We start from the raw sequence: 44486 nt of genomic DNA on the forward strand, positions 1-44486 counted from the left end.
GGGACTTATTCCGTTTCCTTTTGTTTTCCCGCTGCACCGCACTTTTCGGCTGCTTTCTTTTTTACCGTTTTCTTTTGGAAAACAAATGTGTTTTTTAAGGAGGCTGACGGCTAAAAAAGAAAAGTGATGAATTCATCACAGTTAATTTTTTGTTGAACCCTTAAATCTTAGAAATCATGGGACACAATCTTAATTACAACGAAAGAACAGGTCGTTATTCTTTTTTCAGTGTAAAGGAAAAAGCATGGCACAATTTAGGGCAGGTAGTAACCGACTACCCAACAAGCCAGGAAGCAATTAAACATGCAGGACTGGATTATGAAGTGGTAAAATCGCCACTGTTTACAAACGGTACCAAAACCCTGCAGGCTACCACAGATTTGAATACTGACGAGCCTCTTACAGTACCCAATTACTTTGCCAATGTGCGAAGCGATAACAACACCGTTTTAGGTGTGGTGGGTAAAGATTACCATATTGTGCAGAATCGTGATGCGTTTGCTTTCTTTGATGCAATTGTAGGCGGTGAGAATGGGATTTTATATGAGACTGCAGGGGCTTTAGGGAATGGTGAACGTATTTTTATAACCGCTAAACTGCCTGATTATATCCGTGTGGGTAATGGTGATGATGTAACCGAAAAGTATATTTTCCTGACTACCTCGCACGATGGTAGCGGAAGCATTACGGCAGCCTTTACACCCGTGCGCATTGTCTGCCAGAATACACTTAATGCCTCACTAAAAAACATGACTAATGTGGTACGCATTAAACACACCTCGGGAGCAAACCAGCGTTTGGAAAATGCGCACAAAGTTATGGGACTGGCAAACACCCTGAGCAACCAGTTAGAAAACATCTTTAACGAGTGGGCAACAGTCAGGATTAAAGATGACGAAGTAAAGAAATTAATACAGCTCGCACTATGCCCAAACAAAGAAACCTACGACCTTTTAAAGAAGGGCGCAGAAGATGAATTATCGACTGTATTTAAAAATATGGTAGAAGATGCTTTTGCCTATGCAATGGTAAATGATACCCAACAGATGAATACGACAAAAGGAACTTTGTTCGGGGCTTACAATGCCGTTACAGGCTACTATCAAAACGTTAGAAAATATAAAAATGAAGAAGTCAAATTGCAATCCATTGTAATGGGAGGAACCGCACAAACAAGAGCGCAAAAAGCCTTTGAATTGTGCAGCGGTTTTGCTAAAAGCGACAGCGGGATATTCCTTCTAAACTAATACAGGATTGAACCAATTTTAAAAAGGGCAGGTACTTTAACCTGCCTTTATTTTTACTATCATAGTCATTATTTACCTATGATTGTTTTTATCCTCTGAACCGCATTACATTAGTAGGAAGTATAGAAAAGGCTGCGGTCGATTGCCTTGTCTGCGGCAATGGCAAGATGTCCCGTTGTCGGACAACGGCATCTTGCCGCCCATACTCCGGAGTCGTGGGCGGGGGACACTGCTATGCTTTAAAGCTGTTGAACCAATGAAGAGGATATTATGGAGACTGAGAATAACAACCGCAAAAGGCGTATTTATGTACGCCTTACAGACAAGGAATTTACAACCCTTGAAAGCCGCTGCAAGAACACCACCTGCCGCAGCGTAAGCGACTATGTGAGGCACTGCTTATTCAGCAAACCAATCACCACTATCACAAGGGATGCTTCAGCTGATGAAGCCATTATACGAATGAGCCATCTCAACCGCGAGCTGAACGCCATCGGCAGCAACTTTAACCAGCTGGTCAGGAAGGTAAATGCGTCAGCACAGGCTGGCGAAATTAAAGGATTGCTTTTGCTTTTTGACAGTCAAAAGAAAACTATGTTTTCCAAGATTGATGAAGTTAAAGAACAACTCCAAAAGCTGGCTGAAAAATGGTTGCAATAATCAAGACTGGGCATTCCATCAGGGCGATGCTCAACTACAACGAGAACAAGATTAAGGAGGGCAAAGCTGAATGTATCGGACAGGGAAATTATCCTGTGGATGCCGAAAGGCTGAACTATGCAATGAAACTAAACCGACTTGAAAAGCAGTGCGGACTGAATGAAAATGTAAAGCGGAATACAGTGCATATCTCCCTTAACTTTGACCCGAGCGAGAGAAACCTACCAAAAGAAAAACTATTGGAGATAGCAGGGAATTATATGGAGAAGATTGGTTTTGGAAATCAGCCCTACCTGATTTATCAACATAATGATGCCGGGCATCCGCATATTCATATAACTTCAATCAATGTTCAGGAAAATGGAAAGCGTATTGCTATGCATAATATTGGCAAGGACAAATCAGAACCGGCTCGTAAGGAAATAGAGCAGGCTTTCAATCTTGTAAAAGCGGAAAACCAAAAGAAAAAGGAATATAAGCCGGAACCAGTTTCAGCAAGAGTCCAATATGGCAAAGAGGAGACTAAAAAAGCAATTGAAAACGTCCTGAACTTTGTAGTGAATAACTACAACTACACAAGCCATCCGGAACTGAATGCAGTGCTAAAACTATACAATATTGAAGCGGACAAAGGAAATGAAAATTCAAGGATTGCAAAGCATAAGGGATTACTATACCATGCATTGGATGAAAAAGGAAATCGTGTTGGAGTTCCCATTAAAGCGAGCAGGTTTTATGATAAGCCAACCTTGAAGAACTTGGAGAAGAAATTTGCAGCTAATGAGATTAAGAGGCAGCCGGATAAATCTAGGATTAAAACTGTCATTGACATGGCTTTCATGAAGAACAATATTATTATCCTCGCTCAGCTTGTAAAGCAGCTACAAAAGGAAGGAATTGATACAATAGTGAGACAAAATGCTGAAGGACTGGTGTACGGTGTAACTTTTGTTGACCATAAGACTAAGAGTGTTTTTAATGGAAGTAATATGGGTAAGGAGTATAGTGCTAAGGGGCTTCAGGATAGCTGCGTATTGAATCAACAAAAAGTTGGACAGAAAATTGATTATTCACGTAAAGAATTGAAGAACGTTTTGTATGAGCATAGTGCATCTATGGGAATAAAAGAGCTGACTAATTTTCTGGACGTGTTGATGAAGGTCGACAATAATTGGGATTATTTGTCGAAGAATTTACTACATTCAAAAAAAAAGAGAAGGAGGAAGTTGTAACTTGATATTCGATTAAAAAATAGTTTCTTTGTGTATAATAAAATTTAATGCAGTTGGTATTAAATTAAATTAATCTCTAATATATTTAATGAGTACAAAGTTTTTTACAAATACCGAAGAAAATACTGTTTTCCAAAAGTTTAAGGGCATATTGTCGAATATGAAAGACGTTTTTGCCTTTCATGCTGTCGTTGGTTATTTTCGCTCTTCAGGTTATTTTGCATTACAGCCTTTCTTAAAAGATATTAAGGATATAAAAATTCTCGTTGGCATAAATGTAGATCTAATGTTTGCAGATGCTCAAAAAAAAGGGTTACTATATTTTGGAGAAGAACAAAAAACTAAAGAAGAATTTTTAAAATGGTTTATACAAGATTTAAAAGAAGCTAAATATTCTAGAGAAGTAGAAGAAGGTATTTTACAGTTTATAAAAGATATTGTGGACGGGCGAATAGAAGTACGGGCACATAATTCTAAAGCTATTCATGCCAAATTCTACCTTTTTCTTCCGCAATTGCATTCTGAGCATTCGGATGGTTGGGTAATTATGGGATCTTCTAATCTTACCGAAGCAGGTTTAGGGATAAAAAAATCCCCTAATTATGAGCTAAATATCGCACTAAAGGATTTTGATGATGTTGAATTTACCAAAATAGAGTTTCAAAAACTTTGGCAACAATCAACAACTATTTTGCCTGCTGATATTTTAGAATATAAGAAGAAAACACATATCGGACAATTCTTTACTCCATTTGAAATTTATCTTAAATTATTAATCGAATATTTTGGAAACAACATTGATTACGATCCTGACACAGTTGGGGATTTGCCTAAGAGTTATAAAAAACTAAGTTATCAGGTAGATGCCGTTAATCAGGGATTTCAAATGTTAATGGATCATAATGGTTTCTTTTTAGCAGATGTTGTTGGTCTTGGAAAGACTATTATCGCTTCTATGATTGCTAAGCGGTTTCTGGTTGCTAACGGGTCTTTAAAAACCAAAATATTGGTAGTTTACCCACCTGCGTTAGAAAAAAACTGGAAATCCACATTTAGAATGTTTGGAATTGATAGACATACCAAATTCGTTACTAATGGACGTTTAGAGAAAATAGTCAATGGAGAGGATATGAATTATTGGGCTAAAGAAGATTATGATTTGATATTGGTTGATGAGGCACACAAATATAGAAATCACACTTCGCAAGCTTTCGGACTTTTGCAACGTATTTGTAAAGCTCCAAGAAATAGCGAAGGATTAGTAACAGGGAAAAACAAAAAGGTTATATTAATTTCAGCTACTCCGCTTAATAACAGACCACAGGATCTTTATTATCAATTATTATTATTCCAGGATGCGAGAAGAAGTACGCTTCCCGTTACGAATCTCCAATCATTCTTTGGCCCTATCATTCGAGAATATAAAGATGTGATGCGAGAGGACGAGCCCAATGTGGAAAAAATTCGTGAGCTCTACAATACAATTCGCGAAAAAGTCATTTCTCAAATTACGGTTAGAAGAACAAGAAGAGATTTAGCAAATTATCCAAAATATCTTGATGATTTAAAAGAACAAGGTATTGTCTTTCCTGAAATAGCACCTTTGCGCACTGTGGGTTATAGTCTAAATGCCAAGCTGAGTAAGCTTTTTTATCACACCATATTCTATTTGACTGATGATGATAAAATTAATTATTACCGCTATCAGGCTATTCGTTTTTTGAGAGAAGATTTACAAGACGCTTATTATGATCAAGCTGTTTTGATTTCAAAATCCTTGGCTGGAATCATGAAAACATTAATGGTTAAGCGATTGGAAAGTAGTTTCCATGCATTCCAAATCACACTTAACAATCTTTTAGTATCTACTCAAAGAATGATTAAAATGTTTGAGAGTGATAAGGTCTTGATTGCTCCCGACCTTAATATTAATGAATTGATAGAGAAAGGTTTTTCTATGGATGATATAGAAAACCTTATTATAGAGTTAAGTACAGAGAAACCAAAGAATAACATTTTCAAAGCAGAAGATTTTGAGCCTGAATTATTAACTGGCTTGAGAAAAGACCAAGTTTTATTACAAGAGCTTAGTAATGAGTGGGCTAAAGTAGAAGAAGATCCTAAGATTGAAGAACTGTTTCAAGCACTTGAAAATGAGTTATTAAGCAAAGATAGAAATCCGACGGGACAACTTATTTTATTTACGGAAAGTAATGACACGGCAGATTATCTGGCAGAAAAATTAGTAAAGCGCATCGGAAAAGGCGTATTAAAGGTCTCTTCAGCTAACAGAAATAAGATATTTGAAACCATTCAGGAGAATTTTGATGCGAATTATATAGGCAAAAGAAAGGACGATTATCAAATTCTGATAACAACCGATGTTTTAGCAGAGGGTGTAAATTTACATCGAGCGAATGTTTTGGTTAATTATGACACCCCTTGGAATGCCACAAGATTGATGCAACGAATCGGAAGAATTAACCGAATCGGAAGTATTGCCGGTGTAGTATATAACTATATATTTTATCCGTCACAGCAGGGAGATGAGGAGATTAAGTTGTATAAAAATGCACTATTAAAGTTACAAGGATTCCATTCAGCTTTTGGCGAGGACGCACAGGTGTTTACAAATGAAGAATTGGTAGAACAATTTGAACTTTTCAAAGAAGGGATGCCAGACGAAGAGGATAAACGATTAGTTTATTTAAGATTTATCAGGGAGTTTAAAGACGCTAATCCACGAGAATTTAAGCGTATAAAAAACTTTCCGCTAAAAGCACGTACTGCCCGAAAATACGAAGACACCATGGCAGAAGAAACAAAAGATGCGACCCTTATTTTCCTGAAATCACCCTATAAAATGGAGTTTTATGTTGTTACTAATGACAATAAGGTAACGCCTTTGACCTTTTTGGAAGCTGCCGAAAGGTTCGAGGCAAAAGTAAACGAACAAGGATACGATGTTCCTGCAAGTCACTATGATAATGTACAAGCCGCTTTAGAAGAATTTGATAAAGATTTCTTAGGCGCCACAACAGATACAGTTACAACAACGGATAAAGCCGATGCTATTTCAGCACAAGCAAAGAAATTTTTGCGTGATTTTAAATCAATTACAAGAAAGGCAGATACTAAAAAAGCTTGTGAAGTATTAGCAGACTTAATTGATAAAGGGACATTTACCCCTTTACCTAATGAAATAAGAAAATTGAAACGAAGATTAGACAAGAAGGAAACATCATACGGACAAGCCGACAATTTAATTATTGCCCTTGCAAAAAAATATGATGTGTTTAATGATGGTGAAGACGAACAATCTTCCACCAACGATATAGATCTTAATATCACTCCTGAAATAGTAATCACTGAAACATTTATTGGCTAATGGACAGAGCAACCTTACATAAGATATTTGAAAAAGCATATAATCACCAAGATTGGATTAAAGTCCTACAATCTGTTTTTGGAGCAAGACAATTGTATACACAACCCAAACCTATTCTATTACCCAATAATGATCGTGCAACAGAAGCTTTTGAATTGGGAAATTTTACTACTTCTGATGATCGTATTATTGGTTTGTATCGTATCAACGTTAAATCTGATGTATGGTTAGAAAGAAATAAAGTTAGTCTTCGTGAATTGCTTAGAAACGTTTACAAATATGATGTGGACGGTGCTATTGTTGTTTTTGTTCAGGACGAAAAATGGAGATTATCCTTCATTTCGGAAATAAAAGTACTCAACGATGAGGGCGAAATTATTAAACAGGTAACTGAACCAAAGAGATACACCTATCTGTTAGGTAAGGGCGAAAAAGTAAGAACACCATCTGATCGGTTAAGTAAGCTGACAGGCAAAGTCATATCCTTACAAGACATGCTGAACGCCTTTAGCGTAGAGGCTCTGAACGAAGAGTTTTATAAAATTGTTCAGTCGTTTTTCTATGAATTGGTAGGAGGAAAAATAGGCAAAGGCAAAAAGGTTACAGACTACGGTAATGGTATTTTACAATTACCCAATACTGATCGTAATGTTCGACAAGAATTTGCTGTTCGTTTGATCGGGCGTGCTGTATTTTGTTGGTTTTTGAAAATGAAAAAATCGGATGATGAAATTGCGTTGTTACCCGAAACTTTGCTTTCATCAGATGCAGTAAAACAGTACAACAATTATTACCATACTATTTTAGAACGCTTGTTTTTCCAAACGTTGAATACGCCTATGGATGAGCGCTTAAGCAATTTACCTGAAGGAACAGAAACAATTCCTTTCCTGAACGGTGGTTTATTTGAATCCAATATAGAGGATTATTATAAATCAGATAGCCAAGGAAACAATCAAAACAATTTTGGTATAGGTGACGATTGGTTTTTGAGATTCTTTGAAGAATTGGAAAAGTACAACTTTACCATTGACGAAAATTCGGTTACCGAAATCGAGGTAAGTGTTGATCCTGAAATGTTAGGACGTATTTTTGAAAACTTATTGGCAGAAATTGATCCCGATAGCGGAGAAACGGCACGAAAGGCAACAGGTAGTTTTTATACGCCAAGGGAAATTGTGGATTATATGGCTACTGAAAGCTTAGTACAATATTTGCATAACCAAACTGGCATTGTACAAGAGAAAGTCCGTCCAATTTTTAAAATGTTGGAAACAGCCGACCCAACATTTACCGATGCCGAAAAGAACAATATTTTAAATGCTTTAGACCAAGTAAAAATACTGGATCCAGCTTGTGGTTCTGGTGCTTTTCCTATGGGAGTATTACAAAAAATAGTACAGGCATTACAGAAATTGGATCCTGAAGCGGAATGGTGGAAAAAAAGACAAATAGACAGAATCAAAAATCCAACAGTAAAAAAGCTTCTAAAAGAAAAACTAGCTAGCTCGGGTGTAGAATATGCTCGAAAAATAGGCGTGATACAAAACAGTCTTTATGGAGTGGATATACAACCCGTAGCGGCTGAAATATCTAAATTACGTTGCTTTTTATCCCTTGTAGTAGATGAAAATATTGATGATAGTAGACCAAACAGAGGCGTTGAGCCGTTACCTAATTTAGAATTCAAATTTGTTACAGCCGATACACTATTAAATCTTCCAGATGAAAATAATCAAAGAAGTATGTTCGATAATTTCGATGAGCTGCAAGAGTTGGAAGAATTACGGAATGAATATATTCAAAGCTATGGAAAAACAAAGAAAAGTATAAAGGATAAATTTTTAAAAGTTCAGCAGAAAATTGCTAAAGACCAGAATGGTTTATGGGGAGATTCAGAAAGCAAAGCATACAAATTAGGCAATTGGGATCCATTTGGTAATAGAAAAGCAGATTGGTTTGACCCAAAATGGATGTTTGGATTCGAGGAATTTGATATTGTTATTGGAAACCCCCCATATGGTGTATCAATTAAAGGTGATTACAGAAAAGATATTATAGATCATTTAGGGAAAGTGCCAGATTTTGAAATTTATTACTATTTCATTGAAAAGGCACATCTTGTTTTAAAAGATAACGGAATCTTAAGTTATATAATTCCCAATACCTATCTTTTTAATACCTACGCAACAGATTATAGAAAACAGATTGTAAATAAATGGAATTTAGACGAAATTTTAGATTGTACAAAATTTACAATATTCCAGTCTGCAACCGTAAGGAACACAATAAATCTATGGAGTAAATATGAGCAAAAAAAATCTTTAAAAGTAGGATATAGAAAGACTAAAAATATAAATTCATTTAAAGATCTAATTCTAAAACCTCGTTTATCCATAGATTTCGATGAATTGCTACTGATGAATCAAAACTGGGGACTTGCTTTTATGCTTGACCATTTGACCATAGAAATAATTTCTAGAATTAGAGGCAATAGAAAACAACTCAACAACTACTATCCAGAAATTAGTCAAGGGCTTATTGCCTATGATAAATACCAGGGTCAATCACAGGATATAATTGAAAAAAGAGCATACCATTATAACTCATTTGAAAAAGACAGCTTGAAGAAATGGCTGTGGGGTGCTGATGTTACTAAATTTAATGTAAACTGGAATGGGAAAGAATACATAGATTATTGTGATGGTATAGCTAATCCCAGAAACCCTATTTTTTTTAAAGGAGAGAGATTACTTGTTAGAGAGATTACGAATCCTTCAATTTTTGCAGGGGTTACTGACGAAGAATTATACAATGATCCCTCAATAATAATAGTTAAGTCTAATACGAAGTATTCAGTTAAATTTCTAGCAAGTGTTCTTAATTCGAAACTCGCTACATTTTATCATTTTAATTTTTCGCCTAAAGCTACAAAAGGGGATTTTCCTAAAATCCTGGTAAAGGATATTAAGGAATTTCCTTTACCTATGCCAAATAATACAATTTTGTTTGAAACGGTTGTAGAATACCTAATATTTCTAAAAACTTTAAATAAAGAAAGTTTGGATGTTCAGTTGAAAATAGCGTATCTACAACAGGTTATAGATGGAATGGTTTATGAACTTTATTTTCCAGAGCTATTACAAAAACATCAACGTACAATTACTGAACATCTTGGAGAACTTCCTTCATTAACTCATTTAAAAGAAGAATCAGAACAAATTAAAGTTGTTGAGACAGTATTTAATCGCCTCAACGATAAAACACATCCTGTTCGGAATAATTTATTTTTTATGAAAAATATAAAAGAAATTGCCCTTATAGAGGGAATAAATCAATAGGATATGCGTATAACAGAAATCGAAATTAATAATTTCAGAGCTTTCTATGGCAAGCATACGATAAGTTTAGGTAAAGATGGGAAAAACCTTATGGTATATGGGGAAAATGGCAGTGGTAAAAGTTCCTTTTTCTTAGCTTTGAAATCCTTTTTTGAAGCATCAATGCGTAATGTCGATTTACGAGGGTTTGAGAATATTTTTATTCCTGAAAGTCAAAAAGACACTGCATATCTTCAATTTAAAATAAAACAAAACGAACGTTCATCCTCTGAAACAGTAATTAAGGTTGATGTTGTAAATAATACCATTACAGGTAATGACAAGCTTTTAATAGCCGATGCTAATAAAATAAAAGGCTTTTTCGATTATAAAAGCCTGCTTAGAACCCATTTAGTTGATACGGATGACGTAAATATTTTTCAGTTACTTATTCAAGAAATTCTATCTGAGCAAGAAAATCGATTTACAAACAAAACTTTAGGTAAAGAATGGCGAGAAATCATTTATGATAGCCATGAATTGAAACAAGGCCAATGGGTTGTAAAATCGATAAAAGAGAAAATCGACAATTTTAATAAGGGACTTAAAGAAAAATTACAGTCAATCGAGGATGATACAAATATTTTTATCCAAAGATTTGGATATAGCATTAAGATCAAACTTTCTTTTGACGGAGTTGAATATTATGGGCGAAGAGATATTCGTAATCAAAATGTAGGCATTAAAATAGACTTTTTCTCAAAGCCTATCCCTAAACATCAACACTTTCTAAACGAAGCTAAACTATCGGCATTAGCGATTAGCTTGTATTTGGCAACTATTAAATCAAACCCATCAGAAGGAGTTTTGAAAATTTTGGTATTAGATGATTTGCTCATTGGTTTAGATATGAGTAACCGTCTGCCATTATTGGATATTTTAAAGGAATTTTTCCAAGATGAATATCAAATCATAATGACTACATATGATAAAATATGGTTTGAGTTAGTTAACAATTATTTTGGTATAACTAAATGGAATTACTTAGACATATATTCTAAGAAATTATTAGATGACGACTTTGAAATGCCTATTATTAAGCAGAATACGGATTATATAGAGAAAGCTCAATTTTATTTAGATGAAAAAGATTATAAAGCTTCAGCGGTATATGTCCGTAGTGAATTTGAAAAGCTTGTCAACAATTTTTGTGACAAGAATAATTTATTTGTCAAGTATAAGATTAAGTCTAAAGAGCTTAAAAGTGATGACTTTTGGAATGCAATTAAATTACAGACAACGATAGATGAAGTACTTATAAGTGAGGTGGAGACTTGTCGTGGAACTGTAATGAATCCGTTTAGTCACCACGATTTAAATAAGCCAACGTTTGAAGCAGAATTGATAAAAGCTATTGCAGTTGTAAAAAAACTTAAAACACCATCTTTTAGAAAAGATGGCACTAAAACTTTTGAACAATTACAAAACAAGATAGAGGATTTGGAAAATAAGATACAGGAAAAGGAAGATACAATTCAACAAATTAGGAGTGGTAAAGCTATAAGTCAAGAAGACTAATGATCTTAAGATAGATATAATTTGATTTGATAAAAAGGTAGATATTACTCCATTGAGGCTTAAATAGAACTTTTATAAATTGTATATTTACCCAGTAAACAAATAACGTTTTATATTATAGTATGCCAACAGCGGTTTTTGAAAAACATATTCAGGAGCTTAACTTTTCCTTCATTTCTGATAGAGGGACTAGCGGTGTATTATTAACTGCGAACTACGAAAATCTTACCGAGGCTATTGCTAGTCCAAATATTCTATTTGCATTAGAAACAGCATGTAAATTTGAAGCGGCTGCTGTTTATTTTCGTTACTTCCAAGATGGCAGGGCTGCTGTTCCGCAGTTATATATTTTTGATTATACACAAAAAACTTTAAGTACAGCAGACCGAAACCGTATTCACCGAAATATGTGGAACGGTTATCAGGTTCCTGCATACATCATTATTGAAAAATCGGCTGTCAGTGTTTTTGATTCGAGGGAAAAACCTAAAGAAAATAAAGAACACTATGCGGAGGAAATTATCAGAAAAACAGGTGATGCGATAAAAACATTTAATGCTCAAAGTTTTGATGATGGATTGTTTTGGGAAGAGGAGAATAATAAAAAGCGTTTCCAGTTTGAACAATCAGCTACCCGAGATTTGATTCGTGGACTTAAAAATGTTTATGAGGGATTTCAGAAAGAATCCAACTTGGATAAACATGTCGCTTTAAAGCTTTTAGTGCAGAGTCTTTTGATTAAATATCTGGAGGAGCGTGATGAAGATGCTAAAAGTGGATATTTTGCAGGAACATACTTTAAAAATAATTTCCAGTGTACCGATTTCTGCGATGTAATTCGTAAAGGAAAATTACTTCTTTTGTTAGACAAATTAGCAGAAGATTTTAACGGAAAAATATTTGAATGGCATAAAGAAAATGAAGCTGAAGCAAGGGAAGCTATTCAAAAAAGTGAAGTACAAAGATTAGCTGACTACTTAGACGGAAATAATGATAATGGTCAGCTTGTTATTTGGAGACTCTATTCGTTTTCGCATTTACCTGTAGAGGTTATCAGTTCTGTATATGAAGAATTATTAACCGACAGCAAAGATATTGTCTATACCCCTGAGATGATCGTCTCTACTCTAGTAGATGAGTGTATGCCACTTAAAGTTCCTCAAAAGGACTTTAAGCTAATTGACGTAAGTTGCGGTTCAGGTATTTTTTTAGTCAAAGCATACAAACGCATTGTTCAATGGTGGCGTTATGAGCAATGGCAAAAAACAGGCAAATTAGAAAAGCCATCTCTTGCTGTTCTAAAAGATTTATTGCTAAAAAGTATTCATGGTATAGATATTCAACAGGATGCTATACGACTGTCTATTTTTAGTTTGGCTTTAGCAATTTTAGATGAAGTCAACTTAGATCCCCCTACATGGGGGAAGTTGAAGTTTCCCGATATGAGTGATAATATTATCACTAAAGACTTCTTTGATTTTATAACAGATAATCCTCCAAAGGATTTCTCATTAGTTATCGGGAATCCTCCATTTAATTTAGTTGATGTAAATGGTAAAGAGCCTAGTAGAAAGAAATACTTTAAAGAATTAAACGAAAAAATCGGATATAAAAGTGATGTAAACATTCCTGATGAAAATCCTGCACTTCACTTTTTAGTACAATCTATGAGGTTGCTAAAGAATGAAGGGATGTTATCGATGATTCAGCCATCAGGACCTTTATTATATCAAAAAGGAACAAAATTTAAAAAGGAGTTTTTTTCTTCTTATAATCTTTTGCAAGTTATCGATTTTACTAAACTTGCAGATAAGTTGTGGGGAAGAAAAAATGTCGCAACAGCTGCTATATTCTTACAAAAAGTGGAGCCTAACACAGAGTCTGTTTTGCATTTAGTTGCTAATAGAACCTTTTCAAATACAAATAGGTTATACTTGGAATTTGACTATTATGATTTTCATTTTTTAAGTCAGGAGGATGCTATTATCAATCCTTTCATATGGAAAGCTAATCTATTAGGCGGTGGGAGAATTGTTCAGTTAATTAATAGATTAAGTGAGATACCAATTTTAGGCAATTTTTTAAAGAAAAAAAGAAAAGAAAAAAATTGGGTATTTGGTGATGGGTTTATTAAAGGTAAACCTGACGAAGATTTAGTTCCTTCTGATTTTGAGAAAAAGAAAGGGGGATATAGTGAATATACATATTTAGATGGAAGCACTTGTATAGAAACAAGGTCTTTTACGGAATCTGGGCAATTAAAGACATTTACTTTAGAAAGCAAATTTTATCAATGGGGAAGAATTCCTGAATTATTTCAATCTCCTTTATTCTTAATAAAGAAAGTGATAGGTAAGAATGAAATACCAACCCTATTGATTGATTCTCCGATATCATATAGGGATCAAATAATGGGCATACATGCCCCCAAAGAAGATAGAGAGGAATTAATTGATCTGCATCAATATTTTAAAAAAGAAAAGGATCTCATCCGTTTTTATATCTTGTCCACAAGTGCACAACTTTTGGTAAATAGGGCGACAGCTATATTTAATGAGGATATTTTAAACATTCCTTATGTTAATGACGGGGAAAACACCGTTTCTGAGACAGAAAGGATATTGATAAAAGACTCTCTGAAATTTCATATCAATTTTTTAGAGGAAAAAGTTTTTCAAAAACCATTATTAACAGAGGTTAATGACTTCTCAAATATATTTTGTAAAACTTTAAATAGTATCTATCGTATTAGCAATAAGCAATTTCAACTATACAAAATTTTAGATACAGAAAATTACTATGCTGTACATTTTGAATATAGCGAAGAAATTATTACTCCTATAGAAGAGCAAATCGTAGGTATAGAGCAGTATATTCAAGAAGCTATTCCTCAAAGAGACACTAACCAACAACATGTACACATTCAGAAAATAATGAAAGTATATGGTAAGGATAGTATCATTTTGGTAAAGCCAAAACAACTACGCTATTGGTTGCCTTCAATTGCTCTACGAGATGCCGATGAAGTATTTGCTGACTATGTAAAAGCCCGTTATCAAGATGCTTAGAGATAGTCTGCCTCCATATCAATTACCTACGCCCAATGATTTATCTGTACCGAATAATCATGAGGTAGAACAGATCTTGTTATTTGTAGATAATTATGTGCTTGGATTTCCTGCTTATTATAAAACCATTAAAGATTCAGATAGGGAAAATAGAATTAGTGATTTCCTAGTACATCATTTCCAGCTATGTAAAACTGAAAACAATCAGGATTATTTCCCATACGATTTTAGAAAAAATCCAACCCAAGCAAGTTCAGGAAAAGAAACAGATATTGGTGTTTTTGTATTGACAAGGGGAAGAAAACCATCACCACTAATTGAATTCGAAGCGAAGCGTTTTTCGGAAAGTTCCAGTAACGAGCAATATGTATATGGAGATCGTGGCGGAATTGAACGTTTCAAAAGAGGTGATCACTCTTCACACCTAAAGGTATGTGGAATGTTTGCTTATGTGCAAAGTCGTACTATTGAAGATTGGTTTAGCAAAGTAAATGGCTGGTTAACTAATCAATTCAATACGAATAAGGATAGTTCAATAGATTGGTTGGAGACAGAACAACTATACCAATATGCATCATTTTCTTCTGTAGAAAAATATACTTCTAGCCATACAAGAAAAGCTCTTAAGGACAGCATTTCACTTTGGCATTATTTCATTGATTTAACCTCATAAGAGATTGCTTTGTCTTTCTTTTAGATGAAATCTTTAGTTGGGCTTTATACTTAATTTTATTGTTTGGACTTGTTATAAGTTTTATAACATTCTACACTTGTGTCCGGCTTTTTACTTATATTTTAATCACCGATTTTCGCTTGTGCGCTAATTGACAAATCAGCTCTTCAAAACCCCTACGCTGCGAACTTCAAAGAAAATAGCTGTTTTAGCTTCACTTTCACAATCTAATTCAAGACTAAATATTATAGCTTTATAACATAGCTAATTTGCCCACATCTACCCTGGAGTGGTTCGAAAATTGTTCCGTAAGGACCGCGAGTTATGGTGGACGATAAGGTGTTCGAATCTTCCAAAGTGTTTTAGAGGATATTTTATAAAGACTTTTTAAGTATTGGAGTTAATCAAAGTCAGCTTTTGTAAATCTTCTAGTAAAAAGTTGGAATTTATTTCATTAGGGGCTGCAACCAATTTTAAAATAGTAAAGTAGCCAAGACAAGAATCGAACTATAAGTTTATTATATAACGGTTGTGGCAAATACACGTTACAAATAGCATAGTTTCATCATAAGGTGTAGGATAGTATCTTGTTTTTTGTTTCCAATTTGTTTCTAATATTTCCAATTTTACTCAGGGTTTTGTATTTTTGTTAAAAATTATATCGTTCTGTAAGTCAATATGTTATGTAGGTTTGAGTTGTGGCAAAATCGTGGCAAAGTAAATCGATAATATAAGAAGCCCGGCATTTATGCGGGTTTTACGTATGGGGTTCGACTCCCATCTTCTCCACTTTTAGTGAATTTTTAGCTTTTTTAAAACAAAGCTAAATTTTCAAAAAGTATCGCAAAACCTGCAAAACATTGATTTTGCAGGTTTTTTTGTTTCTTATACTACCTGTAAAATTTTCAAAAGACTGTTGCTGCCTTCTTGAAATTTATAGACGATATTATTGTCCTATTAGCAAAAGGTAAACAGGCCCTTATTGAATTTTTTAAGCCGATTTGGGAGAAAATAGTTAAATGGATACTTAAAAACAAAAAAGCACTTTTAAACAAACTAATATTAGTAAATGATGTTACCGAATTTATAAGGCGGTTTACCTTGAATACCGCACGGCATATTAATTATGGTGAAATAAGAATAAAAAAGCTTAACCCTAACTTTGCCAAAAATGATCCCGCGTATGTGGTAGAAGAGTATTCATACAGCACCACTAATCGGGGTAGAGGAGGTAAAAGTCCTTTAAAGAAATTTGTTTATGAGGTTGAGGTTACCAGTATACGCTCCCTTAATAATCTCAATAAATACATCAAATTGGTGGGGGAACTTGAATTATTGGGGAAATTGCCAACCGGCGAAAAAATTTATAGTGGTAAAGTTCAATACTGGATTAAAGAATTAAATCAATGGAAAGTAAAGAAAATGGCTTCCACCTTTTTTCCAAAAAAATGGTCTGAAGTAAAAATAAGAAGCGTGATTCAGGAGGTAAGCATGAATATTCAGGTAAAACAGGGAAACAGATTTGTTGGAATGACAAAGTAGGGGATTCTAATAGAATTTAGGGTTGATGCTGCCAGCGGGGAAATAACAACAGCTTACATTAAATTAAAATAGACAAATGAAAAAAATTGAATTTTATACTCATCCGGTAGTAGGTAAAGAAAATAAACCTACAAGCGACAAGTACATAATGTTATCATACTTCTTATCAGATCTCAGTGATATTGGAACAATTGAACGCACAGTTTCTGAAATTGAACTAGTTCAGAATAACCAAAAAACTTTTGATGAGGTTTTTACTGATACTTATGGAACAATATCTATCAGCGTTAATGCTGGAACATTTATATGTGACAGGGATACTGCATACCTGACAAGTAATAATCCTGATTTAGAGCCAAGTTTAACACTTCCACTACAAGAATTTATCAATATTCTTGAAGAGTGGAAAAATTTTCTGAAGTAGTATGGTTAATGTCAAATATTCGGGATTCAGCTATTTAAATTATGTAGATCCGATTTGAAATGGTTTGAAAATTGTTCCGTAAGGATCACCAAAAATATCGTGGGCTATAAGGTATTCGAATCATTTATTATCAAAAAAAATATTTCCTATCTGTAGTAGAATTATAATCCGGATAGAAAAATAGGTTATATTGTTTTTGCATAGATTTTAAGAAGCTTCGTGGCACAAATAAAACGAACTTTAAAAAATATAGTAATGGGGCAGGTTTTAGGTTATACGTTCGAATCCCTCATTCTCACTCCACAAGTAAAAACCTTTGGTGAAAACCGGAGGTTTTTTTGTTTATATTAGTTATTGAGTTACATGATTGAACTAATTAATTTAATTATGAAATATTTCGTATTAGTTTGTTTTTTGCTAATTATGAGTTGTAAGTCAGGAAAAGGTACAACTACTCTTGATTCCGTCATTGAAATGCATACACAAAAAAATAATTCAAATTGATGACATTTTAAAAATTAAATAGCATGATTACAAAAGAAGAAGCCCACGATATACTAAAAAAATATCTCGGAAAAAAAAGACGTGATTATATTACCATTAGTCCTGTTAATGAGATACAGTTAAAAGAAAATAAGAAAATTTTATATGGAGATTATGAAAGTGAATACTTAACCGTCTATATAGCGCGTTACAGCGCTTTGTGGGGTATGGAGGAACGGGGGGTAGTTGTATATATAGCTGCAGAAACAGGTGATGTGTTATATTCGCTATCATCACACGGCTGGGTTGAAGAATTAGAATAAGGGATTATAAAGATATCTTGCCGTCTTTGAAAATGTTACTCTAATATGTCAGATAGTTTATTCATACAAGTTTAATTATGAAATATTTTGTATTAGTTTGCTTTTTGCTAATTATGAGCTGTAAGTCAGGGAAAGATGCAGGTACTTTTGATTCTGTCATTGGAATTGCGCACAGCAATAAAACCGGAGCTATAGTATATAGTGATAGTGAAAAAATATATCTAATTGCAGGTTTAAGGTGCTGGGATACTATTTATGAAGGTAAAAAAGTAAAATTAAAGGGGAATTTTAGATTTGTAGATGCGGAAGCTATTCATAGGGAGAATGCTGCCAATCTTTCTTCACCTGTATTAAAAAATCTTGCGTATCAGGGTTATCCCCAATTTTATTCTGTGACAAATGCTACATGGGAATTGTATACCCCTGATTAATCTAGTCCTCTAACAGTACAGGTGTGTAATAAAAGCTAAGTATTTTGAGAATATTTGTAACTAAATTTAAAGATTTTCATGAAAAGATGTTTACAATGTTGAATACGAGAAAGCTGATGGTTAGAGCTGTATTTCTTTTTTTATTAAGTCTAACCTATGTAAGTTGTAATAATCAGCCTATGGATAGCTGCATTGTTAATGGAGTTAATGACTATTGGTTAGTTTATGATGAAGCAGAGCCGGGATATTTAGGAGGTGCTTATTTTAAGTTTAATACTGATGGGACTTCTATTCGCTATCGAAAAAATTTAAATGGTGAATTTGAGCAAATTACTAAAGACGGTGACTTGTTTTTTGATGATGAAGAATGGGTAATATCAAAAGACAGTATTTTAAAATGGGGTGAACACTCGTTAGATATTATTGACTATAATGACAATACATTTATTTTATATTTAAATAGGCAGGACAGATATTTGTTTCTGTTTAAAGAAAAAAAAGGTTCAAATAAGAAAGGGAGTCAGTATTATATAGATAAACGTAAAGAGTATCCTGAAAAATATCCGGAGCCTTATTCGTCAGTCAATAATCAGTAAGTTAATATATTGAACTAGGTCGATGATAGGTGTATTTTTGCTATAAAATTAAAATCTATTAAATCTTTTATAAAAGAGTTCGATAACTATCCCATCTTCTCCACAAGTTAAAAAATCTTTGTTTAGAATCAGAGTTTTTTTAAAGCCTTGATCTTTAATCTTTTTTCTGAAATTATTTGCGTAGTTAAATGACTACATATATATTTGTAGTCATTTAACTACGCGATGAATTTAAGACGTGACGTTTTTCAGGCAATAGCCGACCCAACAAGAAGGTCGATTCTTATGCTGGTGGCTACACAGGCAATGACCGCAGGTACTATAGCCTCAAATTTTGATACCGCAAGACCTACTGTTTCAAAACACTTACAGATACTTACCGAATGTCAGCTACTAAGACCTGAGCAAAACGGGAGGGAGATATACTATCACCTAAATCCCGAGAAGATGAAGGAGATTGCCGAGTTTATTGAGCCGTTCCGTAAAATGTGGGATGAAAGGTTTAACAGGCTTGAGGATGTAATGAAGAATTATCAATCAAAAAACGAACAATAATGGAATTAAAAACAAAAATTCATGCCGAAGACAACCGGCAGGAGCTTGTAATTACCCGAAAGTTTGATTTGCCTGTGGAGCTTCTTTTTAAGGCGTATGAAGATGCCGGTTTATTTGCACAATGGATGGGAACAAACGTAGTGAAATTGGAAGCTAAAAAACATGGCAGTTACAGGTTTGAAACTACCAGTCCCGAAGGGCATGTGGTGTTTAGTGCTAACGGTACTTTTCATGAGTTTGAACCAAATAAAAGGATAGTGCGCACCTTCGAAATGGAAAACACCCCTTTTGAAGCACAGTTGGAGTTTCTGGAGTTTGAAAAACTGACTAATGATACCAGTCAGCTTACTATGCATATTGTGTACAGGTCGGTAGCGATGCGAAACCAAATGCTACAGCTTCCGTTTGCACAGGGGCTTAACATGGCACATAACCGACTGCAGGAAATAACCGAAAAACTAAAGTAGGGGGAGTTATGACAAAACGTAATAAAATTATTTACTGGATTGCTACCATTTGGCTGGCTTTAGGAATGCTCTCTACAGGGATAGTACAACTACTGAAAACAGAAGATGAAGTAACCAAGATAACCCAATTAGGCTATCCGGTTTATATTCTCACCATTTTAGGGATATGGAAAATTTTGGGTGTAGTGGTAATACTCCTGCCTAAAATACCAGTTATTAAGGAATGGGCTTATGCGGGGTTCTTTTTTACCATGACGGGGGCAGTGGTGTCTCATTTAGTATCAGGCAGCCCGGCGGGAGAATTATTCGGTCCCATATTATTGATAGTGCTTACCACGATCTCATGGTATTTCAGACCTGAATCAAGAAAAACAAACCAACTAACAACGATAAATAATGAGTAGTAAAAATCAATTATCACACGACCAGTCGCAGGAACTATTAAAGGTACTCAAAACCCGTTTTGAGAAAAATATGACGAGGCATGAAGGGATAAGCTGGGATAAGCTGCAGGAAAAACTGGAAGCCAATCCTAATAAACTATGGTCACTAGATGCTATGGAAGAAACAGGAGGCGAGCCCGATGTTGTAGGGTTTGATGCCGAAACAGGCGAGTATGTTTTTTACGATTGTTCTCCCGAAAGCCCTAAACGCAGGAGTTTATGTTATGACCGTGCAGCTCTTGAATCGAGAAAAGAACATAAACCTAAAGACAGTGCTCTTGATGTTGCAGTGGCTATGGGTGTAGAGGTTTTAACCGAAGAACAATACAGGGAATTGCAAACGCTTGGTAAGTTTGATACTAAAACATCGAGTTGGGTTAAAACGCCCGATAGTATAAGGCAACTGGGCGGAGCTGTATTTTGTGACCGTCGTTATGATACGGTTTTCCTGTATCATAATGGTGCCGAATCGTATTATGCTGCAAGGGGCTTTAGGGCTTCGTTAAGGGTTTAATAACTTAGCATTGGCTTTATACTTTTTTTTGCCGAATTTTGATGTCGGATAATTAACCATTCCGCCAAAAGAAATAATATGCCTACAGACAAAAGCAAACAGCAGAAATCAGAATTACATCCCCGTAATAAAAACAGGGAGCGATATGATTTGGACGCGCTTAAAGACTGTACTCCTGAGCTGGCAGGTTATATTAAACCGAATAAGTTTGGAGATGAATCGGTTGATTTTTCCAACCCAAAGGCGGTAAAGCTGTTAAACAACGCCCTGCTTAATCATTATTATGGTATTGAGTATTGGGACTTCTCTGATAAAAACCTATGTCCTCCCATACCCGGGAGGGCAGATTATATTCACTACGTGGCCGATTTGCTTGCAGAAGGGAATAATGGTAACATCCCTGTGGGGGATGCTATTACCTGTCTTGATGTGGGAGTGGGAGCGAGCTGTATTTATCCTATACTTGGGGTAGCCGAATATGGCTGGAAGTTTATAGCCTGTGATGTTAGTGCCGAATCTATAACATCTTCAAAAAAGATAACTGAAGCTAACGATAAGCTCAAAGGAAATATAGAGTTTAGGCAACAGCAAAATCCCAAGCATATTTTTACGGGGATAATAAACAGTACCGATAAGATAGATGTAACACTGTGTAACCCTCCTTTTCATGCTTCGGCAGAGGATGCCCAAAAGGGAACCCTAAGGAAACTTAAAAACCTACAGGGGAAAAAGGTGAAGTCACCACAACTTAATTTTGCAGGTGTAAGCAACGAACTTATCTACGACGGAGGGGAATATAAGTTTATTGCCACCATGATTACCGAAAGTAAAAAAGTAGCCAATAACTGCCGTTGGTTTACTACGCTCGTTTCAAAAGAAGCTAACCTAAAAGGGGTTTATAAGGCGTTAAGCAATATAGGGGTAACCCAAACCCAAACCATTGCTATGGGCACAGGTAATAAAACTACGCGTATTGTAGCCTGGACGTTTTTAAGTGAAGGCGAACTGAAAAATTGGTAACGATGCTTAACTGGCTTTAGCCTCTTCACTTAAAAATACTTCTTCCTCGGGAGGGAAAATAGATTCGCCTTCAGAGAAATCAAGTATTTCGGCGGTAATCACATATTTAATAATTTCGTCAATACCTTTTTGAAGCATTAACGGGGTAGAATACTTACGGCTGGTAGCCAGCACGAGTCCGCCAATAGAGAGCCTGAAAAAATGTTTGCCCGATGGAGTAGCGTTTTTCCTGAAAGTAAACTTCTGGACATCTTCTGTTATTGCTTCTATTATCTTCTGGCAATCAGATTTTTGCTTACAGCCTATGCTGGTAAAAATCGTTTTTCCCTTTCTGGATGTGAAAACAAATTTATAATCTCCGTTGTTTCGTTTACTTATCACGAACATCCCCATATTTCCTGCAATAATTTTTTCTTAGACTTGTTTTTACGTGGCTCTTAATAGTACAAATCTAAATAAAATACAGGGTGGTTAAAAGGTGTGTTAACGAATATTTATCAAGAAAATGAGATACGGAAACCTAAACATTGGCTAAATATTTTTTAATCAGCAGGGTTATGAAACTAAAAAATCCGCCAATACTTAAAGTATCAAGCGGATTTTCCGTTGGACGAAAGTTGTTGTTTTAAACTATAGTCTTATAATTCCTGTAATGTAAGGATTTCCTTCAAGAGGTTGGAAAATTTCAACGATAGCTTCCCATACTACCTCTGCAGGTGGTATAGAGGCTGTACATTTAAAACGGTAGTTTGTACCGGCTACAACCTGTGTAGATACGCTTTGTGGAGTGTATTTTACACCTACAAAACCTTTCATTGCTTTATCAAATACTGCCTGATCTTGTGCAGTTAATGGATGAAAAGGAGTCCATCCTCCCACTAATGTTGCTTCTAATGAATTTTGAGTTGACATAATTTTAATAATTTTTTAGTTGGTTTTCTTACTCGTTAGGCTTTTCAGAAATAAATACCGCCCGTTTATTTAAGTGGTTATCTGTTCCACGTTTTTGTTTGTAAATCAATTGATTAGCTTTGCTAAGTTAGTAAGGTAAAAACATATATATCCGCGTAAAAATTACGGTTTTAAAAAATCCCGTAATTTTACTTAAGTGTGTTAAAAAGTGAAGGAGTTCTCTTAAACCCTTTTTTAACTGCCTAATTTTTAGTATAATTATTAGCCTAAACAGAGATTATGGAAAACTTAACCGCTGTAAGGCACTATTTGCATCAAAATCCTGAAATTTCGCAACAGGAATACAATACTCAAAAATACATACTCAGTTTACTTGAACCCTTAAAGCCCGACAGGCTTGAAAAGGTTGCTAATACAGGTGTTATTGCCTGTTTTTATGGTACTGTTCCCGGTAAGAATATTTTATTGAGAGCCGATACTGATGCGTTACCTATACAGGAAACCAATACCGATTTATCGTATAATTCTAAAACTGCCGGGGTATCACACAAATGCGGACACGATGGGCACACTACCATAATGTATGGTGTTGCCGGGTATTATGCCAAACAACGCCCACAGGCAGGCAATGTATACCTGCTGTTTCAGCCTGCTGAAGAAAACGGCTGGGGTGCCCGTAATGTAGCCGATGATTCTTTTTTTAAATCGCTTGATGTTGATATGGTGTTTGCTCTGCACAACCTGCCGGGATTCAAAAAGCATAAAATAGTATGTAAAACAGGGAGTTTTACATCGAGTGTGGTAAGCCTTGCCGCTTACTTTAAAGGGTATACTGCACATGCCGCCGAACCCTGGAATGGTAAAAATCCGGCAGCTGCCATGAGTAGCTTTATGCTACAAACCCTTGAACTTAATATGGAAAACAAACCCGAATATATAACTATCACCCCGGTATATATGGAGATGGGGGAGAAGGCTTATGGTGTTTCGGCAGGAGAAGGGTCAGTGCATTTAACCATAAGAGCCGATAATAACCAAAGGCTTAACGATACCATTACCAAAGCTAAAAACATAGCAACTAATCTTGCTCAGCAGGAAGGGTTACAGGTAACTTTTGAAATGATTGAACCTTTTGAGTCTAATCAAAATCATCCTGATGCAGTCGCTATAATCCATAAGGCTGCCAGTGAGAATCAACTGGAATATGAAAACCTTAATGAAGGTTTCCGTTTTGGAGAAGACTTCGGGGTGTTTACTAACCTGTTTCCCGGAGCAATGTTTGGTGTTGGGTCGGGCGAAAACTGCAAACCGCTTCACCATCCCGAATATGATTATCCGGATGAGATAACCGAAACCGGAATTAAAATGTTTATTGAAATACAGAGAAAAGCACAATAATTATGATGAAATCCACCCATATTAAACTAAGCAAAGATGCTTTAAAGAGTAATTGGGATTTTTTAAGGGAATATTTTAAAGATAAAAAATTAAGCGCCGTTGTAAAAGGCAATGCTTACGGTCACGGTATTGAGGAATATGTGACCATGGCCGAACAATGTGGTGTAAATCATTTTTCGGTTTTTAATGCCGAAGAGGCTTTGCGCGTACAGCAAACAGTAGCTGAAAATACAACCATTATGATAATGGGGGCTATAGAAGATGAAGATCTTGCATGGGCTATTGAGAACGATATTCAGTTTTATGTTTTTAATATGGAACGGCTGCATGCAGCCATAAAAGCTGCGGCCACTACAGGTAAAAAAGCACTGGTACATATTGAAATGGAAACAGGTATGTATCGTATGGGGTTTGAGCAATCCATGATCCCTGAATTAGCAGATATATTTAAGAATAATACCGATACACTCATATTTCAGGGGTTATGCATGCACTTTGCCGGAGCCGAAAGTATTACGAATTACTTCCGTGTTAAAAAGCAGAAAATCAATTTTAAAAGGGCTCTAAAACAGTTTAAAAGCTTAAATCTCGAACCTAATATGATTCATACCTGCTGTAGTGCGGCAGCTGTTCGCCTGCCCGATATGCATTATGATATGTTACGCATAGGTATTATGCAGTATGGTTTTTGGCCCAGTCCTGAAATTTTAATAGAATACCTTAATAAATATAAAACGGTACAGTCTCCGTTAAGGCGAATTATCAGTTGGGAAAGTAAAATAATGAGTTTAAAGCTTGTACCTCCCGGAGAGTTTATAGGTTATGGTTCATCTTATTTTGCGCATCAGGAAATACATGTGGCTGTGGTGCCTGTAGGTTATGCCCATGGTTTTAGCCGAAGTCTCAGTAATACCGGTCATGTTCTTATTAATGAAATGAGGGCTCCTGTTGTAGGAACGGTAAACATGAACTGTGTAGTGGTTGACGTAACCAATATCCCTAATGTACAGATAAACGATAAGGTAACTTTAATAGGAGAACAGGGTGATCAGGAAATTACGGTGGCTTCGTTTGGGGAGTTAAGTAGCCAGCTAAATTATGAACTATTAACCAGGCTGCCTATGGATATACCCCGCTTAATTATTTAGGTAACACATCATATTAGTTTACGTTTTATTAATAGTGGTAACATTTATTTAGTGTTATAGTCATCTTGACATAATGTAAGGCTAACGCTTACGTTAAATGGGACTTTTAGTTTTGCGCCCAACAAACACAAAGATTAAATCAATGAAACAACTATTACTATTAATCACGGCTTTTGTGCTGAGTGTATCTGCTTATGCTCAAAAGAACGGGGTAATCTCGGGAAAGATTACCGATCAGGATGAAAATTTCTCACTTCCCGGTGCTACAGTTAGACTTAGCGAAGGAAATAAATACACAGTATCTGACCAAATAGGTGATTTTGAATTTCTTAATGTACCTGCAGGTACTTATACTGTAGAGGTGTTGTATTTAGGATACCAAACCCAGTCACAACAGGTTGTTGTGGAAGAGGGTAAAAACGCAACCGTAAACTTTGTATTGGTTAGCGGATCTGAAACACTTAACGAAATTGTTGTTGTGGGTGACGCTCTAAGAGGTCAGGCAAGAGCAATCAATCAGCAAAAAAACAACAGTAACATTACTAATGTTATTTCAAGTGACCAGGTAGGTCGTTTTCCTGATTCAAACATTGGTGATGCATTAAAGCGTGTACCGGGTATCACTATGCAAAATGACCAGGGTGAAGCACGTAACATCATTATCCGTGGTTTGGCTCCGTCACTTAACTCGGTAACACTTAACGGTGACAGGATTCCTTCTGCCGAAGGTGATAACCGTAATGTACAGATGGACCTTATACCGTCTGATATGATTTCTACTATTCAGGTAAACAAAACCCTTACGCCGGATATGGATGCCGATGCAATTGGTGGTTCGGTAAACCTTGTTACACGTGCTACACCAAACGGTGAAAGAATCTCTGCTACACTGGCAGGTGGTTATGGACCGATAAGGGATAAAGGTATTTATACTGCCGGACTTGTTTACGGTAACCGCTACTTTGATAACAAACTTGGTGTTGTTCTTAGCGGATCGTACAACAATAACGATTTTGGTAGTGACAACATTGAGGCCGACTGGACTCAGGATGATTTCGGGAACGTATATGTAAAAGAGCAACAAATAAGGAAGTATGATGTACAACGTATACGTCGTAGTGGGTCGTTTGCTATAGACTATAAGTTTAACGATTACAATACTATTTTTGCCAGCGGTATTTACAACTGGAGAGATGACCGTGAAAACCGTTTCAGAACTACTTATGATGATATCGATCCGTTATACAACGGTGAGCAAATTGTAGGTTATACAGGTGCTGTAAAAAGAGAAACTAAAGGTGGTATAGATAACAACCGTAACAAAAACAGAAGACTTGAAGACCAACGTGTACAAAACTACTCTTTAAGAGGTGAGCACCTTTTAAGCCCTAAACTTGATTTAGACTGGGGTGTAAACTATGCAACAGCAAGAGAGTTTCGTCCTAACGAGCGTTACATTGAATTTGAGCAGGAAGACCTTCCTTTTGGTGTAGATCTTTCAAACATGAAAAAACCTTATGTAACTACTACAGGTGAAGATCCTTCATTAATGGAATTTAGCGAACTTACAGAAAACCGTGACTATACTAAAGAAAGCGAGTTTGGTGCTAAAGTGAACATCCGTTTCCCGTTCTCTGTTATTGAGGGGCAAAAAGGACGTTTAAGAACAGGTTTACGTTTACGTTTAAAAGATAAAACAAGAGAAAATAACTTCTTTACATACGAGCCACAGGGTGACTTAACTCTTGCAGATGTTGCTACAAGCTACTGGGGTGGTGACGGATTCAATCCGGGAAGCCAGTATGTGCCGGGTATATATGCTTCTGCAGCATACCTTGGTGGGTTAGACCTTAACAACCCTGCTCTTTACGACAGCGAATCAGATCCTTCTGAATTCCTTGCTGTAAACTACGAAGCAAAAGAGAATATTTTTGCAGGTTATGTAAGGTGGGATCAGGATTTCAACAGTAAATTATCTATGATAATTGGTGCCCGTATCGAAAATACACACATTGACTATACAGGTAACAGAGTACTTGACGAAGAAGAACTTGAAGGTAAAATAGAGAACACAAACTTTTACACTAACATACTTCCAAGTGTTACATTTAAATATAACGCTACCGAGGATTTTGTAATCAGGGCTGCATTCACTACAGCTTTAGCAAGACCTAACTACTATGCTCTTGCACCATACATTAACAACATCGCTTCAGATACTGAAATTATAGCAGGTAATCCTGATCTTGATGCTACTTACTCATACAACTTTGACTTAATGGCAGAGAACTACTTTAAGTCGGTAGGTTTAGTGTCAGGAGGTGTTTTCTACAAAAATCTTCAGGATTTTATTTACACGTACAGCAACAACCAGTATACTTCAGATAATTTTGCTAATGATTTCCCTGGACAGGTTAACCCTGTGCCGGTAGGAGAGCAGTGGACATTTATCCAGTCAAGAAACGGTGATAATGTAGATGTGTACGGTTTTGAGGTGGCTTTCCAGAGACAGCTTGATTTCCTTCCGGGCTTCCTTAGATACTTTGGTGTGTATGTTAACTATACTTACACTGATTCTAAAGCTAAAGGTATCTCTGATGAAGATGGTAACGAAAGAACAGATGTTACACTTCCGGGTACTGCACCTCACATGTTTAACGGATCACTTTCATGGGAAAACAGCTGGTTCTCTGCAAGAGCTTCTGCAAACTTTACTTCTGATTATCTTGACGAATTGGGTGCAGATGAGTTTAGCGACAGCTACTACGACAAGCAGTTTTTCCTTGACATTAACGCTTCATACAAGATTACTAAAAATCTTCGCATCTTTGCAGAGGCTAAAAATCTTACCAATCAGCCGTTACGTTACTACCAGGGCGTATCAAACAGGGTGAAGCAGTTAGAGTACTACGAAGGTCGTTACAACCTTGGTCTTAAATTTGACTTCTAATAAAAAATATAATTTTAATGAGCCGGCATTCATTTGCCGGCCTCATTAAAACAATGCTTATGAAAAAAATAGTTTTACTTATTGCGTGTTTTGCTTTCCTTAGTGCAGGCGCACAGGGATATTTAAAAGAAACCGAATCAGGTTATCAGGGAAAGTTTATCCCAAAGCTGCAACAGGAAGACGATGCGCTTCACTTTTTAGTACTGGGTGATTTTGGCCGCCATGGGCAATACCATCAAAAACCCGTAGCCGAACAAATGGGGGCTGCTGCCATAACGCTTGATATAGATTTTACCATCTCTGTAGGCGATAATTTTTACCCTAACGGGATAGTGAGCACACAGGATCCTCAGCTTCAAAATTCGTTTGAGGACATTTATACCAATACCAAGCTGTATGAAAACTGGTATGTGGCACTGGGTAACCACGATTACAACGGTAACATCCAGGCCCAGATAGATTATACAAAAGTGAGCCGTCGTTGGCAAATGCCCGATACGTATTACAGTGAAACTTTTAAATTAAAGGACGGCAGCAAACTGCTTATGGTGGTTATGGATACCAATCCGTTTATAGACGGTTACTATAAAAAGGATAATGATATGTATGAAAACATCATTAAGCAGGATACCACAGCCCAGAGAAAGTGGCTGGCTGAGACACTGGAAAAAACCGATGCTAAATGGAAAATAGTTGTAGGGCATCATCCGTTATATAGCGGAGGGAAAAGAAAAAACAGTGACGACACTAAAGCCTTTGAAAAGAAGTTTGCTTCTTTTTTTGATAAGTATAAAGTAGACGCTTATCTGTGCGGGCACGAGCACGACCTGCAGGTTGTAAAACCAAAAGGGCGTTATACTACTCAGTTCCTTTCGGGGGCAGGTAGTGAGGTAAGGCCAAGCGGGGAGCGTGAAGGAACCCTTTTTGCCGATAATCAGGCAGGGTTTATGTGCTTTTCTGTAACCGGTAAAAAGTTACTGGTGCAGTTAGTTAACGAGCACGGAGATATTATTTACACAACAGAAATGAATAAAAAATGATAAAGAATATAACACTTGCAGCAGCTATTGGATTTACACTTGTTTCCTGCGGAGATAAACTGGCCCCGGTAAGGGAAGATGCCGTTAAGCCTGCTGTAGTAACACAACCTACACCACACGATACCGATGATCCTTCCATATGGATTAATCCGGAAGATGCTTCTAAAAGCTATATAGTAGGTACAGATAAGGATACCGATGGCGGACTGTATATGTATGACCTTGAAGGTAAAATCGTGAAAAAGTCGGTTACCCTTAAAAGGCCAAACAATGTGGATATCGCATACGGACTTATGGTAGGCGATAAAAAGACAGATGTAGCTGTAACAACCGAAAGGGAAACAAACAAGATAAGGATATTTAGTCTGCCGGAACTTGAACCGATTGATAATGGCGGTATCGAAGTTTTTGAAGGCGAAACAGAGCGCGACCCAATGGGAGTTTCGCTTTATACTCAAACGAAAGACAGCGTAACGGCTATTTATGCTATAGTAGGCAGAAAAAGCGGTCCTTCGGGAAGTTACCTGTGGCAGTATCGTTTAAACGGTAACGATAACGGTACTGTAACGGCAAACGTTGTAAGGAAGTTTGGTAACTACAGCGGGAACAAAGAGATTGAAGCTATAGCTGTAGATAATGAACTTGGAGTTCTTTATTACTGCGACGAAGGTGTAGGTATAAGAAAATACAGTGCCAGTCCTGAGGGCGGAAATGACGAACTTGCCTTTTTTGGTAAAGAAGGTTTTAAACGTGACCACGAAGGTATTGCCATATACAAGGCTACCGATTCTACCGGATATATACTGGTATCAAATCAGCAGGCTAATACGTTTATGGTATACCCGCGTGAAGGTGTTAATGGTAACCCTAACGAATACAAACTACTGGCAGAGGTGCCAACCTCAACTATAGAGTGTGACGGAGCTGATGCTACCAGTGTTAACCTGGGAGGTAAATTTCCTAAAGGTATGTTTGTTGCTATGAGCAACGGTATGACTTTCCACTATTACGATTGGAACACTATCCAAAAGGTAATAGACGAAAATAAAAAACAGTAAGACAGATAAAATGTGAGACTATCTGAATCTTACTAAACAAAAAGGCCCAATGTGAGAGGGCCTTTTTTTGTACCCTAAAGTGAAGGGTTGTAAAAACAAATTCTAAGTGAAAGGGCAGGAATACTAAGTCAGCCGTTGGGTTTACTATTCCTTGCACTTTTCTCATTATGTGGTTTGGTAATTTAGCCTTGAGAGAAGAAAATTATTACAATCTGCAATATGAAAAACAGAAAGATATTAATCGTTTCAGGTGTTATTTTGCTGGTGCTGGCTGCGGCCTATTACTTCTATTTCGGTTTTTTGTACAAAGAGGCAAGAGATATAACCGCCGAAGCACCAGCCTATACCCTAACAGCCCCCGATATTGTGGAGGAATACCAAACTAATGCTGCCACGGCAGATTCAATGTACCTCAATAAAACCATTGTGGTTATAGGAAACGTAAATGATAATGACAGCATTTCGGTTTCCCTTGAGCCAGGTGTGTATTGCAGCTTTGATGTGCCTGCAAAAAATATTATTCCGGGCAAAAACATTAAGATAAAGGGGCGATGCATAGGCTTTGACGAACTTTTTGGGGAGGTAAAGCTGGATCAGTGTACAATTAATCAATAATACAGATGAAGAATTTTTTAGGCTTGCTGTTTTGCCTTACAGTGGTGTTTTCTGCTTCAGCACAGGACGATTTACTTGCCGAGATCGACTCGGTTTCCACGCAGGATTATGCCACACCTGCTTTTAAAGGATTACAGGTTGTAACCCTGCAATCAACAAAAATACCTGCCGCACAGGAATTTTACTTTGTGGTGTCCCACAGGTTTGGTTCGGTTAAAGGCGGTATTTCCGAATTTTTCGGGATGGATATGGCTACCACAAAAATAGGTGGTGCTTATGGTATAAACGAATGGCTTTCGGTTAGCGCTTCACGCCATACCCTTTTAAAGGTGTATGAAACGGCTGTAAAGTACAGGCTTGCTAATCAGGCAACCGGAGCTCCGGTAACGGTTATTGGCTACAATACCATAGAGATCAATACCTTTTTGGAAAAGGAAGATTATCCTAAAATTGAGTTTGGTGACAGGCTAACCTATATAAGTCAGTTACTGGTGTCACGAAAAATATCCGACAGGCTTTCGCTTGAAATGGTGCCTATGTATATCCATAAAAACCTGTACAATCCTGATGTGGAAAACGACGACCAGTTTTCACTGGGAGCAGGGGGAAGGCTTAAGCTAACCAAAAGACTTTCGCTTAATATGGAATATGTGTACAATTTTGATAAGCCTGATTTCTACCAGAATCCGCTGTCGGTTGGGTTGGATCTGGAAACAGGCGGACACATTTTCCAACTGTTGTTTACCAACTCGCAGGCCATGACCGAAGGGGGTTATGTGACTACTGCGGCAGGCGATTGGGGTAAGGGAGATTTTTTCTTCGGGTTTAATTTATACAGGGTTTTTTAATATGAAGAAAGCAATTTTATATACAGGTTTATTAGCGTTGTTTTTTGTATCGTGTGATTCCAATACTTATGAGGATATAAGCGAAGAACAAAACATAGTAGGTACTGTTACCTATACGGCTAATGTGAAAACAATTATAGATAATAACTGTTTGTCCTGCCATGCTCCCGGAGGTGTGGCTTCTTTCAGGCCATTACTTACCTATGCACAGGTTAAGGATGCGGTAGAGAATCACGATTTATTGGGACGCATACAGCTACAAAACGGACAGCAGCAACTTATGCCGCAAACCGGCAGGATGCCACAGGCAAATATCAATGTGATACTACAATGGAATACCGATGGTTTACTTGAAAATTAAATCACTATGAAAAAAAGAAATTTATACTTCATCCTGTTTTTTGTGGCTGCTATGGTACCCTTTGTTTCTCATGCGCAAAAGTTTGCCACTAAAACAGGGGATATAAAGTTTGAGGCTTCGGTTCCTTCGTTTGAGGAGGTAGCTGCCGAAAACAAAAATGTATCGGCTATACTTAATGCTGGTAACGGTGAACTTGCCGCACTGGCACTCATGAATGGTTTCCGTTTTAAGGTTGCCCTTATGGAAGAACATTTTAATGAGAGTTATGCCGAAACAGCAAAATATCCTAAGGCGGTTTTTAAAGGAAAGCTGGATGGGTTTTCGCTGAAAGCACTCTCGGAAAAACCGAAACAGTTTACCCTAACAGGTGAACTTACCCTGCACGGAAAAACCAAAAAAATTAATGATGTTGCTATGGTATCCGTTAAAGGGAGTACCATTACCGTAGCCGGTAATTTTATGGTAAAGCCTGCCGACTTTGATATTGATGTACCAAAAGTGGTAAGCAAAAAAATAGCCGATGAGGTACAGGTTACTTATACCTTTTTACTGGAGGAATAACCTTTAGCCTTCGGTTAACTGTTTTTAAGAACTGTTTAATTGTTAAAAACCATATCTTTATGCCCTAAAACGATCTTCATGAAAGTATTAGGGCTTTTTTTATGTCTGTTATGTATTGCTCCCGATAAAGAATTGGCAACGGTTAGACAACAGTATATTGATGCTGCTGTTTCTGCCGAAAGTGCCCTTGTGTTCCATGCTTCCCTGGAAGATTTGGATAACAGTCATGAAAACACTACCCTTTTGGCATACAAGGCGGCTTCTATCGTTTTGATGGCTAAATACGAAAAAGGTTTGTTCACTAAAACCCGTTACTTTAATAAAGGAACTGATTTACTGGAGGAGGTAATAGAAAAAGATGCCAAAAACTATGAGGCACGTCTGTTGCGTTTAAATATTCAGGATAATGTGCCGTGGATTACGGGTTATACCGGAGATATTAAAAAAGACAAGGCTTTCCTAATTGCCAATTATGCCACACAGCCTAATGACCTTAAAGTTTTTACCAAAAACTATGTAGTACAGTGTGATGCTTTTTCTGATAAGGAAAAGGCAGCCTTCAATTAAAAATAAGCTCTTAGCTGTACATTACCTGTATGGATGGCTTTGCTTGTTTCGCTTTTACGTCCCTGATAGTTTACGTTTACATCCAGAAACTGCGTAAGGTTTTTTTGAAGCAGTAATCGCCATGTAATATTTTTTCCGGCCTGTAAACCTTCCAGCATTTGGTAGGCTGCTGGTGTAAGTTCGTTACCGGTAAAATCGTTGTCATAAAGGGAGAATTCGCCGTTTATGGAAAACTGCCTGTCTGAAGCATAGGTAAACGATGTTCCCACACGTTGCTGGTACAGGCTTTCCATTTCGCCTATTTTATTCTCTTTGCTTCGGTATTCATAGAAAAGATCCCAACTGGCATTTTTAGAAAAGATGTACGATACTTTAGGTAATAATGCAAATCCACCTATTTCGTAGTTCCTGCTGCTGTAATTTTCAGAGTAGGTGTCAGACTGCAGGGTTTGTGCCGAAAAGCCCAACAGCCATAGTTTTTGTATTAAATGGGCATATTGTAACTGATGCGAACTGTTTTTGCTTTCCTGAGAGCCCGCATTAAGCAGGGTACGCGCCCTGTTTTTTAAATAGGTATAAGTAACGGAATGGTGCTGTTTCCCCCGATTATAAAACAAACTATTCCTAAAACTGGAATTAAGTCCCAGTAATCCGTCTTCACTATTGTCAAACGGGTTAAGATCAAAAGCTCCCGGTTTACGTTCTATTTTACGGTCAATTAAAAACGAGGTCTGGTTATAAAAATAGGATAACAGTTTTTTAAAACCCTTTTCGTTTTGCCACTGGTTGGCATTCAGGGTAACCGACTGCGAAAACTTATTTTGGTGGGTGCGTATGTATACCTGGTTAGGGAGGTATACCCTAACATATTTTGCCTGATCGGGGAAGGGAGCAACCTCAAACTCTTCCAGCTGCTGTATGCCATCGTTGTTATAATCGTTCCAGGTGTAGGTTCCCTGTCCGGGTTCAACTTCCAGATAGGTAAACTCCTGTTGCGGTATGGTACCCGATGTAGTTTCGTAAGCAGTGGTAACCTGTATTAACTGGTCAAAATACCTGTCGTTGTACAAAAGCCTTGAGTTAAGGGATTGTTCGTTTTTTATAGCGGGATCGGTAAACTTAAGGTTTCTGTAATTTACAAAAAGGCTCAGGTCGCTTTTTTCGGTTTTCATTAATCGCGACTTCACGTAGTACGATCGGGAGGTGTTTACCTTGTCAAGAATACCGTTTACAACACTATCGTTAGCCCTTTGCAGGTAGCCCAGCTCCACGTAAACTTTAGTGCTGTCACCACGCCCTACAAAAGCTCCGAATTCATTAAAACGCTGACTTAAAGCTGATAACTGCCCCGTTTCCTTAAGGCGCTCCCTGTTGTCTTCAACCCGTACCGTACCACCTATCCAGTTTTTACCAAAATGGTATTTGGCAAGGGCTTCATTTCTTACGAATTCTGATGCGGCATAATCGCTGTCACTATCCAGCCAGCTACCCTGGTTTTGTATCAGGAAGTTATTAAAGGTAAAACGTCCGTTAACTACGTGGCGCGTTCCTGTAAAACTGCCCGAAAAATCCAGTTGTTCCAGCTGGTAGTTAAACTGCCCTTTTTGAGGTAGCCTGAATGTGGTTCCGGTTGTAAGGTAGCTTTGGTTACCGTTTGTAGTGGTAATACCGTTAAGGTTCCAGTCTCGGTTAAATTCTATATTGAACAAGCGCTCTATGGTACGGAAATCCTTTTGGATAAACTGATAGTTGGCAAAGGCATCCAGTTCCCACTTACCGGTATACAGGCGTTGTTTGGCATCTATTTTTGCAGCATAACCGTTGTTGTCATCATTGTCAAGTGACGAATACATGTTGAGGTCGTTATTGCTCATACCCGCCTCAAAATCGATGAGTGTTTTTTCACTTGGGTTGTATTTACCCAACACGGTAGCAATTTGTATTTTCTGCGGAGCCGTAAGTCGGATAACAGGCTCGTAGTCTCCCTGTGGTATACCATTAATGGGAGGTACATACTCAAAAATTCGTCCCACAGCTGCCGAACTTGCCAGTATGTAATTACCCGTATTAGCACCAAGGTAAGTGAAGCGTACATTGTACAGCTCGTCGTCAGGGTTGTTGGAGTATTCAAAAACCTCAAGACCGTTAATAAGGGTTTTGCGGTATAATATCTTGTTTTCTGAATAAGTATCCACATAAGCCGATGGGGCAATCATCTGGTCGGTGTTGTCTCCTGCCTGTTTTAGTATTTCTACCTGTTCTTCGGTAAGGTTTTGTTGCAGGGGTTGGTTTTTAATATCGTTTTCAGAATATACAAATCCGCCAATGCTCCATTTTTCCTCCTCGTGGGTAATACCGCCGTAGGTAAGTAGCCTGGTATAGCTTTGTACAGTGTACTGGTATTCCACATTAATACGCATTTCACTTGTTATGGGGAATAGTGAGGTGAATATTATTTCACCTGCATTATAGTCAATAATGTAATCGTTGTTTTCGCCACGTTCCAATAGTATTCCGTTTACAAAAACCCTTTCAGATCCCGATATTACCAGTATGTACAACTCATCATTAGGTCCTCGTAACTTATACGGACCCTGATTACCTTCCTGTCCGGTAAAAGTGCTTCGGGCATATTGCCCCCTTACCAGTGCAGCTGCGGCAAAAATGGTAGTTTTAGAATCGTCATCCCCAAAAGAGAAGTTGGTAGATATACCCTGAACTTTTTTATTGAAGTTAAGAAAGCGGGACTGCCTGTTCTCCAGGAAAAGATCACCTGCGCGTATGCTCCAGTTATCGCTGAAAAGCTCTATAAAAATCTGGTCAAACTCATCCAGTTTTTGGGAGTAACCGCCTTCCTGTAGCGGTATGTTACTGTCCTGTATGGAAGCACGAAGGCTTACTTTGTTAGAGAGTTTTCCGGTAATTTGTAAATCAAGGTTGGAGTTTACCACTGCATTTTGGTTGTTACCTACGGTTATACCACGTGTTATACTACCCGATGTGTTTAGTCCGTCAAACGGTTTAAAGGTGTTGAGCGGGTCGCGTGTTACACGGTACAGGTTTTGGGTTCCGGTGGCATTGTTGTCTACCACGCGGGAATCGTCATAAATACTGTATTTTTTGGTAAGATATTCAGGGTAGCTCAGGTAACGCATAAACAGGGTGTCCTGCGGAGTATACCCGTTTTTAAAAACCAGTGTGCTGTGTTTAAAATCTACATGGTATAAGGTGGTGTCAATGTCTTTTCCGTTCCTGTCCTTTAGGGTAAAAAAGGCGTTGTTAATGCTAACGCTGTCTATCTGTATGGTGTCGGTTACGGAAGCGATTTTTCGGTTTTTAAACAGGCCGTTTGTTTCCTGACCGTAAACCGCGGAAACCAAACACAATAATACCATTAAAAACCTATATCTCAGCATCACAAGAGTATAACTCTAAAAAAGCAAAAGTAGTGTATTTACAGGGAAGATTTAAGGAGACATAGGGACTTTGATTTATTCAAGTATTTTTTGGATTATAGATTCAACATCTGTTGTGTTTCCGATTTTGAAACTTGAATTTATCCACTCGTCTCTACTCATTTCATTAAAAACATCAATATTATTTTTGGTTTTGAAGTTTACTTTCAACGGTTCAATAACATTGTTTTTTATTTCTTCTTTTACATCATTGTAATCTTCAATTTTAAACTCAGGAGGTAGCTTTTTATCTCCCAATAATCTTTGTATAGCATCCTTTGAATAGTAATTTTCTATTTCTCTTTTGTGTAAAATTAATAGTTCACCTCCTGATTTTTCAATTTCCTCTTTGAGTTTTGATTTGTTTTTAACTTTTGCTTCATAATCAATAGCTCCTTTGTCTGAATCTAAGATAAAAAGGAATTTTCGGTTTATTTTTTTGCATAGAGTTGCATTTACATAAAAATCAACTTGATCTCCGCCGCAAGGAATAAATAATATGTCATCAGGTAACGTTCCTGTAATTTTTGTAAAAGCAATATTCCAAAATTGAATATCACCACTGCCTTCGACAAATACAGCTTTTCTGTAATTTTCATTTAATAAGTTGTAATTAGGGCGTATTCCTAATTCAGAGATAACTACATCAAGTATATGGTTTTCATTTTCAAAATTGAAGTATTTAGATATTTCATTTTCTTTTTTTACAACAATAATATTTGAGCTTTTAGTTGCTCCAGCGAATATAGGTGAATGAGTTGTTATAAAGAATTGGCTATCGTCAGATAAGCTGATTATTGAATCTAATAAGTCATGCTGTAACTCAGGGTGGAGGAATGTTTCTGGTTCTTCAATTCCAAAAATTTGGTATTGTTTTGTTTTTTTTTTGTGCCAAGTATTCGAAATACGCAACCATTAATAATCTTTTAAAGCCTGTGCCTTTATTTGAGATAGGGATTTCATAGCTGTCAGAATTGAACTTTAATGATAAATCAAACTTGACTAAATTATTCCAGTTACAATTGACAGATGGTTTTATAAGTTCTAAATCAGGGACATTTTTTTGCATGAGTTGTGTGATTATTGTAAACTCTTTTTCTAAATCTGATTGAACTCTTCTTTCCAGTTTTGTAGTAAGTCTTTTATTGTCGTCTAATGATTTGTTAGCAATGGGTTTAAATTGATTTTGGAAGTTTGTTGACCCTATATTTAGATCTTGTTCGGCATCAAAAAGAGAAAATTCAGGTAGTTCAAAATAATCAAGCTTTTTTATATTTTTTATGTATTCTTCAGCGGGATATGTTTTTAAAGCGCGTCCAAGATTTTTAGTGTTATTGTCAATTTGTTCTATTTTTGATAGATTAGTTACTCCTCTTCCTGATTTAGAGAATTCTAAGCCTAATATACTCATGAATGAATTTATTTCTGACTCTTTGTTCCCCCAGCAATTATTCACTGTTTCGTCATTTATATCATAGCAGGTATAGTAAAATTCTTTTAATAGTCGTGCAGAAGTACTGTAATGAAATATTTTTGTCAATGAGACTTTTTGGTCATTATCTAGAGCTAAAGGATGAGTGTTTGGGTTAGGTGTGAATCTAATATTTATTTCTGTTTTTTCAGATTCATGTTTTCCTTGAAAAATATCATTAGGATTAAATTTTTCATTAAAAAAAGCGTCAAGAGCTTTTAATATAGATGATTTTCCAGAGTCATTTTTTCCAACGAATGAATTTATATCTCCAACTTTTAAGTTCGTTAAAGACTTTATTCCTCTAAAATTTTTTATAGTGATATCATAAATTTGCATAAGGTATGGTTTTCAAGTTTTGTTAAAAATAATATTTTTTATTTATTAATGTTTTTAACCTAGCATTACAACCATCAAATATTAAATTTTCCTAAAACTTTGACAATGTTAAAGCTGTAAGTTTTATCTTTAAAGTAAAACTTACAATTTATGACTTCAGGTAAACGAATACTATACACCGGTACTGTTTTCATAGTAGGTATTTATTTTTTAACCGCAGGGCTTATAAAAGCTAAACCCCTGCTGGCCCCCTTGCTTACGGCGGTGATACTGGCACTGCTTATGCTACCCGTTGCCCGAAAACTGGAATCGTGGAAAATAAACCGTATGCTGTCGTCACTCATCAATACCGTTTTGTTGTTTTTGGTAAGTGTAGGTTTTGTAGCACTTATCTCAATACAGATACAGAGTTTTGTGGCCGACTGGGATAAAGCAAGGCAGAAAATAATGCCTCAGATTGAAAAACTGGAAGACTACATTTATGAGAAAACACCCATTAGTCCCGAAGATATAGCCAAACAACAAAATGAGGCTACAGGGAATATGGGAAAGCAGGCCATTAGTTTTATAAACGGAATGTACTCCTTTAGCGGGGATTACTTGCTTACGTTTATTTATGTTTTCTTTTTACTGAACTACCGTAAAAAATTCAGGCAGTTTTTTGTAAAACTCTTTAAAAAGCAAAACAAAGATGATGTGGATGACGTACTGAGCCAGGCGGTAAAAATTACCCAGGGCTACCTGTATGGTAAATTTATACTCATGATATTTTTAACCATACTCTACGCTTTGGGTATGGCAGCCTTTGGGGTTAGTAACTTTATCATTATTAGTGTTCTGGCAGCCTTGCTTTCTATAATTCCGTATATAGGGAATATTATAGGTTTCCTTATTGCGATTGGGTTAGGGTATGTTGCCGATGGAGATACCACAGCCCTAATAGGTATTATGGTTACCTTCTCTGTTGCGCAGTTTGTAGAGTCATACCTGTTTGAACCTTATGTAGTGGGCGATAACGTAAACCTAGATCCATTTATTACGATTATTGCAGTTGTGGTAGGGAACATGTTGTGGGGAATTATAGGGATGATACTCTCTATACCTGTGCTGGGAATAATAAATGTAATATTTATGCATGTAAAACCTTTAAAGCCTTACAGCTTTTTACTGGGTAACGGAGATGATAAGCGAAAAAGTAAAATTATAAAGCAGCATAAATAAACTATCCGTAAACTTTTGCATCTTTGTATAAATAACCCATTCATGCTATGCGAATAATCTGTTTTTATCTGTTATTGTTTTTTACTCTTCCATTACTGGCACAAACTAATGAAACAGATAAGGCTGCTGTACAGTCGGATAGCCTGCTTACTCCCGATCCTTTATACAGGGAAGATCAGTTTTATGCTTCGGTATCTTATAACCTTATTCATGGTAAAGCCGACAGGTATTCGCAGAACTCATTCTCAACCGGACTTACAGTTGGTTTTTTAAGGGATATTCCGCTTAATGAGGCAAGAAACAGGGCGGTGGCTATAGGTTTAGGATATTCGTATACAAACATAAAACACAACCTAAAAGTATCTGAAGTTACAGAAAGGGATATTACCAGCAGGACATATGAGGTTGTAGGGGATAGTGATTTTTCAAAAAACAAGCTGGTGCTTCATTACTTAGAGTTACCTATAGAACTGAGGTGGAGAAACTCTACAATGTACAGTCATAAATTCTGGAGAATATATACTGGGTTTAAAGTGAGTTATCTGTTAAACGATCGTTCCCAGTTTGAAAGTGACGAAGGAACAGTAAGAATACAGCATAACCCCGATGTGAATAAATGGATTTCTACAGCCTATGTTTCGGCAGGGTGGAATACCTGGAACTTTTATGCAGCATACTCATTTACTCCAATCTATAAAAATGCTTATACCAAACAGGGTGAAGAATTAAAGCTGAGTTCCTTTAATATTGGGCTAATGTTTTATATATTGTAAGTATGAAAGAGGCTTTAAGAAAACATATCGAGGAGGTAGTTCCTTTAACAGACGAGCAGTTTGATATTGTGTTTTCTTACTTCAGGCCTAAAAAACTCCAAAAGAAAGATTTTCTGGTAAAGCAGGGCGATAGTGTAAACTGCGAGTATTTTGTGGTTAGCGGACTCGTAAAAGCTTTTTATACTGATGATGAGGGTAAAGACCATATCATGCAGTTTGCTATGGAAAACTGGTGGGTGACTGATTATCAGGCATTGCTCCATAAAACTCCGGCACAGCTGGATATAGACTGTCTTGAGGATACTAAATTGCTTTGTATTACTCTTGAGGATAAGGATAAGCTTTGTGCGGCGCTCCATAAAATGGAGTACTTTTTCAGAAAAAAATCAAACTCGGGTTATGTCGCCTTACAAAGACGTATTCTCTCATTGCTTAATAACGATGCTAAAGAGCGTTATGAGCAGTTTATGAGTTTATACCCATCACTGTATCAAAGAGTGTCTAAAACGCTTATAGCGGCTTATCTGGGTGTGACGCGCGAAACTTTAAGCAGGCTCGCATAATTCCTTTAAACATAAAAATGTGATGTATGTCCTGTGTAGTGCAAATGCGGGACAGTAAATTTGTAGTGTCAATTAATTAAATAGTACTATGAAAAAAGCACTTTTTAAAACCGCTTTTGTGGTTTTAGCACTTTCGTTTGCATCGTGTAAGGAAACAGAGAAAAAAGAAGAGGCAGATGCCCAACCACAGGAAGAAACCCAACAAGCAGAGAAAACCGAGAAAAAGATTTTGTTTGTTGTAACCAGTCACGATAAAAAAGGTGATACCGGTAAACCTACTGGGTATTATCTTGCCGAAGTAGCACATCCGTGGGAGGTGTTACACGAAGCAGGTTATACAATTGATTTTGTTAGCCCAAAAGGAGGGAAGGCTCCGGTAGATGGCTTTGACCTGAATGATGAGGTGAATAAGAAGTTTTGGGAAGACGAAGAATACCATGCTAAAATTGAAAATACAATGACACCGTCTCAGGTTAACCCAAAAGAGTATGAGGCTATTTATTATGCAGGTGGTCATGGTGCTATGTGGGACTTACCGGAGAATGAAGAACTGGCTAAAATTGCGGCTCAGGTATATGAAGGTGGCGGAATTGTAGGTGCTGTGTGTCACGGTCCTGCCGGACTGGTAAATATTAAACTGTCAGACGGTTCATATCTTGTGAATGGTAAAAAGGTAAACGGATTCACTAATGAGGAAGAAAAAGCAGTAGGTCTTGAAACGGTGGTTCCGTTCTTGTTGGAAAGCAAACTGATTGAACGTGGCGGGCAGTTTGAGAAATCAGGAATGTGGGAGCCTCACGTTACTGTAGATAACAGGCTTATTACAGGTCAAAATCCGCAATCAGCAAAAGGAGTTGGGGAAGCGATACTAAAAGAGCTTAACTAAATTATATAAAGGAATTCTATAAGGCGGACTGTAAAGTCCGCTTTTTTTATAGCCACCAGTGCCATAAAGCTATTTGTGGTATAATGCCTATAAGTAGTCCCTGTAGTAATTCGTTTGGTGTATGTGCTTTTAAGAATAGTCTTGAAGAGGCGGTGAACCCTGTGCATAGTATAAAGAAAGCAATGATGTAATTAAGGCTAAGATGAAAATGCAGGGACAGGCTTATCAAAAAAACGGTAAGCGCACTAACGCCCATTATATGCAGGCTGGACTTTTGATTAAACAATATCATTACAATTGCCAACACTGTACTGATAAGGTAGCCTGCAAAATAATAATACAGCTCTGGGATAGTGGTATTGCCAAATCCCTGATAGAGCATTATGCCTAACAGTAACGCCTGTATTATGAGCGGGATTTTACGTTCCTTTTTGTCCAGCTTCATGGTAGAGTGTACCAGTCCCAGTGAATGAAGGAGGTAATATATGGATATGGGTAGGAGTACGGTAAGGATAAGCACCTGTACACTTACCAGTATAATTTCATAGCTGTAAAAATACTGATGGGCAAATAAAAAATATAACAGCGCAGCATACACCGATACAAACAACGGATGGAATATATAGGAGAAAGCCGGCAGTATTTTCTTCATATTAAATCCTCTTTCTCATTCTTGCTACCGGAATATCCAGTTGTTCCCTATATTTTGCAATGGTTCTTCGGGCTATAGGGTAGCCTTTTTCTTTTAGTATTTCGGCAAGCTTGTCATCCGGTAAAGGTTTTCTCTTATCCTCTTCGTCTATAACGTTTTGAAGTATTTTCTTGATTTCAATGGTAGATACATCTTCTCCCTGATCATTTTTCATAGCTTCAGAGAAGAATTCCTTAATCAGCTTGGTGCCATAAGGTGTTTCTACATACTTGCTGTTTGCTACACGGGAAACGGTAGAGATGTCCAGTCCTACCATATCGGCAATATCCTTAAGGATCATCGGTTTCAGTTTGGTTTCATCACCGTCAAGAAAATATTCTTCCTGATAATGCATAATGGCATTCATGGTAACAAAAAGTGTTTCCTGGCGCTGTTTGATAGCATCGATGAACCACTTTGCCGAATCCAGTTTCTGTTTAATAAACTGTACCGCATCCTTTTGCTGATTAGACCTGTCTTTAGATTCCTTGTAGCTTTGCAGCATTTCCTGATAATCTTTAGACACGTGCAGTTCCGGAGCATTTCTTCCGTTAAGGGAAAGTTCCAGTTCGCCATCTACAATTCTTATGGAGAAATCAGGAACAACATGTTCCACAACTTTAGAGTTACTGTCGTAGGCCCCACCCGGTTTAGGGTTTAGTTTTTCTATTTCGTCTATAGCTTTTCTAAGCTGATCCTGACTGATGTCATACTTCTGTAACAGTTTGTCGTAATGCTTTTTAGTAAAGGCATCAAACTGATTTTCCAGTATATCTATGGCCAGGTCAATAGACTCTGTAGGGGTTTTGTGTTTAAGTTGTAATAGTAGGCACTCCTGCAGGTCACGTGCGCCAACTCCTGCCGGTTCCAGCTGGTGTATAATGTGCAGTATGTTTTCTACAGTTTGGTCATCTGTGTAAATACCCTGTGTAAAGGCCATGTCGTCCACAATATCGGCAACACTCCTGCGAATGTATCCGGTATCGTCTATACTACCCACTAAAAACTCGGCAATATCCCTCTCGTTATCACTTAGTATAAAAGTGTTAAGCTGGTCGCTAAGGCTTTGGTGGAAACTAACAGGCGCGGCATAAGGCATGGTGCGCTCTTCGTCGTCGTCACTGTAGTTGTTGGTTTGTAGTTTATAGTTGGGTATTTCGTCGTCACTAAGGTATTCGTCTATGTTAATGTCGTCGGCTTCTATCCTTTCGTTATCATAGTCGTCATAATCATCGTACTCGTCATTGCCAAACTCGTCGGTCTCATATTGGTCTTCCTTGCCTGTTTCCAATGCAGGATTCTCCACCATTTCTTCTTTAAGGCGTTGCTCAAATGCCTGCGTTGGCAATTGTATCAGCTTCATCAGCTGAATTTGCTGTGGCGATAATTTTTGTGATAATTTTAATTGTAAATTCTGTTTGAGCATAATGAAAACATAGAGTTTTATGAATTATAAAAGTACAAAAAAGCCCTTTTACAACGCTATGTTTTTAGAAAAAATTATAATTGAAATAAAAAAAGGTATAATTTTTGATGTTAGCACATATGTCTTACATATCTTATTAATACGTTGAGTCGTCCTAAAATAGGTTGACAATTTTTACAATAAAATTTATATTAACCAGTCAGTATTTGCTGACTGGTTTTTTCATGTATAAAATTAGG

At 36.9% G+C, this 44486-nt stretch carries 37 protein-coding genes and 1 pseudogene; 32 read left to right on the top strand and 6 right to left on the bottom strand.

Annotated elements, in window-relative coordinates:
- The first annotated feature begins 176 nt into the window (after positions 1-176).
- From GN157_RS01015 to rlmF, 18 genes are all read left to right on the top strand, one after another.
- Entirely contained in the window at positions 177-1247 is a 1071-nt protein-coding gene (locus tag GN157_RS01015; RefSeq protein WP_157481284.1) for a DUF932 domain-containing protein, read from the top strand.
- Between the two features lie 270 nt (positions 1248-1517).
- The gene (locus tag GN157_RS01020; protein WP_157481285.1) at positions 1518-1907 is read left to right on the top strand and encodes a plasmid mobilization protein; all 390 of its coding nucleotides are present in this window, start codon (positions 1518-1520) and stop codon (positions 1905-1907) included.
- Entirely contained in the window at positions 1895-3139 is a 1245-nt protein-coding gene (locus tag GN157_RS01025) for a relaxase/mobilization nuclease domain-containing protein (RefSeq protein WP_157481286.1), read from the top strand. The genes GN157_RS01020 and GN157_RS01025 overlap by 13 nt, the downstream gene beginning before the upstream one ends.
- A gap of 88 nt (positions 3140-3227) precedes the next feature.
- Positions 3228-6527: a helicase-related protein gene (locus GN157_RS01030; protein WP_157481287.1), complete on the top strand. Its 3300-nt coding sequence runs from the start codon at positions 3228-3230 to the stop codon at positions 6525-6527.
- On the top strand, positions 6527-9868 hold the full coding sequence (locus GN157_RS01035; RefSeq protein WP_157481288.1) for an Eco57I restriction-modification methylase domain-containing protein: 3342 nt from the start codon (positions 6527-6529) through the stop codon (positions 9866-9868). The genes GN157_RS01030 and GN157_RS01035 overlap by 1 nt, the downstream gene beginning before the upstream one ends.
- A gap of 3 nt (positions 9869-9871) precedes the next feature.
- Positions 9872-11425 (top strand): AAA family ATPase, encoded by a 1554-nt coding sequence (locus GN157_RS01040; RefSeq protein WP_157481289.1) that lies wholly within the window; start codon positions 9872-9874, stop codon positions 11423-11425.
- 122 nt (positions 11426-11547) lie between these two features.
- Positions 11548-14493 (top strand): HsdM family class I SAM-dependent methyltransferase, encoded by a 2946-nt coding sequence (locus tag GN157_RS01045; RefSeq protein ID WP_157481290.1) that lies wholly within the window; start codon positions 11548-11550, stop codon positions 14491-14493.
- Complete coding sequence (locus GN157_RS01050) at positions 14486-15166, top strand: hypothetical protein (protein ID WP_157481291.1); 681 nt, start codon at positions 14486-14488, stop codon at positions 15164-15166. The genes GN157_RS01045 and GN157_RS01050 overlap by 8 nt, the downstream gene beginning before the upstream one ends.
- Positions 15167-16093: 927 nt before the next feature.
- Entirely contained in the window at positions 16094-16708 is a 615-nt protein-coding gene (locus GN157_RS01055) for an EndoU domain-containing protein (protein ID WP_157481292.1), read from the top strand.
- A gap of 76 nt (positions 16709-16784) precedes the next feature.
- The gene (locus tag GN157_RS01060; RefSeq protein ID WP_157481293.1) at positions 16785-17132 is read left to right on the top strand and encodes a hypothetical protein; all 348 of its coding nucleotides are present in this window, start codon (positions 16785-16787) and stop codon (positions 17130-17132) included.
- A gap of 527 nt (positions 17133-17659) precedes the next feature.
- A complete protein-coding gene (locus GN157_RS01065; protein ID WP_157481294.1) occupies positions 17660-17938 on the top strand; it encodes a hypothetical protein in 279 nt (92 codons plus the stop codon).
- 77 nt (positions 17939-18015) lie between these two features.
- Positions 18016-18369 (top strand): hypothetical protein, encoded by a 354-nt coding sequence (locus GN157_RS01070; protein ID WP_157481295.1) that lies wholly within the window; start codon positions 18016-18018, stop codon positions 18367-18369.
- Between the two features lie 95 nt (positions 18370-18464).
- Entirely contained in the window at positions 18465-18965 is a 501-nt protein-coding gene (locus tag GN157_RS01075) for a hypothetical protein (RefSeq protein ID WP_157481296.1), read from the top strand.
- A gap of 225 nt (positions 18966-19190) precedes the next feature.
- On the top strand, positions 19191-19520 hold the full coding sequence (locus GN157_RS01080) for an ArsR/SmtB family transcription factor (RefSeq protein ID WP_035134557.1): 330 nt from the start codon (positions 19191-19193) through the stop codon (positions 19518-19520).
- Positions 19520-19987 (top strand): SRPBCC family protein, encoded by a 468-nt coding sequence (locus GN157_RS01085; RefSeq protein ID WP_157481297.1) that lies wholly within the window; start codon positions 19520-19522, stop codon positions 19985-19987. The genes GN157_RS01080 and GN157_RS01085 overlap by 1 nt, the downstream gene beginning before the upstream one ends.
- 8 nt (positions 19988-19995) lie before the next feature.
- On the top strand, positions 19996-20391 hold the full coding sequence (locus GN157_RS01090; RefSeq protein WP_157481298.1) for a DoxX family protein: 396 nt from the start codon (positions 19996-19998) through the stop codon (positions 20389-20391).
- Positions 20384-20944, top strand: a complete 561-nt coding sequence (locus tag GN157_RS01095; protein WP_157481299.1) for a DUF4256 domain-containing protein — start codon at positions 20384-20386, stop codon at positions 20942-20944. The genes GN157_RS01090 and GN157_RS01095 overlap by 8 nt, the downstream gene beginning before the upstream one ends.
- 78 nt (positions 20945-21022) lie before the next feature.
- Positions 21023-21964, top strand: coding sequence for a 23S rRNA (adenine(1618)-N(6))-methyltransferase RlmF (rlmF, locus tag GN157_RS01100; RefSeq protein WP_157481300.1), 942 nt, complete (start codon positions 21023-21025; stop codon positions 21962-21964).
- A 6-nt stretch (positions 21965-21970) separates the two neighbouring features.
- Here rlmF and GN157_RS01105 read toward each other — a convergent pair whose 3' ends face one another.
- Together GN157_RS01105 and GN157_RS01110 are read right to left on the bottom strand one after the other, a co-directional pair.
- Positions 21971-22357 carry a YegP family protein gene (locus GN157_RS01105; RefSeq protein ID WP_157481301.1) on the bottom strand — a complete coding sequence of 129 codons (387 nt, stop codon included), beginning with the start codon at positions 22355-22357 and terminating at the stop codon, positions 21971-21973.
- Between the two features lie 237 nt (positions 22358-22594).
- Entirely contained in the window at positions 22595-22876 is a 282-nt protein-coding gene (locus tag GN157_RS01110) for a hypothetical protein (protein ID WP_157481302.1), read from the bottom strand.
- 279 nt (positions 22877-23155) lie between these two features.
- Between GN157_RS01110 and GN157_RS01115 the strand changes: the two genes are divergently transcribed.
- From GN157_RS01115 to GN157_RS01160, 10 genes are all read left to right on the top strand, one after another.
- Positions 23156-24274, top strand: a complete 1119-nt coding sequence (locus GN157_RS01115) for an amidohydrolase (RefSeq protein WP_157481303.1) — start codon at positions 23156-23158, stop codon at positions 24272-24274.
- A gap of 2 nt (positions 24275-24276) precedes the next feature.
- Positions 24277-25422 carry an alanine racemase gene (gene alr, locus GN157_RS01120; protein WP_157481304.1) on the top strand — a complete coding sequence of 382 codons (1146 nt, stop codon included), beginning with the start codon at positions 24277-24279 and terminating at the stop codon, positions 25420-25422.
- Between the two features lie 142 nt (positions 25423-25564).
- On the top strand, positions 25565-28372 hold the full coding sequence (locus GN157_RS01125; RefSeq protein ID WP_157481305.1) for a TonB-dependent receptor: 2808 nt from the start codon (positions 25565-25567) through the stop codon (positions 28370-28372).
- A 59-nt stretch (positions 28373-28431) separates the two neighbouring features.
- Positions 28432-29412, top strand: a complete 981-nt coding sequence (locus GN157_RS01130) for a metallophosphoesterase (protein WP_157481306.1) — start codon at positions 28432-28434, stop codon at positions 29410-29412.
- The gene (locus GN157_RS01135) at positions 29409-30470 is read left to right on the top strand and encodes a phytase (protein WP_157481307.1); all 1062 of its coding nucleotides are present in this window, start codon (positions 29409-29411) and stop codon (positions 30468-30470) included. The genes GN157_RS01130 and GN157_RS01135 overlap by 4 nt, the downstream gene beginning before the upstream one ends.
- A 219-nt stretch (positions 30471-30689) precedes the next feature.
- Positions 30690-31085, top strand: coding sequence for an OB-fold protein (locus GN157_RS01140; protein WP_157481308.1), 396 nt, complete (start codon positions 30690-30692; stop codon positions 31083-31085).
- 5 nt (positions 31086-31090) lie between these two features.
- Entirely contained in the window at positions 31091-31933 is an 843-nt protein-coding gene (locus tag GN157_RS01145; protein ID WP_157481309.1) for a DUF5777 family beta-barrel protein, read from the top strand.
- Position 31934: 1 nt separating this feature from the next.
- Positions 31935-32294 (top strand): cytochrome c, encoded by a 360-nt coding sequence (locus GN157_RS01150; RefSeq protein ID WP_157481310.1) that lies wholly within the window; start codon positions 31935-31937, stop codon positions 32292-32294.
- Positions 32295-32300: 6 nt separating this feature from the next.
- Complete coding sequence (locus GN157_RS01155; protein ID WP_157481311.1) at positions 32301-32855, top strand: YceI family protein; 555 nt, start codon at positions 32301-32303, stop codon at positions 32853-32855.
- A gap of 78 nt (positions 32856-32933) precedes the next feature.
- On the top strand, positions 32934-33422 hold the full coding sequence (locus tag GN157_RS01160) for a hypothetical protein (RefSeq protein ID WP_157481312.1): 489 nt from the start codon (positions 32934-32936) through the stop codon (positions 33420-33422).
- Here GN157_RS01160 and GN157_RS01165 read toward each other — a convergent pair.
- Together GN157_RS01165 and GN157_RS18055 are read right to left on the bottom strand one after the other, a co-directional pair.
- Positions 33419-36838, bottom strand: coding sequence for a hypothetical protein (locus GN157_RS01165; RefSeq protein WP_157481313.1), 3420 nt, complete (start codon positions 36836-36838; stop codon positions 33419-33421). The two genes, GN157_RS01160 and GN157_RS01165, sit on opposite strands and share 4 nt — an antisense overlap.
- A gap of 75 nt (positions 36839-36913) precedes the next feature.
- Positions 36914-38687 (bottom strand): annotated as a pseudogene (locus GN157_RS18055) (ATP-dependent nuclease).
- 150 nt (positions 38688-38837) lie between these two features.
- On the opposite strand from GN157_RS18055, the gene GN157_RS01180 reads away from it, so the two are divergent.
- The 4 genes from GN157_RS01180 (at position 38838) to GN157_RS01195 (ending at position 42130) form a co-directional block, all read left to right on the top strand.
- Positions 38838-39908 (top strand): AI-2E family transporter, encoded by a 1071-nt coding sequence (locus tag GN157_RS01180; protein ID WP_157481316.1) that lies wholly within the window; start codon positions 38838-38840, stop codon positions 39906-39908.
- A gap of 47 nt (positions 39909-39955) precedes the next feature.
- Positions 39956-40681, top strand: coding sequence for a porin family protein (locus GN157_RS01185; RefSeq protein WP_157481317.1), 726 nt, complete (start codon positions 39956-39958; stop codon positions 40679-40681).
- A 2-nt stretch (positions 40682-40683) separates the two neighbouring features.
- A complete protein-coding gene (locus GN157_RS01190; protein WP_157481318.1) occupies positions 40684-41244 on the top strand; it encodes a Crp/Fnr family transcriptional regulator in 561 nt (186 codons plus the stop codon).
- 88 nt (positions 41245-41332) lie between these two features.
- Positions 41333-42130 (top strand): type 1 glutamine amidotransferase domain-containing protein, encoded by a 798-nt coding sequence (locus GN157_RS01195; RefSeq protein ID WP_157481319.1) that lies wholly within the window; start codon positions 41333-41335, stop codon positions 42128-42130.
- A 46-nt stretch (positions 42131-42176) separates the two neighbouring features.
- Here the strand turns inward: GN157_RS01195 and GN157_RS01200 are convergent, their stop codons facing one another.
- A complete protein-coding gene (locus tag GN157_RS01200) occupies positions 42177-42782 on the bottom strand; it encodes a hypothetical protein (protein ID WP_157481320.1) in 606 nt (201 codons plus the stop codon).
- 1 nt (position 42783) lies between these two features.
- Positions 42784-44247: an RNA polymerase factor sigma-54 gene (gene rpoN, locus GN157_RS01205; RefSeq protein WP_157481321.1), complete on the bottom strand. Its 1464-nt coding sequence runs from the start codon at positions 44245-44247 to the stop codon at positions 42784-42786.
- Positions 44248-44486 lie beyond the last annotated feature (239 nt).

Source organism: Flavobacterium rakeshii (assembly GCF_009741375.1).
GTDB classification, from domain to species: Bacteria; Bacteroidota; Bacteroidia; order Flavobacteriales; family Flavobacteriaceae; genus Flavobacterium; species Flavobacterium rakeshii.

What these genes read in the sequence shown, in the direction of transcription:
- GN157_RS01015 (WP_157481284.1), top strand. Translation starts at nt 177, where the DNA reads ATGGGACACAATCTTAATTACAACGAAAGAACAGGTCGTTATTCTTTT.
- GN157_RS01020 (WP_157481285.1), top strand. Translation starts at nt 1,518, where the DNA reads ATGGAGACTGAGAATAACAACCGCAAAAGGCGTATTTATGTACGCCTT.
- GN157_RS01025 (WP_157481286.1), top strand. Translation starts at nt 1,895, where the DNA reads ATGGTTGCAATAATCAAGACTGGGCATTCCATCAGGGCGATGCTCAAC.
- GN157_RS01030 (WP_157481287.1), top strand. Translation starts at nt 3,228, where the DNA reads ATGAGTACAAAGTTTTTTACAAATACCGAAGAAAATACTGTTTTCCAA.
- GN157_RS01035 (WP_157481288.1), top strand. Translation starts at nt 6,527, where the DNA reads ATGGACAGAGCAACCTTACATAAGATATTTGAAAAAGCATATAATCAC.
- GN157_RS01040 (WP_157481289.1), top strand. Translation starts at nt 9,872, where the DNA reads ATGCGTATAACAGAAATCGAAATTAATAATTTCAGAGCTTTCTATGGC.
- GN157_RS01045 (WP_157481290.1), top strand. Translation starts at nt 11,548, where the DNA reads ATGCCAACAGCGGTTTTTGAAAAACATATTCAGGAGCTTAACTTTTCC.
- GN157_RS01050 (WP_157481291.1), top strand. Translation starts at nt 14,486, where the DNA reads ATGCTTAGAGATAGTCTGCCTCCATATCAATTACCTACGCCCAATGAT.
- GN157_RS01060 (WP_157481293.1), top strand. Translation starts at nt 16,785, where the DNA reads ATGAAAAAAATTGAATTTTATACTCATCCGGTAGTAGGTAAAGAAAAT.
- GN157_RS01065 (WP_157481294.1), top strand. Translation starts at nt 17,660, where the DNA reads ATGATTACAAAAGAAGAAGCCCACGATATACTAAAAAAATATCTCGGA.
- GN157_RS01070 (WP_157481295.1), top strand. Translation starts at nt 18,016, where the DNA reads ATGAAATATTTTGTATTAGTTTGCTTTTTGCTAATTATGAGCTGTAAG.
- GN157_RS01075 (WP_157481296.1), top strand. Translation starts at nt 18,465, where the DNA reads ATGTTGAATACGAGAAAGCTGATGGTTAGAGCTGTATTTCTTTTTTTA.
- GN157_RS01080 (WP_035134557.1), top strand. Translation starts at nt 19,191, where the DNA reads ATGAATTTAAGACGTGACGTTTTTCAGGCAATAGCCGACCCAACAAGA.
- GN157_RS01085 (WP_157481297.1), top strand. Translation starts at nt 19,520, where the DNA reads ATGGAATTAAAAACAAAAATTCATGCCGAAGACAACCGGCAGGAGCTT.
- GN157_RS01090 (WP_157481298.1), top strand. Translation starts at nt 19,996, where the DNA reads ATGACAAAACGTAATAAAATTATTTACTGGATTGCTACCATTTGGCTG.
- GN157_RS01095 (WP_157481299.1), top strand. Translation starts at nt 20,384, where the DNA reads ATGAGTAGTAAAAATCAATTATCACACGACCAGTCGCAGGAACTATTA.
- rlmF (WP_157481300.1), top strand. Translation starts at nt 21,023, where the DNA reads ATGCCTACAGACAAAAGCAAACAGCAGAAATCAGAATTACATCCCCGT.
- GN157_RS01105 (WP_157481301.1), bottom strand. Translation starts at nt 22,357, where the DNA reads ATGGGGATGTTCGTGATAAGTAAACGAAACAACGGAGATTATAAATTT.
- GN157_RS01110 (WP_157481302.1), bottom strand. Translation starts at nt 22,876, where the DNA reads ATGTCAACTCAAAATTCATTAGAAGCAACATTAGTGGGAGGATGGACT.
- GN157_RS01115 (WP_157481303.1), top strand. Translation starts at nt 23,156, where the DNA reads ATGGAAAACTTAACCGCTGTAAGGCACTATTTGCATCAAAATCCTGAA.
- alr (WP_157481304.1), top strand. Translation starts at nt 24,277, where the DNA reads ATGATGAAATCCACCCATATTAAACTAAGCAAAGATGCTTTAAAGAGT.
- GN157_RS01125 (WP_157481305.1), top strand. Translation starts at nt 25,565, where the DNA reads ATGAAACAACTATTACTATTAATCACGGCTTTTGTGCTGAGTGTATCT.
- GN157_RS01130 (WP_157481306.1), top strand. Translation starts at nt 28,432, where the DNA reads ATGAAAAAAATAGTTTTACTTATTGCGTGTTTTGCTTTCCTTAGTGCA.
- GN157_RS01135 (WP_157481307.1), top strand. Translation starts at nt 29,409, where the DNA reads ATGATAAAGAATATAACACTTGCAGCAGCTATTGGATTTACACTTGTT.
- GN157_RS01140 (WP_157481308.1), top strand. Translation starts at nt 30,690, where the DNA reads ATGAAAAACAGAAAGATATTAATCGTTTCAGGTGTTATTTTGCTGGTG.
- GN157_RS01145 (WP_157481309.1), top strand. Translation starts at nt 31,091, where the DNA reads ATGAAGAATTTTTTAGGCTTGCTGTTTTGCCTTACAGTGGTGTTTTCT.
- GN157_RS01150 (WP_157481310.1), top strand. Translation starts at nt 31,935, where the DNA reads ATGAAGAAAGCAATTTTATATACAGGTTTATTAGCGTTGTTTTTTGTA.
- GN157_RS01155 (WP_157481311.1), top strand. Translation starts at nt 32,301, where the DNA reads ATGAAAAAAAGAAATTTATACTTCATCCTGTTTTTTGTGGCTGCTATG.
- GN157_RS01160 (WP_157481312.1), top strand. Translation starts at nt 32,934, where the DNA reads ATGAAAGTATTAGGGCTTTTTTTATGTCTGTTATGTATTGCTCCCGAT.
- GN157_RS01165 (WP_157481313.1), bottom strand. Translation starts at nt 36,838, where the DNA reads ATGCTGAGATATAGGTTTTTAATGGTATTATTGTGTTTGGTTTCCGCG.
- GN157_RS01180 (WP_157481316.1), top strand. Translation starts at nt 38,838, where the DNA reads ATGACTTCAGGTAAACGAATACTATACACCGGTACTGTTTTCATAGTA.
- GN157_RS01185 (WP_157481317.1), top strand. Translation starts at nt 39,956, where the DNA reads ATGCGAATAATCTGTTTTTATCTGTTATTGTTTTTTACTCTTCCATTA.
- GN157_RS01190 (WP_157481318.1), top strand. Translation starts at nt 40,684, where the DNA reads ATGAAAGAGGCTTTAAGAAAACATATCGAGGAGGTAGTTCCTTTAACA.
- GN157_RS01195 (WP_157481319.1), top strand. Translation starts at nt 41,333, where the DNA reads ATGAAAAAAGCACTTTTTAAAACCGCTTTTGTGGTTTTAGCACTTTCG.
- GN157_RS01200 (WP_157481320.1), bottom strand. Translation starts at nt 42,782, where the DNA reads ATGAAGAAAATACTGCCGGCTTTCTCCTATATATTCCATCCGTTGTTT.
- rpoN (WP_157481321.1), bottom strand. Translation starts at nt 44,247, where the DNA reads ATGCTCAAACAGAATTTACAATTAAAATTATCACAAAAATTATCGCCA.